Raw genomic sequence first — 57,398 nt, forward strand, 5'->3', positions numbered from 1 at the left:
ACTTTTATTTTGCCAAACACAGTTGCTAGTGAGTCTCTTTGCACTTGCTGTTGCAATATCTGGACCCACTATGCCGTTATTGTTTTCGGACATAAATCGCAAGAAGGCAATGTTACTTGTACTAGGTGTTTTCGTTCTGGCACCTGGCTGCTTGACGATGAACAGGCGGCACAGCCAGTGCGTGATGCGGTATCTATCGGATATCGCCATATTGATACTGCACAGGCGTATATGAATGAAGTTGGTGTAGGGGAAGGAATCCATTCCAGCGGTGTTGCTAGAGAAAAACTTTTCATTACGACAAAGGTTGCTGCGGAAGCAAAGAACTATGATGCAGTTACGCAGTCCATTGATGAGTCTTTATCAAAAATGATGCTGGATTACATTGACCTTCTGATTATCCACAGCCCGCAGCCTTGGAAGGAGTTCCGTGAGGAGAACCGTTATTTCGAGGAAAACAAAGAAGTATGGAAAGCAATGGAGAATGCTTATAAGACAGGCAAAGTAAAGGCAATCGGTCTTTCAAACTTCCTTCAAGATGATGTAGAGAATATTCTCGCAAGCTGTGAGATCAAGCCCATGGTCAATCAGATATTAGCGCATGTGAGCAATACTCCTTTCGAGCTAATTGAATTCTGCCAGAAGAATGACATCCTGGTAGAAGCATATTCACCCATAGCGCACGGTGCAGTTCTAGATTATGCAGAGATTAAGGTAATAGCTCAAAAGTATGGAGTTTCTGTTGCTCAACTTTGCCTCCGTTATGATATCCAGCTTGGACTTGTAGTCATTCCTAAGACGGCAAATTCAGATCACATGAGGATCAATGCAGAGCTTGATTTTGTTATCAGCGATGCAGATATGGAGACCTTGAAGAATGTAGAGCACATCCAGGATTATGGTGAGCATAGCTTCTTCCCGGTATTTGGCGGAAAATTAAAGTGAACAGCTATTGAATGGGGGACTACATTTGATAGCCATTGATCAGCCAGTGGTTACAAGTATTAATGCAGATTCATTACGCAAACTATATTTATCAACAAATGCTAACTGCAAAAACCATCAAGTGTGTGTCGGGAAGAAGTGACAAACACTTGATGTTTTTATAAGTAAAAGGTTATCGATTTGTATATGTTTGCATATTAAAAAGTATGGAATTAAAAAATGACGATATTCAGTTCATGAAAACGCCATTTCATGAACTGAAATGAAAACGAATAATTTTCCAAGAGAGGGACATATACCATACCGTTTATTCTCATACAAAAACAACTACTTCATTATAAGGAAAATGACTGTCGTGTCTCGGGACATATGTAGATCTGCTTAGACGACATATGATTTTGCAGGAGATTATAACATCAATAAATAGACGTTACATCAGTATGTTTGGGTCGCCAAATACCTAATGCTGGATGATCAACTCGTCAAAATCTATGACACAAACATGTCCTCATATAAAATTCGCATGTCTGTGTCACAGTTTTATGATTTCAAAGCATTAGAATACAGGTTCGCAGAGCTTGTTCTCATTATTGCTCTTTTTATAAGTTTACATAATATATATTATCGGACCCAAAGGAAACAAGCAATTCCAACAGGGAGCATAACCCCCTGCGGCTAACGAATCACTGGCGTTTTGACACTCTGTACCCAATCCAGGATAAATGGAGCCTGGTGCGGATTTAAATTGGTCGGAATTTGCGTTTTTGCTAGAAACTCGAGCTGCACAGCTTCCTCATTTGTTTGAATCAATCCTTCATAAGCGCTCACGTGAAAGATAATCTGGACGCTAAATACCTTGTCGCCATTTGCGTATTGGGCAAATCCATTTTTCCCGGAGTAAATCCCGAATAACGTAAACTGCTGGACGTGGAGATTGGTTTCCTCGAAAACTTCACGTTTTACGGTCTCCTCGAAGGTTTCCCCGATTTCCATGATGCCGCCTGGAATGCCCCATATATCCGGATTTTCTTTTCGCTGCAACAAAATACGTCCTTCCTGATCTTCAATGATTGCGCCGCAGCCTACAGTAAGCAAGGTTTCATGGCCAATCAGCCGTCTCATGGTCGTAATATAGTCATTCATCTTGTCAAACCTCCATTGGTAATACTCTTGGTTTCGATATTGGGGGTAAAACTCCTTTGTGGCGACCTTCAAGATGTATCTATTCATTACATGAAAAATATTTTTAATAATTTTGAAGTTTCTGTTTACAATTCTCTATTTTTCATATATACTAAAATTAAGATAACTATACTCAAAATATCCCGGAGGTCGTTCCCATGGCAACCGTACAAGCAAAATCGAAAACAAACACGAATACCCTAACGATCAAGAAAAGACGAACCTACGAAGACACGCTCAATAACCTGGCTCACTACCTGGAAAATAATAAAAAGAAGTAAAACGAAAAGAGTGCCAAAAGGCGGCACTCTGCTTCGTCGTGTACAAGCCTGGTACCGCGCTTCTGTCCATCCCATCGGTTCGAATTCCGCCCTATTCAGTCTTCCGTTTTTTTGCAGTCATCAGTTTGTAATGCTTCCTTCCCCGCTCGGGCTGCTACGCTTTGGAACCCTTCCTTTCTCAGAAACAAGCTTATGAAGTCCAGAACCTTACCTGCATCGTCCCTAAAAATAGAGTTGCGTCCATGAATTTTAATCCCACCTCACCCCTCCTCTTGAACCCTAAATCCGAATATATGACATGACAACTAAATATCACGGCAATCGCAAAGGCTCGTCATAAGTTCACAACATTGTTTTGATACATTAACAATCAGCCGGAATCAATAGTAGCAAGGAGTTAGGAGATGATTCACTTTATGGCTTATCGATTAAGTCAGAGGGAAAAAAGTTTGCTAATCGCTATACACGTGATTTCCTTGGCGGCGTGGATTGGCGGAACATTAGGGATGTTGCTGCTGGGCATTTATTTGTATAGTGCGGAAAATGCAGCACAACTTACCTATACACTTGCCAGCATGGAGATCATCGATGAAAACTTGCTTAAGTATCCAGCACTGATGACATTATTGACAGGCATCCTACTCTCCCTATGGACGCAATGGGGACTTGTAAAGCATTACTGGATCATTATTAAATTGGGGCTTACCATGATTACGATTATGATTGGAATCTTCTTTCTGAATAAGTGGACCGCCTCGTTGCCGGATTTGGTTGAGGATATGGGATTTGCAAGCTTGCAGGATGGAGGATTTCATTCAACGTGGCTGAATATGGTTACAACTTCTAGTTTCAACTTATTTTGTCTGTTGTTCATGGTATTCATCACATATTACAAACCATTCGGGAAGATCAAGAAAGGACGAGTCGCAAACACCTCAAATAAACTGGGAGCTGATCAAATATGAACCTCATCGGCCAACAAATCAGGAGCGTACTCATGACGCTCCTGATTTCCTTGGCGTGGTTGATGATCGTCCTCGCGAGAAGAATCCCCCATCCTATAGCTTGCAGGCCTATTCGTTAAAGGCAGCACAAAAAAGAGCGCCGTATTTTGGCACTCTCTGTAAGAGCCTATCCAGCTTCCCTTTGCTCCCCCGATTCGATTTACGCTAACATTCAGATTGATAGACTCCGGAAATTTGCCCACACTCGTAACAAACGCAATCATACCCTTATTGATGTGATGATGGTCTCAAGTATCTCCCCGTGATCGACTTCTCCGCATGGATGATCTGCGCCGCTGTGCCCTCGAACACAACCTGGCCTCCCTTGCTGCCTCCATCCGGTCCCATATCAATGATCCAATCCGCTTGGCTGATCACCTCGAGGTTGTGCTCGATGACGATCACCGTGTTGCCGGCATCCACGAGGCGATTCATAATTCCGAGAAGATGACCAATGTCTGACATATGGAGACCAGTCGTCGGCTCGTCCATCACGTAGATGCTGCCCTTCTTGTGCAGCTCGCTTGCCAGCTTGATGCGCTGGCATTCTCCGCCCGAGAGCGTACTGAGCGGCTGGCCGAGCGTGATATAGTTCAGACCTACGTCGCTCATAGCCTGAAGCTTGCGTACAACCTCTTTTATTTGGAAAAATTCCAATGCCTGCTCCACCGTCATCTCCAGCACATCCGCGATCGACTTGCCGTTCAGCTTGTAAGCGAGTACCTCTTCCTTAAAACGTTTCCCTCCGCATACTTCGCATGGCAGCTTCACGCTTTCGAGGAAAGAAAGGTCCATATACACGACGCCTAGTCCTTGGCAGTTTTCGCAAGCCCCTTTTGAGTTGAAACTGAACAAGCTTGGACTCACCTTGTTCGCTGAAGCAAACGCTTTGCGCACATCATCCAGTATTCCTGTGTAGGTCGCGGGATTCGAGCGTGTCGACACGCCTACCGCTGATTGGTCGATGACGATCGCATCCGGATGCTGGCTGAGAAATACGTCGTTGATCAGCGTACTCTTGCCCGAACCTGCCACACCGGTCACGACGGTTAATACTCCAGTCGGAATGTCTACGCTCACGTTCTTTAGGTTGTGCAGCTCGGCGTTATGGATGGACAGCTTGCCGGACGGTTGCCTGCACTCACTCTTAAGCTGTAGCGGCCGTTTCATATGAGTGCCTGTCAATGTACCTGACTCCAGCAGACCAGGGTAGCTTCCTTCATACACGATGGTCCCTCCGCGACTGCCGGCATGTGGCCCGACGTCGACGATGTGATCCGCCACCTTGATGACATCGGGATCATGCTCGACGACTAGCACGGTATTGCCCTTGTCGCGCAGCTTCTGAAGCAATTCATTTAACCGGTGTACATCACGGGGGTGAAGGCCTACGCTGGGTTCATCGAAGATATATGTGACATCGACCAAACTTCCGCTGAGGTGCTTCACCATCTTGACCCGCTGCGACTCGCCTCCGGATAAGGTATCCGTCTCACGGTCGAGCGTCAAGTAATCAAGCCCGATGTCTACCAGGTGCTGCAGCCTCTCCGTCAGCGACTTGACCATCGGTGCTGCCGCTGCATCGTCAACCTCCCGAATGACACCGATAAGCTGGCCGACCTCCATGGATGAGAGATCCGCAATGTTGTGTCCATTGATTCTGCAGCCAAGCGCCGCCTGATTCAGTCTCGCACCGTGACAGCTGGAGCATGGACCTTCGGAAATGAAAGGCGCAACGGTCTTTTGCGTGCGCTCTGACTTCGTTTTCAGATCCTGCTTGATGTATTTATTGGTGAACTTCTCGATGACACCTTCTACTGTAATATTCATTGTCTTGCCGCCGAACTGCGTCGCTACTTTCCTCGCCCTGCCGTACAGGAGCTGCTCCAACTCCTCCTCGGAATAATCACTCAGCTTCTTGTCTGGATCGAAGGGCCCCGACTGCACGATCATCGCCCAATCAAAGCTGTCTACCCCATAGCCTGGCAGCATGATTGCACCTTCATGGAGCGATTTGGACATATCCACCGCTTTGCTCATATCGATGCGGAGGCTGCGGCCGATCCCGTGGCATTCAGGACACATGCCTTGGGGATCGTTAAACGAGAACATGTTCGCTCCACCGACATAAGGCTTACCCACCCGTGAAAAGAGAAGGCGGAGAATGGGAGAAATATCGGTAATCGTGCCCATCGTGGAATGGGAACCTCCTCCTAACCGCTTTTGATCCACGATAACTGCCATGCTCAGGTTCTCGATCGCGTCCGCATCCGGCTGCGGATATTTGGGCAGAAACGTGCGTACGAACATGCTGAAGTTCTCATTCAGCAATCGCGAAGATTCAGCGGCGATCGTATCAAAGACGATCGAGGACTTACCGGAACCGGATACCCCTGTGAAGATCGTGATCTTCCGCTTCGGAATGCGCAAGGAGACGTTCTTGAGATTGTTTTCCCTCGCACCCGAGATGACGATATACTCCTGACTCGATTCACTCATGCTTAACATCCTTCCAGGCGTGGTAATTTCCAAATTATTCACATTGTACCATTCATCCATCGTGCATCGAAAGTCGGGTAGTACCTGTTACGATTCTAACCGCCCTTTTTCAAAAGATCGGCAGCTTTACCGTAAAAGTAGTCCCCTTCCCTCGGACGCTGCTCGCCTCTATGCTCCCCTCATGCAAACGAACCAGCTCTTGCGAAATGGCAAGGCCAAGACCCATCCCGCCACTATTGCGGGTACGCGCCTCATCTGTGCGATAGAAGCGGTTGAATAGAAGCGGCAGCTGATCCGCGTCAATCCCGTCTCCGGTATTGCTTACCTGTATCAGCAGCTTGCCCGCATCTGTCTCGCCCGCTCCAGCCTCGACCCTCACCTGAACCTTTCCTCCCACTGGCGTATAGCGTACAGCGTTTACCAGCAGATTGAGAAAAACTTGCATCATCCGATTTGGATCTACCTCGACGAGCGGTACATTCGGTCCCGAAAGTAGAGTGACATTAACGAACTTATGCTCTGCATCCAATCTCACACGTTCGATACATCGCTCCAGAAGCTCTGGAATGGAGGTCCTTTTTTTCTCCAGATGAAGCTTCTTTGCTTCAGCCAACGACAATTGATGCAAGTCATCGACTAGCTTCGTCAAGCGGATACATTCGTCTTGCAAAGACAGCAATCTCTCGGGTTCAATCAAACTCCCTTCCTGCTGAAGCTGATCCAGTTTTCCCCGAATGATCGTAAGAGGCGTCCGCAGTTCATGGGCGACGTCCGCTGTTAAATTTTTCCGGACCCTCTCGGCTTGGGCCAACTGGGTTGACATCAGATTAAAGGCATTTGCCACTGTCCCGTATTCATCCTTCGTGACAACTGGCACTTGAACTCCCAATTCACCCTGACCCAACCGATCGATGCCGGTAACCAACGAGCGAAGTGGAGCCGTAAGACGTTTGGATAAAAGAAAGGCGACCCATAGGGACAGGCTGACAAACAGGATCATGCCCACCAAAAGGATGAATATGCCTGAGCCTCTGATGCCATAGTGCAGCTTCGCGCTTTTGGCCACCTCAGCGTCGTAATAGACGAGTATGGCGATTGTATTGCCTTCCCACTTCAGCTTTTTGCGTATTCCTAACCCCAGCATCTGCTCGACGTCCACATTTCCGGTCTTGATCAACGGGGTGCCCTCGGTATCTTTTGTAAGAAGCGCATAGCCTATATCTGCTATGTGCTCCACGCTCGGGAGCTGTACTTCCAATCGCTCGACTCCCGACCACGACTCCCCATGTTGAGCATAATAATCCAAAAACGCCTGTGTTAATGCCTCGACTTGAGGTCTTCGATCTACATCCAATACCCCTTTGAGAATACCCGCTATCACGAACTGCGTCATCAGCCCATAGACAATGCCCATACCGACGATAAAAGAGGCGATGGTAAAAAACAGCTTGCGCCTTACGCTCATGTTCGGTCACCGAAGCGATAGCCAAAGCCGTAAACAGTTTGTATATAGACCGGATTGGCCGGATCGTCCTCGATCTTTTTGCGAACGCGACTGATATGCGCATCCACTGTTCGTTCATCGTTTAAAATATCGTCCTCGAGCGCGGCCTGCAACAGCTGCAGTCGACTGTAGACAATTCCTGGCCTGGAGGCGAGTGTCAACAGCAGTCGATATTCTGTCGGTGTCAGGGTTATTTCCTCTCCTCGTTTCCACACGCGAAGCTGAGCTTCCGAGATGGTGAGCTCCCCGCGGATCATCTCGACAGAGGCTTCGCCATGTCCTTCGAGTCTGCGCAGGACTGAACGAATGCGTGCGGACAATTCCCGCAACGAAAACGGCTTTGTGATATAATCGTCGGCCCCCAGCTCAAGACCGATGATTTTATCAGTCTCGTCCGTCCGTGCCGTCACCATGATGATCCCCACATTGCCTGTTTTGCGGAGCTCGCGGCACACGTCAATGCCGCTCATTTCCGGAAGCATCCAGTCCAGTACCACAAGTGACGGCTTCCGTTCCTTTGCGATTTGCAGCGCTTCCCTCCCATTCGAAGCAGTCATGATCTGAAAGCCTTCCTGACGCAAGAATGGCTCCATGAACTCCAGCACCTTCTCCTCGTCATCCACTAGCAGCAAGGTATGTGGCATGGTATACTTCCTCCTCTTCCTAGCTCTATGAATCCACATTATTGCAGAAAGAATCATCGCAGGAAATGACTTTTTTCACATTTCATGAGAACCGTATCTCACCGTCATAAGTTCTCAACATTTTATTGTTAGTATCAGCCTAAGGACGAATCGAGGTGAATGAGATGCCGATTGCCGGGGCTTGGTTCGGTTGCCGGATGGTTCGTAGAAAAATCGTAAAATCCATAAAAGGTGTGATGAATTCATGGAGAACGAAATGCTCAGCGGATTTACTCGTATATCGAGAATTGTGTTTATCGTTTTGTCCTTTGTATTGGCGGCTTGTATTCTGCTGCAAACGTTTTTCGCAGGTGCAGCCATTTTTACGGATCCGGCAATTTGGCGTTATCATGTCAACTTTGTGCACTTCTTTGAATTCGTTCCCATCTTGATGTTGATTTTTGCTTTTTGCGGAAAACTGCCAAATGGATTCAAATGGATCAGTGGCGCCTTATTGCTGATCCTATTCGCACAATACGCTACCGCTCATGTACCAGCCATCTCTGCCATACACCCCGTTATAGCGCTTCTTTATTTTGGTCTAAGCATGCTTGTCGTTCAACAATCATGGAGGTTCTGGAAATCTTGTCGCTAGCCCTCGAGGTGTCTGGTAGCTCGTGGAAAAACAACGACCCGTAGGATGTTTGCTCCTGCGGGTCGACTATATGGATCCTATGCTATTGATGTAAAGCAGCTTCCAGAGCAACCTCGATCATTTCGTTAAATGTCGTTTGACGCTCATCCGCGGAAGTCTCTTCCCCAGTCAAGATATGATCGCTTACGGTGAGGACAGAGAGCGCATTGCGCTTGTATTTTGCAGCCAAGGTATACAGCGCTGAAGATTCCATCTCGACCGCCAGCACCTGGTAGCTGGCCAGCTTTTTGTACAAGTCCAGGCTTTCGCGATAAAAGCTGTCGCTGGTAAAGATATTTCCTACCTTCACAGAGAGGTTGCGTGCAGTTGCGGCCATGTAGGCTTTGTGCAGAAGATCAAAATTGGCAGTTGGGGCGAAATCAATCTGGTTGAACAACAGGCGATTGGTCTGGGAATCGGAGGAGGCGCTCATCGCGAGGATGACATCACGGACCTTGATATCCTCCTGAATCGCACCGCATGTGCCGACCCGGATCAAATTCTGCACATCGTAGGATTGCATGAGTTCATTGATGTAGATCGAAATGGAAGGAACGCCCATCCCGGTTCCTTGAACAGAGACGCGTCTGCCCTTGTAGGTTCCCGTAAATCCGAGCATGCCACGCACGTTATTGTAGCAGGTCGCTCCCTCGAAAAAGGTTTCGGCTATGTATTTGGCCCGCAATGGATCTCCTGGCAACAGGATCGTATCTGCGATTTCCCCTGGTTTGGCTCCGATATGTACACTCATGTAAATCTGCCCCTTTTCTATTGGAAAAAATAAGTCACACTCTCATGGTACTATAAAATACAGGCCAAGGAAAATGAAACTGGCGATCATTCGCAACTATGCATCAAAGGAAAACCGTTGCCTCATTAAAGAAGACAACGGTCGACAGATTATCGTTGTTCCGTTCCCTCTTCGATCGAGGCGACGTAGCGGACAGCCTCCAGATGATCACCCAGCAAAAGCTCGCGTTGCTGCGGCCAGCTGATCCGTTGCTTCCTTCTTGGGAGCCGCTTCTGATCCTGAATGGCACCTGTTGATTCGACACGCAATCGGTTCTTCACGGCGATGGCATGCGCCAATGGGGGGATGAGCAGATGGCGGACACCGATGCGTTCTGCCGCTGCACGAGTTATCGCAAATGGCAGATCCATCGTGGAAGTTGTCAATTTCGTCTGATCGAGCAACAAATTCAGATAGCTTCGCGCTGCTCTAGCAAGAGCAGGCAGATGCCCATTGACCTGCTGTTCTCCCCGCAAAGCCACATCGAGCCCGTAATAGCAGGCAGATACGAGAGGCTGCAGCTCCTCTGCCGGGATGACATTCCCTCCATCCAGGAACAGCCAGACATCACCACTCGCTTCTCTGGCGCCAATAGAGCGCCAAACGTCCGGCCCCAGCGAAAAAGGATAGACAAACGCTGTCGTCACCGCAGATTCACGGGACAAAATACTGTCGATCGTCGAAGGGTTGCTGCCATGGACAATCAGAATAATCTCCTTAGGGAACAAATGTTCCACTTGCTTCAATTGCTGATTAATGACTTTTTCGTCCTGACTGACCTCGACGATGACGCTTAGACGCTCCAGATTGTCGAGTAAGAATTGATTTTGCTGTCTTTTTGCGCCTTTTTTTGCGAGACGTGTCGGTTTTCTTTGATTTCCGTGTCTCATCCCACTCCCCCTCTCGCATGCTTTCCCAATCCGAAGAACGATAGACGGAGCGCAAATGAAGATGACCGGGTACCTGTAGCAACGGGCGATAGCGTCCTCCATCCCATAGACCGCCCCTGTCCCCGTGCACGTTCATCCATGTATTCAAAGCTGATGTGTGATCCTGCAAAAATTTCTGTATCGGCACCTGCACCTTTGGCTTTGTTTGGCGGCGCACAACAGAGACTTTCATCTTTTGAAGGAACGCATTTATCTGAACCACTGGCGGAGATGAATGGGCAAATTCTAACGTTTGCATTGCATGCCGACTCAGCGCAAAGGGGGCGTCGTACAGAGAAGCCGACCCCAATTCTTCTCTCCCTGCCACATGATTAAGCAAATATTGGGGCATTGTTCGCGATGAGGTTCTCGTCTGCATGGAAGAGTCGCGGCAAATCGTCATGACGATATCTCCCCCTCGCCTGACTGCCTCGACATAAGTGTGGAGTTGCTTGGGGATAAGCAGTTGCCGATCATCGAGAAACAGGAGGATATTCCCTGCCGCTTCCCTGCTGCCTATCCTACGGCATTCTTCTTCGGAAAAGTCCCCGTCTGCCGGGATCACTCTCCCTCCCGCTTTCTCTATTTTTTCGCGGGCAACGGGGGACAACTGCGAATTTCGGCAGATAACAAGCACTTCCGTTGACAAGATGAGCTGTTTCGCTGCCCGAATAATGGCGAGCAGCCTGCGATGCACAGCGAAGATGGGAAGGATGACGGACACATCTGGACCGTTCTGATTTTCTTCGATCATCCGCATACCTCCTCGCATGCTCAAGCTTACTTATTTGTACAGTACGCAAGATTGGGTGAAAGGGACACGGCACCTGTCTTTCACCGGCATCCAAGGGGAAAAAGAAAAAAGTACAAAGCGACGGCCAACGCCATCGGCTTGTACTTTTTGGTTACTCATACACTTTGCGATGCAGGTCGCGATTGCGCGTACGACGATTTCGTCTCCTTCTGGCAACCGTAATACTGATCAAAAACAGGTTAAATCCTAACCAGACAAACATTAATGCGTAATACCAGCCTATCGACGGTGTTGCCTGCTCTTCTGAATTATCGGCTCCTGCAGCCTGCACCTGCTTTTCTTTTTTTGCTACGGGCGGATCGAGGCGATGCAGCGGATACGACACCGTCAAGGGACCGGCTGCAATCTCCAGAACTCCATCAGGCGAGACTTGCTCGTGTGCCTCTTCCCCGATCGGAACTGTCGCAAATAGATCCTCCATGGGAGAATAGCGAACACGAACCTCCCCATCATCCGTATGCTCTGTCACTGTATAGATTTTTCCTGACTTGGCGATCTGTTTGGTTTCGAAATGCTCAAAGCCATAATCCAGCATCTTCGTTATGTCCTTGTATGCCAGGTTGCTCGTTGAGGTCTTCATCGTGACTGCGATGAATTCCGTATCGCCACGCTTTGCAGAACCAACCAGGGTATGCATGGCTTGATCCGTAAACCCGTTTTTAATCCCTGTCGCGCCCTCATAATCGCGAATCAGCTTGTTGTGATTGATCAACTCTGATTTCCACTCGGCGCCATCCCAAGGCAAGCGATTGGTTCCGACAATTTTGCGGAAGGTCGGGTTCTTCATCGCATAGGCCGCAATCTTGGACATATCCGATGCGGTGGTATAATGTTCGGGATTGTGCAGTCCGTGCGCATTCGTAAAATGCGTTTCATTTACTCCGACGGTCTCCTGTAAAAAATGGTTGAGCTCCTCGGCAAAAGCCTCCGTGCTTCCGCTCATATGCTCGGCAATCGCTGTCGCCGCATCATTGCCGGAATGCATCAAAAGTCCATATTCCAGCTTCTCCATCTTCACTTGCTCGCCTTCGCCCAGGTAGACACGCGTTCCTTCTTCGTATCTGGCGTTTTTCGAGACCGTGACGATGTCTTCCGGGTTCCCTTTTTCGATGGCATAGATCCCGGTGGCAATTTTGGTGATGCTCGCAGGGTACAGCTTGGCATGCGGATTTTTCTCATACAGGACTTGTCCTGTCTTGGCATCAATTAAAATAGCGGATTCCCCGTTCAACGCCAGGGATTCGGTGTCGATATCCCCTTCTGCAAAAGCTGCAGGAAGAGGCTGGCTCCATAAAAGGATGACCACTACAAGAAGGTTCGTCAGTAGAAATCGCATGATTGTATATATCCTTTCCTTACGTGTCACATTTTATCGTTTCTCACCTGCTATTTTGTTTTTGGTTTTGATGGTTATCCCAGACGTTTGCCCAGCAGATCATAAATCATTTTGAACTTTGGATTATCCTGGAATGCTTCCTCGAATCCATGCACATGCTCTTTGTACAACGCAGCTGCAGCATCATAATCTTGTTTCACGTACAACGAGAAAATCTCTTCTAATTGTTCCTCCAGATTCAGGTCCACTGGCGGCGGGGTTAAAATTTCCTGACGAAGGTTGTTCATTAAGACGTCGAGCTGATGCGTGATCACGGATGCTTCGTTCAATTGCTGGAGCACATCCTTCGGGATATTCCCGGCGTACTTGTAGCGCAGCTCATGTTCGTTCGTCGCCCAAAAGTTCATGCCAAGTGTACGGATTTGGATTTCACAAAACAAGGTGATTTTCTCACTGCCATGATAAACCGTATACGATACGATCATATGGATGCTTCGATAACCGGATGGCTTTGGTGTAGCGATGTAGTCCTTGATGTCGTGAATGACAATATCTTCCCGCTCCTGCAAGAGCTGCTGCACTTCCCGTACGTCATCCACATAACGGCAGACGACTCGCAGTCCCGCAATGTCGTTTACTTCCTGAGCCACCTTCTGAGGCCATTGTTCATCAGAGAAATCAATCCCTTTTTCTTTTGCTTTATTGAGCAGGCTCTCCACTTTTTTGACTCTCCCGACTACAAATTCGATGGGCGAGTAGCGGCCGCTCTTTTGAAAACCGTACTTGATTCCTTTCAGTTTCAATTTCAGCTCGTCGACGGCTTGTTCGTATGGTGCCAAAAAATGAACCAAATTGTTCAGTACCTTGCTCGGCACATTTGTCGCTTTCATGAAAAAAGCACCTCCTGCTTACTTCCAGAGGAAGGGAGAAGCGTCAAAAAACGGTTGCGGATTGACGTAGGTATTGCCGATCAGCATACCGTAATGCAGATGGGGCCCCGTTGAAAAACCGGTCGTCCCCATCAGACCGATCACCTGTCCCTGCTTCACTTCTTGTCCTACTTCCGCTTGCAGCTTGGACATGTGGGCATAAATGGAGAAGATATTCAGCCCGTGGTCGATGATAATGGTATTTCCTGTCAAGTATATTGATTCTGACAGCACAACCTTGCCATCATTGCTCGCCATGATCGGCGTTCCTTCCTTGTTGGCGATATCGATCGCGGCGTGTCGATTGGCTGGTACGCCATTCACCACCCGCTGGTAGCCGAACGGAGTCGTCAAACGACCTGTCGTCGGCTGAATGAACGGCTTGGTAAAGTAAGGAACGGGAGAAGATTGGGATCTGGCCGCTTCTATCTTCTTCTGGTCGGCGTTGATTCGATTGGTGTCCTGGCGCATGCTGTTCATTTGTTTGCTCACGGTTATCGAATCGATGGCAAACGTTTTCGCCTTTATCTCAAGTGGTGCCGAATACCGCTTATCTGCTGTTTCCACTACATAGGAACCCGGTTTTGCGTTGAACGGAATCGGAATAAACCGGACATACTCTCCTTGGGAGGGTCTTAAGTGATACGTCTGAGAGAAGAGCGTAACGGACTTCGATTTTGGGCTGCGCACCAGGATGACATCTCCAGGGTAGGTGACAGCGGGACTCACAGCGATAGAGACCTGCTGTTGCTGCCATTGCGAAGCCGCTTCTTCGACCACATGATGGGCCACAGAGCCTGTCCCATTGCTGACGGTCATCGTGGCAAACAACAGAAAATTGAGCATAGACTGTAACATATGCGCTCCCTCCCATTTTCCAGTATATCAAAAGTGGAAGGGAATTGAAAAAGAAAAAGAAGGCTGTACAGCTAGCCTTCTCCATCTCTTTACAGTTTTTTGGTGTAGTCGGCCATCATGTCCATGATCGATTGAACCCCGCTCAGCATCTCGCTCGCACGCTTTGTCTTCTGCGAAATCGTGCCGAAATCAAGCCGCCCTTTTTTCCGATCTGACCAGCGCTTGAACAACTCGTCTGCTGCTGCGGGATTGCTTCGGACTGCCTGAGCGCGTGATGCATCTTCCGAAAGCCAGGCTTCAAATTCCGGATGCTCGCGCAGCAGGCGCTTCACTTCTTTTCGTTTCATCCGGGGACTCTCGCTCCTTTCCGAGGTGCAAAGAATGGTTTCCTGTTCGTTACACCATATGACTAGTCCGCGGATGTGCTTGTGTGTTTGCACCGTTCCTGGTGAAAAAGGCGTATGTATGGACTCTCAGTACACAGGAAAAGGGGCCCCCTTATGAGGACCCCTTTCGCGCATCCACGTATTCAGTTGTACACTTTTTGCACCGATTGAAAACCGTGATGCTGCTAATTCTTTGTCCGCCAGTTAGCGGGCCAGTTGCTGTTCAGCGAAGCTCACCAGACGCTTAGTAATTTCTCCACCAACCGAACCGTTTTGACGAGAAGTTGTGTCTGGTCCCAGATTTACACCAAACTCTGCTGCGATCTCATACTTGAGTTGATCCAGAGCTTGGTTCGCTTGAGGAACTAACAGGTTGTTGCTGTTTCCGCTGTTGTTGTTCGCCATGATTGATTCCTCCCTAAGCGTTTTTTCTCCTGTGACAATACCCGTCAGCCTTGGCTGCCTGTACGGGACAGGAGATGTTTTTTGTACAAGGGATGAGTTGTTCTCACCTCTTGTGGTACTATCATTCCTCAGATGCTGACAAGCATACGTATTTTTGCAGTAGAAAATCTTGTAAAGGCGCTTCGAACCCAATGTGCTATAATGTTTGGGACAAGTAAGAACGAGAGGAGTCGCCTTTGTGAATCAATCCAAAATCCTGCTCATCGACGGCATGAGCTTTTTGTTCCGGGCGTTTTACGCCTCCGCATGGACAGGCGGGTACCGCCAAACCTCGGATGGCATCTACACGAACGCCGTGTACGGCTTTACCAAAATGATGCTCGACTACGTCGATCTCGTTCGTCCCACTCATCTGCTGGTCGGCTGGGATGTCGCATCCCGCGAATCCCTCGTGCGCAGCCAATGGTATGACGGGTACAAATCGAACCGCCAGGCGCCTCCAGAGGAATTGGTTCCCCAGTTTGATCTGGTCAAAGAAGTGACGGCAGCTTTTGCCGTTCCCAACCTCGGATGTCCGGGCTATGAAGGCGACGATATTCTCGGAACGGTGAGCGAGCAGCTTTCTTCGGAAGGACATCAAGTCGTCATCGCGTCCGGCGATTACGACAGCCTGCAGCTCGTCTCCGATCAGGTTAGCGTAAAAATCCTGAAAAACGGCGGCAAGCATGAGCATTACACGCCGCAAAGCCTCTTGGCTGTCCGAGGAATCGTCCCGGAGCAGGTAGTCGATGTCAAAGCGCTGATGGGCGACACTTCCGACTGTATTCCAGGCTGTCCTGGCATCGGTGAGAAGACGGCGACCAAGCTGATCACCGAGCATGGGAACCTGGACACCCTCTATGGCAACCTCACCGCCTGCACACCGAAAATGCGCAGCAAGCTGGAAGAGCATCGCGACCAGGTTTATCTCAGCCAAAAACTGGCAACGATCATTCGCGATGTTCCGATTGAGTATAGCCTGGAAGCAGCCAGATGGGAGTACGACTCCGCTGTAGTAAAGGAAAAGTTTGAACAACTGGAATTCGGCCGCTCTCTCGTCACACGGGTCGGCTAACTGCGAACCCCCTAGCAAAGAGCCAGCACTGGCTATGCTAGGGGGTTTTTGATTTCGATCAAAGTTCGTTCTCTTCTCTGCCTTCAATCCCGTATGATGCGTTCATGTCCAACAGTTCGCGTATGTTCCCCAAATAGGGCATGAGTTCCTCGGCTTCCACCAGAGGCTTCCATTCGATCCTTTGTATTTCCGCATCTGTTGTTCCCAATGCTCCTCCCAGGATCTCCCCGCGAAACGTGATGAATGTGGCGTGTTCCTCGCCAATCACCTTCTCTCTTACGTGAATAATCGGCCCGATCTTGACCTCCAATCCCGTCTCTTCCTTTACTTCCCGCACAGCCGCATCGAGCAACATCTCTCCGTGTTCACGTTTTCCACCGGGGAGACTCCAGAATCTTTCATTCAGAACCGTGAGTATTTTATCAGTAGTCTGATCGTACAAAAGCACATATACCACATCCACATGAGCTACGTTCAATTTCCTAACTCCCCTTCCCTCCTTTTATTTCCATACATCCGAAACATGACCAGACCAAAAAGCAAGCCCGCAAATGACAGAGAGGCCATCGCCAGAAACAGCACCTGACCGCCGAAGGATTTGTAGATCACCCCGCCCACATAGGACGCCAAGATCCCGGATACCCCGAAAAACAAGAGAGCCAGCACCGTTTGACCGGTAGCCCGCCACTCCGCAGGTACGATCCGATACAAGTATTGGATCGCCGCTGAGTAGAACACGGGAAAGGTTACAATTTGCAGAATTTGCAAATAGGCCAAAAGATGCGGATCCGTAAGAAAGGCGGAAATGAGAAAGCGAATGAAGAAAAACGCGGCAGCAAAGGTAATATAGAACATTTCCTTCCCTTTTCGCTGCCACCAGAAGCTGACAGCAAAGACCAGAATCTCGCTTCCCGCCGCCAAAAACCAGGCCTGTCCGACCAATTCGGGACTTCCGCCCAGCTCCCGGATGTAAACACCGAGGAACGTGTCATTCATCCTAGTCGGGACCGAACATAGAAAGACCAGCAAGAGGAACAGCAGGGTCTCCTTATGGCCCAAAAACTGCTTGAGGCTGCTCCAGGTTACGGGCTTTCCCGTAACGGGAGCATCGGGCATCAGCCAGATGATCACAAAACCGATGATCCCAATCCCCGCGAAAAGCAAGGCGAGGCTGTTGGCCCCAAAATAGGACATGACATATCCCGTTACTAGCGAAAAGAAGGCATAACCCGATGCCCCGAAGGTACGAATCGAGCCGTAGCTCACGCCTGATGTCTCCGAAATGGTGAAATTGAGGCTTTCCGTCAACGGGTCGATCGGCATGAGAAAGAAATAAAGCAGCATCGCAAAGACGACAAGCTGCAAATAACTGCTGGAATCATAAAGCAGAAAACCGAATGCACTGGAAAAAAGCAGCAATAAGAGCATGACTTTGCGGATGGTTTTGGTCTTGTCGCTGATCATGCCCCATAATGGCTGAGTGAACAGCGTGACAAAACCGCCAGTCCCGATAATAAAGCCGATTTGGGCAGGGTTTAAGCCCTGATCATCCAAATAGACAGGCAGAAAGGCGACGAACATCGCCAGCAAGGAAAAGTATAAAAAATTAAAGATGCGTAAAAGTCCTGGCGCTCGCAAAATAACTGATCCCTCTCGTCTGTTTTAAAATAAGGAAAACAAAGCCACGTCATTGTAACACGGCTTCCAGAGAAAAGAAACAAACTGACACTTGATCGTTGCAAGTGTCAGTCCGCTTATTGAAAAACATCCAGCAGCATCTCCGTGCTTGCCTCATCAGTCGCCTCCCAATTGGCAGCGAAGCGGACCTGGTGGGATACTCCCAGGATGTCATAAGTCTGAACCAGGTGCTGTCGGGCTGAACCCACAATCAAGCTGTGCAGACGAAGCTGCCTGCTTTTGCCCAGTTCCGCCATTCGCTCCCGAACGTATGGCGAGATGCTCCCGATCCCATCCGTAACCATGACGAAATCTGCACCGCGAAAGGCCTTGTTCTGCTCCAGCAGTCCCATGCCCCTTTTTATCGGTGCGTCAAAATGGGTACCGCCGCCATACGCCATCTGCGCGAGAGCGTAAAAGGCAGCCCAGTCAGGTTTCCGGTGGTAGAGGATTTGTTCGCGCAGCTCTCCCTTGGCTCCAAACAACAGGAGAACAAAATCGCGTTTTTCCAGCATGGAAAGCGCGGCAAAAGTCATGACGAAAAGCTGCGCCAGACGAAGCTTGCCGCCGCGCATCGAATGCGAGGTATCCAGCATGCAGATCACGGGGCCTTTCGGGGGTTCCTCCACCCAACCGGATGCATCATAGGTCATCAGCTTCCGGTCCATCCACTTCAGAAAAAAATACGACTCGTAATCAGGATCTGCCAAAAGGGCCGCTTCGGATGGCAGCATACGGGCGATATCCGAGGATTGGCGCAGGTCGTAATACTCCTCAGGTATCTGGCGTTTGCGGATCTCTCGCCTTTTTACACGAAAGTGATGGACCTGGCGACCAACCTCCTGCAAGAACTGAATCAGATCGGGGTGGCGCTTGAGCTTCTCCACCCATTTCAGATACTGCTCGAAGCTTTGTCTGCGAAGCCTGCCCAAATCGTGCCCCCAGCTTCGATTAGCGAACTGCTGGCTCGCTGCAATCAACTCCTCGACGAACAGGCTGTCGACATCCTCCTGGGACAAAGAGGTTTTCAAGGCCTTCTCCAGCCATTGACCCAGCTCCTGTTCAAAGGCCTGGATCGTTTCTCTCTCCTGCCTGTCCAATCGATCCAGCTGCTTTTCGCGCTGTCCCAGCTCCTCCTCCAGCTTTTTCACCTTTTGCAGCAGCTTGCTGCGTCGAGTAAACTGAACGCGCATCTCTTCGCGAAGCTCCTCGATCCGCTGTTTCAAGGCATCGATTTCCGCCTGGACGAGAGGCTTCGTATCCCTTGCCTCTTGTTTTTCCTCTACGATCCGCTTTCCCTGCTGAAGGGTATAGCCGACCAATTGAAGCTGCGCTACCTGCTTTTCCGACAGCAGTTCCGAGATTTGTGCCTGCTCTTGACCGTCTTGTCCCTGCAGCATGGTTAATCCTGCGAGCATCGGGGTGACGGTTTGATCCTTTTCACGCTGCTTTACTTCCGCGGCGAAAGTCTCGGTCAGCCAGAGCAGAGCCTTTATCGCGGTCTTAAAAGCAGCACTGTCTCGACCTACGGTTCGCGGATGAATCATTTTCGTGAAATACTGCTTCATCAGAGTTCGGATCATCCATTTGTGAAAGGGAGTCGCTTCCTGTGTCTGATCGATCTCCGGTTTCGGGAGATAAAAGACAAAAAAGAAATCAGCCAACAGCTCCAAGTCAAACCAGGAGGCTTGTTGACCCGCCTGTTCGACCCATTCCTGTGCGGTGCGTGAGGAAGCGAGGTACGTCTCCAAGAGGTAGCGATCTACCTGGCTGGTGCGAACAATCATTCCCCACACCTCCTACAGCGTATAGTCGTAGTCCGTCCCCGGAATATCCTGGTCAAAAATGGTCCGGTAGGTACGCTGCAGCTGTTGCAAAATCCGCTCTCCCTCAATTCGCAAATACGCAAATTTGACCGCGTATTTCTCGACGTTGTGTATGAGCCTGTTCTTTTCCAGGATGAAGGCATGCAGGTCTTTTTCCCGTTTCTGCCACTCCTGCAGGCGATTGCGCAATTCCTGAGCGGTCTGGGTCAATTGCTCCTTGCTTGCCTCCAGAAGTGTCCGGCTTTTCTCCATGGCCTCTTTGCCCAGCTTGGCCCCCACCTCTTTTTTAAACTGGAAGGCATGCAGCTCAGACTCCTTTTCCTTCCACTTGTCCGCGATCTGGGAATAATGGCGCAAGGGGAGTACATCCTCCAGCTCAGCCTTCAACATCTCTGTAAACTGCTTTTCGTACAGCTCTCGCATCACAGGGAGATCTTCCGGCACGTCCCACATCATATGCGGGGTATAGACGGTATCCCAGATCGTGACTTCCTCGCGGCCATGCAGGGCGGCAGAGGTTTTCCAGATCGTGGCGATCTTTTTCAAGCGGCGGTCTGACAAGCGGTATTCCTTTTCCTCCAGGCCTTGTTTGATGGAGAACAGGAAGTAGACCAAGGATCCCGGAATTTTGACGTCTGCGGCTGCCTCCTGAATATCGCGCACGTCGTAGAGCGAAAAGACGACAGGCATCTCGGTATTCGGCATGGTCAGCATTTTTTCGTAGCTGGCAGCATGCTGCAGGTATCCGACCTCGTAGCGGATCAAAAAACGGTCGTACAACGCAGCCAGTTGTTCGTCGTCCTCCGGCAATTCATTGGAGGCGGCGATCAAAAACTGGAGCGGGACCGGTTGTTTTTCCCTGCCGTTGAAATAGATCCGCTCATTGAGGATCGAGAGCAACGAATTGAGAATGGCGCTGTTGGCTTTAAAGATTTCATCCAGGAAGACAAATTGCGCCCCTGGCAAATAGCCGGACGTTTTGCGCACGTATTGATCCTGCTTTAATTGCTGCAAGGAAACCGGTCCGAATATCTCATCCGGTGTCGTAAAGCGGGTCAATAAGTATTCAAACCAGTGTTCGGATCCAAAAAGCTGGGAAATGCCCCGGGCGAGCTGAGATTTTGCGGTGCCAGGAGGTCCGATCAACAGAACGTTTTCGCCGCTCATCATACCGAGCAGCAGCAGCCGGATCAATTCGCTCCGTTCCAGAAAACGTCGTTCCAGCAGCTCGATGGCTTGATCCATTTTGCGTAGTATGGGTGTAGGTGTAGGTGTTGGTGTGTGCATCTCAGTTGGCAAGCCGTCGCAACGCTAAGGAACAACGACGACGCCACTTCCCCCCTCGTCCTGATTTCCAATGTTGATTCAGATTCATTGCAGCTGCTCCCCCGCAAGGAGCATCGATGGTTGTTTTCTTATAGTCGCATAACGCGGATGAAAATGCCAGTTTTCACGTCTGGATCGATGGATCAACTGTTGTTGTGCGTTCACCCAAGTCTGTTGTTTCGCATATCCTGTTGTCACAAGTACCTGCAACGGATGACAGACAAAGGAGGGCGCAAGATGGGGATTGAACTTGCCTGGCTGCATGGTGTATATGTGTTGTTCGTGCTCGGGATTATTCTCATGATGGTATTGCGGCGAGACACCAGCCTGATCAGCATCGTCGGCATCGCCATCCTCGGTTTTACCGCCACTGGCTCTGTCATTGCATCGGTCGGTGGAATATTCGGAAGCTTTATCTACGCGATCACAGAGCTTTTGCCCACGATTCTCGTCATCTGCATCATTGTGGCCATGAGCCATGTGCTGACAGATACGGGCGTGAATGAAACGATGATCCGGCCCATGACGCATCTTGTTCGGAACGCTACACTCGCGTATTGGGTGATCGGAATCGTGATGATGATCATCTCCTGGTTTTTCTGGCCGTCTCCTGCGGTTGCCCTGGTCGGGGCCGTCATGCTGCCTGTCGCAATACGAGCGGGACTGCCGGCGATCGGCGTCGCTGTCGCCATGAACCTGTTCGGACACGGTATCGCGCTATCCGGCGACTTCGTCATCCAAGGCGCGCCATCGTTGACTGCCAAAGCTGCCGGCATTCCGGTATCCGACGTGCTGCATGCGAGTATCCCGCTGGTGATCGTCATGGGTCTCGTCACGACTGTTACGGCCTTCTGGTATTTGCGAAAAGACATGAAGATCGGTCTTGTTGCCCCGGCATCCGAGCATATATTCAGCGCGGATTCCTCCGTCAAAGCACCACTTCGCCCTGGTGTGAGAAAAACGTTGGCTGTTCTCGTTCCGTTCCTCTTTCTCCTGGACGTGATCGCCATGTTCGCGTTTGACCTTCTCGGCGGCGAAGCGACAGCGCTGGTAGGCGGGACTGCCTTGCTGATCCTGATCGTTTCTACCATGCTGGCACATAAAGAAAAAGGTCTGGAGCAAGTCACCACGCATTTGATTCAGGGATTTCAATTCGGCTTCAAAGTATTCGGGCCCGTGATCCCGATCGCAGCCTTCTTTTACATGGGCGACAGCGGTTTCATCACGGTCTTCGGGGAAGTACTGCCGGCTGGCTCACAAGGCATTGTCAATGACCTGGGTGTAGCCTTGGCGCATACGATTCCCGTCAATAAAGAAGTGGCCGCCCTCACCCTGACTTCTGTCGGCGTCATCACCGGGCTGGATGGTTCCGGCTTCTCCGGGATCACGCTGGCAGGATCCATCGCCCAATTATTTGCGACAGCCCTCGGCAACGGGATTGCTACCCTGACAGCCTTGGGACAGATTGCCGCCATCTGGGTCGGGGGCGGAACCCTGGTTCCGTGGGCATTGATCCCCGCCGCGGCCATCTGCGGAGTAGACCCTTTTGAACTGGCGAGACGAAATCTCTACCCGGTTGTCATTGGTCTGCTGGTCACCACGATTTTTGCCATGTTTCTCCTGTAACGACGAAAAAAGGCGGATGGGAATCGTATCTCATCCGTCTTTTTTCGTCTGTTTTCGAACAAGCTTCATACAATTTCTAGTACAAACCATCTGAAAGGAACGGACCTGGTTATGAATTCTTGGAAAAAAAGCATTCAGATTGCAGCAACGTATATCGGTACGGTAGTAGGAGCCGGATTTGCCAGCGGGCAGGAAATCATTGCTTTTTTCACCTTGTACGGTCATACAGGAACGCTCGGGATTCTGCTCTCGACCGTCCTCTTTGTCTGGTTGGGCTATAAAATGATGTGGCTGGCCCATCATCTGCAAACTCCGTCCTATGAATCGTTCAACCAGCGCTTTTTTGGAAATATTGCAGGGAGGGCCATAAATCTGTTCGTGTTTCTGACGCTGTTCGGTGTCACCACCGTGATGCTGGCAGGGGCGGGATCCATTCTGGAAGAGCAATTTCAGATTCCCTACCTGGCGGGCAGTGCCGGGACTGTCCTGATCGCGTTGCTGGTCTTGCGAAAAGGTCTGGAGCGGCTTATGGTTGTCAATGCCATCGTCGTTCCTGCCATGCTTCTTTTTACACTGCTGATCCTGATTGATGGTGGCGCCAGTCTGCCACAGTTCACGGAATTCCCTCACTTCGAAGGTTTGCTCTGGAAAAGCATCCTCTATATCTCCTTCAACCTCGCGATGGCCCAATCTGTCCTCATTCCCATCGGTTACTCTGTCCGCGATCCGGTCGTACTGCTGCGCGGAGCGATCATGGGCGGCATCTGCCTCGGATTTATGCTGATCGTCATCCACACCGCCATGCTCGCCAACTGGCAGGAAGTCCGCTTCTTGGATGTGCCCATCCTGTTTATTACGGACAGCTGGAACAGTTGGCTGCAATTGTTCTTGGTCCTTGTCCTGTTTTCCGAGATTTTTACGACTCTCATCTCCAACGTTTTTGGAATCGGCCAGCAGATGCGCGAGCTTTTTCAGGTGCCTGAAAATACGTCGTACCTGTTCCTGTTTGGAACAGCTTTTGTACTCTGCCTGATTGGGTATTCCGAGCTACTGATGTTCCTGTACCCTTTGTTCGGCTATCTGGGTCTGGCCACGTTGTTGCGAATCACTTGGCCGGGTCGGGCCATACGGCGGTAATCGACGGTCTAGGGACGAAGATACGAAAGCAATATCTCCTTAAGCATCCGTTGCTGAATGTGGATCGCGATATCTTCCTCCAGATAGGAGATCGCCGATTTCAGGCTGATATTGTTGCCGAAGGTGCCATAGGCATTGACAATAGTAATGATGGCTTCCTTGACTGGAATATCTTTGCGAATAGAACCGTCCACTTTTCCATCCTCAATGATTTTCATGAGGATGAGTGCGATCACCTTCTGGGTCTCGATATACTCCTCGATTCCGTCGAGGGATTTTTTCGCGAAGGAGGCATAGCTTTCGAATGCTTCGCGAAATCTGGCTGATTTCCATACCTCTTCTTTTTCCGTAGGGTGTCCCATCAGATAGTCCAATACTTGCTCCAATCTATCATAGGCAGAACTGTTGGCAGTAACGATTCTTTGAAAATCCTCAACGATCTTTTCCAAACAGCTTACGGCTACAGCGACGATCAATCTTTCTTTTTTGGGGAAATACCGAAACAACGTCGCAATCCCGATCCCGTCAGCGTCTGCAACATCCTGCATTTGGACGGCATCCAGTCCATTTTCCAGGAATAGCTGTTCTGCCGTTTTTACAATACTTTTGTAGCGTGCATTTTTCTTCTTTTCCCGCATTCCACCTGACATGCAAACATCCTCCATTCCCATCCATTATAACGTCTTTCTTCCAATTCCTCTTCTTCATTTGTAATGATCAGCGAATTCCACTATAATTAAAAGTGATAGTTCAACTATCACTTTTAAAAAATGAGGTGTTTCGCATGAGACTCAAGGATAAAGTAGCCATCATTACAGGGGCTGGTAGCGGGATGGGCGAAGCGGCGGCTCAGATGTTTGCCCGCGAAGGAGCAAAGGTCGTCGCCACAGATATTAATGAAGAAACGCTAAAAGCCGTCGTTGCCAAAATCGTCGACCAAGGCGGGGAAGCCATCGCGCTAAAACACAATGTAGCGTCCAAAGCAGATTGGGAAAAAGTAATGGCTGCCACTGTGGAAAAATACGGAAAGCTGGATATTTTGGTCAACAACGCCGGCATCGCGCTGGCGAAAGATTTCCTGGAGCAATCCGAAGAAGACTGGTCGCGCACCTATGCGATCAACGTCAACAGCATCATGTACGGGATGCAACTGGCGATTCCTTTCATGGAGAAAAACAACGGCGGTTCGATCGTAAACATCTCCTCCATCGCAGCTTTGACTGGAATGGCGGGAGCCGGCGCGTACACCGCTTCAAAAGGAGCGGTTCGTTCCATTACGAAAGCGGCAGCCGTCGATTACGGCAAGAAAAATATCCGCGTAAACTCGGTGCATCCTGGCTATATCGAGACGCCAATGAGTGCGCCCTCTATGGCAACCTACAAGGAATACTTTCTGTCGCAGATTGCGTTGCCAAACCTGGGCAAAGCGGAAGAAGTGGCAGCGGCGATACTCTTCCTGGCATCCGATGAAGCGAGTCATATCACGGGCATTGAACTGCCTGTGGATGGCGGGGTAACAGCAAGATAATGCTTGTCAAAAAAGCACAAACGGCTCGATACCTTTTAGGTACAGCTGCTTGTGCTTTTTTCTACAAAAACCGATGTGCCAGAGGGAAGAAGCATTCGGCTAATGCCGCAGGCTGCCGACTTTCTCTATATATTGCTTAAGAATGAGAGCATGATTGTAAGCCTCTTCCTTCTTCGCATACAAAAGTGTGATTCTCCCCTGCCCCGCCAACTTCCTGAGTTGCTCCATATAGGGCTGCACCACGGCCTGAGACAGCTCTTCGCGATATTTCACCTCAAACTCCGCAAATCTTTCCGGCTCGTGCCCGAACCACTTTCGCAATTCCGTACTGGGCGCCACCTCTTTCATCCAAAGCGCCAATTGTGCTTTCTCTTTCGTAACACCCCTTGGCCAAAGCCGATCGACAAGGATTCGCACCCCATCTGTGCTCTCGGGTTCTTCATAGATTCGCTTCACCTGTATATTGCTCACGAGATCTCACCCCATTCTTAGAAAAAAGGCACTAACAAAGGTTCGTACCTGTTAGTGCCTCATCCTATCAGCTTCTATTATTCGTGCTTTCTTCCACCCAGATACGCTTCTTTTACCTTCTCATCGGTGAGCAAGGATTCACCTGTGCCTTGGTAGACGATCTGTCCTGCTTCCAGCACGTAGCCGTAATCCGCGATTTTCAACGCTTGCTTCACGTTTTGCTCGACGATCAGAACAGTTGTTCCTTCCTGATTGATCTGCTTGATCACCCGAAAAATATCGGATACCACGATTGGCGCCAAACCCATGGACGGCTCGTCCAACAGAAGCAATTTGGGGCGCGACATGAGGGCGCGGGCAATCGCCAGCATTTGCTGCTGGCCGCCGGACATGGTGCCGCCCAACTGGGTCAACCGCTCTCGCAGGATCGGGAACCAGTTCATCATTTTCTCCATGTCTTCCTTGATGCCAGCCTGGTCATTGCGCTGGAACGCGCCCATCTCCAGATTTTCCAGGACAGTCATTTGTCCGAGAATGGCACGTCCCTCGGGTACAAGCGAAAGTCCCGCACTGACCAGCTTATGCGGCTTCCAGCCTTCCACGCGCTGTCCCAGGAAGGTAATGCTCCCTTGATCCGGAGTCAAGAGGCCAGCAATCGTTTTCATCGTTGTCGTCTTTCCTGCGCCGTTAGCCCCGATCAAAGCTACGATTTTGCCTTCCTCTACATCGAGAGAGAGATTGCGAATCGCTTTGATCTGACCGTATGACGTGCTTAAATCACGAATGCTAAGCATCCTCTTCGTCCTCCTTACCCAGGTACGCCTCGATCACATCAGGGTGATTTTGGACTTCTTCCGGCTTGCCGTCCGCAATTTTGACCCCGAAGTTGATGCAAACAACTTTATCGCACAGATTCATGACCAAGCCCATGTCGTGCTCTACCAAGAGAATGGTGATGCCCATGGCGCGGATTTTTTCGATCAGGTTCGTCAAATCCTTGGTCTCGCTCTCAATCATCCCGGCTGCAGGCTCATCAAGCAGCAGCAGCTTCGGCTCGGCAGCCAAGGCTCTGGCAATTTCCAATCGGCGCTGTTGGCCGTATGCGAGGGTATCGGAGCGAACGTCTGCCACGTTTGTCAGCCCGACGAATTCCAGCAGCTCTTCTGCTTTGGCCAGGACAGCCCGCTCTTCTTTTTTCTGTTTGGGAGTGTGCAAAAGCGAGGCCCAGAAGCCTGCTTGTGATCGGGTATGGCACCCCACTCTTACGTTATCCAGGGCGGACATATGACCGAACAAGCGAATGTTTTGAAAGGTCCGTGCAATGCCCAGCTCCGTAATTTTATGCGGCGGCATCTGATTCAACGTATGTCCGGCAAACGAAATCGTCCCGTTCGTCGGTGGGAAGATGCCCGTCGCCATGTTGAAGATCGTGGTTTTTCCTGCCCCATTGGGCCCGATCAGTCCGACGATTTCCCCTTCTGACACGGTAAAGCTAACATCGGTTAAAGCTTTAATCCCGCCGAAGGTTTTCCCGACATTCGTAAGCTGCAACAACATCATTCCACCCCTTTCGGCTGTTCATTTTGCTTCTTGGAACCGCGGCGAAACAGCTTTTGCAGGGTATCGGAGCCAATCAGTCCGCGTGGGCGCACCGCCATGACGAGAACCATGATGGCACCGTAAAAGATCATTTTGTACTCAGCCAATCCACGCAATACCTCGGGCAACGCCGTCAAAGCAATTGCTCCGAACAAGGCACCCCAGACCACTTCTGTACCGCCGATGACGGCAAAGGAAAGAATCTCCACCACTTTGTGGTAGTTAAAGTCGGTTGGTGTGATCGCCGTAGTAATGTGAGCAAAGAGTCCGCCACAAAGCCCTGCCAGTACCGAACCGATGATAAAGGCGAGCATTTTGTAGTAATTCACCTGAATCCCCATGGCTCTTGCCGCTGTCTCATCTGCACGAATCGCTTCAAACGCACGACCCAAGCGGGATGAATTCAGACGAAGAGTCAAGAACAGCACAACGAGGAATAACAGGAATAAGAAGACGAGCGTCGACAGAGATTTTATCACTGGGACAGAAAGACCCAGGGACTGCGAGGTGATCCCGACCGCCTTCATCCCGTCGTAAATATACGTTCCCAAGGATTTCAATCCCGTAATACCCAAGGCGCCATTGGTGATCTCCATGTTCAGCAAAATGACGCGAACCACCTCGCCAAAGCCAAGTGTCGCGATCGCCAGATACAATCCGTGCAGTTTCAGTGTAGGGGCCCCGATCAAGAGAGCGATCAGTCCCGCCATCAGCGCGCCTGCAAGAATCGCAACGAACATAGGGAGATCTGCGTTTTTGCTTAAAATACTGGTTGTATATGCCCCGATGCTCATAAAGCCGGCATGGCCGAGCGAGAGTTGACCGGTGGCCAGGGTAATGAAAATACTGATCGCCAGGATACAGTTCAGGATAATAAAGGTGACTACCTGTATGTTATAAGGATTTAACCATTCCATCCTCAAATCAACTCCTTTCTAGGCTTTGCGGCCAAATAAGCCCTGCGGCCTAATCAGCAAAATGAGGATGATCAAACCAAATGCTACTGCGTCACGATACGAAGAAGCCCCGTAAGCAACGGTGAACACCTCAATAACGCCCAAAATAAGACCACAAATCATCGCTCCGGGAATGCTTCCTACCCCGCCGAGGATCAACACAGCCAGACCTTTAAATCCGAGCGTCATCCCCATGGACGGAATGAGAGCAGAGTACGTCATACCGATCAGCATACCTGCGATCCCGCCGAGACTGGAGGCAAGTACGACAGTCGTTACAATGACCATATTGGTGTTGATCCCAAGCACGCTGGCTGTCTCCGTATTTTCAGCCGTTGCACGGATCGCTTTTCCCACCTTCGTTTTGTTGATCCAGAAATGCAGGACCACCATGAGGACCACGGCAATCCCCAAAATAATCAAGTCTACCGCACGAATCTGAACGGAGCCCAATTGAAAGGCTTGGCTTCCAAATGTATCCGGGACTGCACGGGAATCTGCACCAAAGAGTTTGTGCATGCCCTCTTCAAGCAAGGTGGCAAAACCAATCGTACTGATCAGCGATGCCAAGTGAGGGACGTTTTTCTTGCGCAAAGGGCGCATGGCAGTAAATTCCAGAATCAATCCGAGAATACCTGATACGACAATCGAAGCGAGAAAAGCGACCGCGATCGGCATATCAAAATTCGTAACCAAAATCAGACCGACGAAAGAACCAAAGATAAATACCTGGCCATGCGCCATGTTGATAATGCCAAGCACACCGAAAATCAGCGTGTATCCGATCGCAATCAACGAATACGTACTGCCAACGGTCAGACCGTTAACAAGCTGTTGCAGAAACAAGCTCCTTCACCTACTTTCTTCAAAATGCGGGGAAAGGGATTGCCCGAATTCCATCAGGCAATCCCTTGGTTTGAAATAAGAGCTACTTTTTACGCTTATTCAAACGGTACAAACTTTCCGTCTTTCGCTTCAACGACAACAGCTTCACCGATCGGATTGCGTCCTTCGTCAAAGGAGAGCTTACCGGATACACCTTCAAAGTCTTTGAGCTTTGCAAGCTCGTCGCGCAGCGCGTTGCGATCTGCTTTGCCTGCAGCCAGCAAGGATTGCGACATGATGTACAGGCTGTCATACGCTTGTGCCGCAAATTGGTCAGGCTTGGTGCCGTATTTCGCTTCGAACGCTTTTACGAATTTTTGTACTCTTTCATCCTGTTTCTCAGGGCTGAAAGGTGTAGCGACGATCAGTCCCTCTGCTGCGGAGCCGGCAATTTCAAATACTTTCGGATTATTAAATCCATTTCCGCCGACGATCAGGGAGTTGATGCCCAGCTCTCTTGCTTTTTTCACAACCATGGAACCTTCTTTGTACAGAGCGGAAACCAGCAATACGTCAGGGTTCAGTTGTTTGATTTTGGTCAATTGGGCGGAGAAATCCACATCGCCGATGGAGAAGGTAGTCTCACCCAGGTTTTGCAATCCCATTTCCTCAGCAGTAGCTTTCATGGTTTGGAAGCCGGATACAGAAAAGTCATCGTTTTCTGCATAAATGAAAGCCGCTGTTTTCGATCCTGCTTTCTCAATTGCTTTCTTCATGGCTGTAGGAACAGCGATCGATTCTGGCAGTGAGTTGCGGAACACGTATTCCCCGATGTCATTGATGCCTTCTACCGTATTGGAAATCCCGAAGATAGGAGTTTCTGCTTCGTTGGCAACAGGTCCTGCTGCAAGCATTTCACCGGAAAGCGTCGGACCGATGATCGCAACCACATTGTCCTGGTTGATCAGCTTGTTGACCGCGTTAATCGCGCTCTCCTTTTTACCGCCTGTATCTTCGTATTGAATCTCAATCTTCAATTTCCCTTTATTCGCTTCGTTCAGCTCTTCCAAAGCCAAATCCAGGCCTTTTTTCTGAGCTTCTCCATAAGCGGCGCTAGAACCGGAAAGAATGAAGACACCGCCGATTTTTGCGGTAAATTCTCCGGCGCTTTCTGCTGGAGCGGCAGTATTTGTCTCAGGTGTCTCTGCTGTGCCGCTTGAAGTCGAAGCTCCGCTAGAACAGCCTACAAGCAGGCTTGTCCCCAGCAACGCCGACAGTAATGATTTGGTAATCCCCTTCATGAGTAATCCTCCTACTTTTATCTTTCTTAATATTTAGTAATAATAATGTAAAGTACTATAAAAGGCAATCATTCAGTGACAGAAAACTACGAATGATGTTGAAGAATGGTGACAGGGTGAGACAAAGCGAAAAAAGACACTACAGGCTAGTAGTGTCTTCTTGTTGTGTTTTCGGTTCTTATTCGGCTTCCCCTACCACGGTAAAACGGGTATTTCGGTGTTCCGGATGCTCCAGCTCATCCACGACTGCAATGGCATAATCAGCGTAACTGATGTAGCTTTGACCTTGCTGGTTCGTGATGAGGCGATCTTTCCCTTTTTGGTATGAGCCTGTCCGCTTTCCTTGGGGATCAAAGAAGGCTGCCGGGCTGATGAAGGTCCACTCTACGCCGGTAGATTGTTGCAAATCCTGGAGATTTTGTCCCTGGTTGAGCGCGGTAGGATAATACTCCTTGGGAAAATCAGGTGTATCCATGACGCGGGTGGTTTGATCCTCGTCGACATACAAGCTGCCTGCTCCGCCAACGACGAGCAGTCTGGTGGATAAACCGCTGAGCGCTTCGATCAGCACACGGCCCGCCTTTACATGAAGGTTTTCATGGCCTGGAGCCGCTCCAAATGCATTGACCACTGCTTCAAAAGGCCGAAGATCATCCGCTTTCAACTCAAAGATGTCCTTTTCCAGTACCTCGACCTGTGGATTCTGCACCTTTGCCGCATCACGCACAATCGCTGTAACCTGGTGACCTCGACGCAGTGCCTCTTCCATGATCAGACGTCCTGCTTTCCCGCTGGCTCCAATAATCGCGATCTTCATTCGATGTTCCTCCTCTATCGTTCCAAGAATCAAATGTAATTAACTTAGTTACATGTAATATAATATGTTACAGGTTGGTTGTTTGTCAACGCGGACAGGTTCGCTATAATGAACAAAGATGTCTAAGAAAGAAGGCGAAATCGATGTCGATCAGCAGTCGGTTTGCTGTAGCCATTCACATCCTCTCTCTCCTTGGAATGAACAAGGATCAGGTGAATACTTCCGAATGGATTGCAGGCAGCGTCAATACAAATCCTGTCGTGATCCGAAAAATTACCGGATATCTCAAGAATGCCGGTTTGGTCCACGTTCGCCCGGGTGTCGCAGGTGCCAGTCTGGCTCGGGATTTATCTGAGATCTCTCTGCTGGATGTCTACAAAGCCGTTCAGGTTGTACCCGAAAATGAATTGTTCGGGATTCACGATCAACCCAATCCAGCCTGTACCGTCGGCCGAAACATCCAACAGGCCATCGAGCCGCTTTTTGCCACTGCCCAGCTCGCATTGGAAAAAGCGCTGGGCAATGTGACAATAGCCGACGTGGTGAGCAATATTCTGGAGCGGGAGCGGCTGCGTTCAAATTGAAGCATGCCGTTCCCGTCTATTCTTCTTCGGCGTCCATTTTCTTTCCGAGCGGGGTCGCAATTCCATCCATGCTCACTGCATTTTTTTCCTTCCAATAGGTTTCCAAGCCTGCTGATCCTTTATTCTCGGCCCATTGGATCAATCGGTCCCGCTCTCCCTGGTAGGACAATAAAGGCATGCTGAAGCCGCAGGAGGTTTTGACGGAGTGAAGATCGGCCACGATGATTTGCCTTGTTCCGGGCAGCATGTCAAATAGCGGGGCCACTTCCTCCCATTCCGCGGAACCGGGCAAATAGACAGAAGCGTTGCCATACAGTCGCAGAATCAACGGTTTTTCTCCAAAAGAAACAAACATGAATGTGATGCGGCTGTTTTCATGCAGGTGCGCGCTGGTCTCGTTGCCGCTCCCGGTCAAATCAAGATAGGCCACTTTATTGGGAGACAAAATACGGAAGGTATCGTACCCTTTTGGCGACAAATTGACATGTCCCGTCGCAGCCGCCGTTCCCACGAAAAAAAGAGGCTGCCCTTTCATAAATGCTTCATGCTCCGGCATGATGGATTCAAAGACTCTGCCCATACCCCAACTCTCCTCTATGAACGTCGTTTTCTCTCTTTATACCATATTCTCCCTTGCGAACAATTTTTTCTACAAAAAAAGCCGTTCTCGAAGAACGACTCTCCTGCTAACAAAGCCTGTCATGTCCGCTTTTCCCTCACACTCAAAATAACTCCCAAAATAATGATGAATCCTCCGAACAAATCGGATATACGCAATACTTCATGAAGGAACACGGTTGAAAAGAGTACGCCGAAAATAGGCACGAGGTTCATCAGCGCCACTGCAGTGCTAGAACTGAGGGTGCGCAGTCCATAATTGTAAAGCATAAAGGCTGCAACAGAGCAGAAAACGCCCAGGTAGAGCAATATCCAAAGAGACTCCGCGCTCGGCACCTGCCATCTGGATCGCTCCATGAAGGCAAGCGGAATAAATGCTACTGTCCCTGCAATCGTCTGGTAAAACGAGACGGTTACCATCGAATGCTGTTTGACAACTTTTCGCGTGATAAAGCTATAAGCTGCAAACACAAAACCCGCCAAAATCAGGATTATGTTGCCTGTAAGCTGCCCCGAGCTCTCCCCCGGGCTGCTACCCGAGATCACATACACTCCGATGACTGCCAATACAATCCCTAGTGCCTTCACCACAGAAATTTTCACACGAAAAAAAATAAATTCCAGGAGTGCAGTTATCGCTGGGTATGAAGCGACAATCAGTGCGGCGCTCGATGCTGTCGTCAACTCAAGTCCGATATTTTCAAGCGCAAAATAAAGAGTGGTTCCCAATACTCCGCTCAGCCCCATTAATCCGATGTCCTTCGGTGCTGGTCTGACGAATTCTTTTCTAGCTAACATGATCGCGCCTAAAATCATCGAGGCAATGACAAAACGGGCGGCTCCCAATGTAAGAGGCGGAAAGGAACTGTAAGCAATCTTGGTCCCCACAAATGAGGTGCTCCAAAGCAAAATCGCAATAATGGCAGCAAGCAAGTAAAGGCTGCTATTTTTTTGAGCCTTTGTCAGTATTACTTTCTGGATCTCATTTGACGTATCCATGGTGTACCTCCAAGGGATGAGTAATGCCATCAATATAGTTGCTACTTTGGTAGCTACGCATTTACAGATATAACATTGGCATTATTACCTGTCAAGTGTAATAATGGGAATAAGAGCATATCGGACTTTTTCAAGAAGCGGCGTCTGGGAGGTTCACATATGAAATCAGAAGTCATAAGGATCCTGCAAGATTTGAATTTTACCGAATACGAAGCCAAAGCATACCTGGCGCTTCTGGATAAATCTCCTTTAACGGGATATGCCATATCATTGAACTCGGGTGTGCCACGTTCGAAAATATATGAGGTGTTAAACGGAATGGTGGAGCGCGGTGACATCATGATCAGCCACGAAGATCCTTCGTTATATACGCCACTTCAGCCGCAAGAGCTCATCCGATTGAAAAAAAGTAAACTCGTATCTTCATTAGAGGCTGCCGAAACTGCACTTGCCCACTACTCTTATGTCTCCTTAAATCGGGAAAACATATGGAACATCACCGGATGCGAAGCCATTTTGAGCCGTACGGCGGAAGCGATCAATCGGGCTACCGGACGTGTTTTACTGGAGATCTGGACAGAAGAAGCCAAGCTGTTGGAATCAGAGCTGAGGATGGCGGCTGAACGAGGCGTCGAGATTCTGATTGTCGTATATGGAGAATTGCAGTTTGATTTTGCACAAGTGTACCCACATGATTCAAGTGAAGAGATTACGCGGGAATACGGCGGACGCTGGATTGTGGCTAGCATCGACGACCGGGAAGTGGTCGCAGGCGTCGTCTCTCTTGGAGCGGACAGCCGCGCCGCATGGACCATGCACCCGGGTCTCGTCATGCCGATCACCGAGGTAATCATCCATGACTTGTACATTTACGAAATGATGCAGGCACATCGTGAAACACTGGAACAATCATTTGGTCCCGATCTGATCGAATTGCGGAAGAAGTATAACATCGGGCCGTCTGGCTACAGTATGGCGATGAAGCTAGGATTGGAAAACCCGCTTCAAAACAAAGGGATTTGAAGAAAAGCCGTATCTTCCCTCCATGGGTCGATACGGCTTTTACGATGTTTATTCTGCTTTATTGCTTTCTGTATAGATTTGAAACGTAACGCCGAACTTGTCCCTTACATTTCCAAATGCCGGGCTGAAAAAGGTTTCCTGCAGCGGCATGTTGACCTTGCCGTCTTGTTGCAAGGCGTCGTAAAGCTTCTTCGCCTGTTCCGCATCGTTCACCTGGATACAAATGGTTACATGGTTCCCTGCTTGAATGGGCTGCCCTGGGAAAGCATCGGAGAACATGAGTTCTGACTCGCCTACTTTTAGCATAGCATGAGCGATGCGATTTTTGGCTTCTTCCGGCAAAGGAAAATCCGGATTTTCCGGCATATCGCCAAATGCTTGCAGGGAAAGAATCTGGGCATCCAACGCTTTTTCATAGAAATCGATCGCTTCTCGGGCATTCCCGTCCATGACGAGATAAGGTATCAAACGCAAGCTCATGTATAAACAGCCCTTTCTTTGCTTTGTTTTGTGAATCTCACACTCCTATTATAGGATTCAAACACAGTGGAGATTTCTTTCAGATTGCTCTGATCAATATTTTTTGCGGAAATAACGCGTAAGCTTCATGATCAGCAAGACGACGATCACGATCGCAATCCCGATGCCGAAACCCTTCAAATAGCGTTCCACCATTTCAAGCATGTATTGCCATTGCTCGCCAAAAAAATAACCGATTCCGAAAAAGACAGCCACCCAGATCGCCAGGCCAGTATAGGCGTAGAGCAACACATTGCGAAAAGGAACGCGAATAATGCCCATGAAGTACCCGATGAACTGTCTGATGCCAGGAACAAAAAAACCGACGAACAGAAGCTTGTCTCCATACTTGTCATAATAGCGGCGCGTATTCTCCAAATGAGCAGGTTTGATAAACAGCCACTTTCCATAACGGGCGATCAGCGGTTGCCCCAATCGATAGCCCAAAAAATAGGTGATGGTAAACCCGACGGTAGCCCCGATATAAGCCGCCAGGATCGCGCTCCCGCCGTGAAGGACGCCTTTATAAGAGAGAAAACCCGTATAAGTCAGGGTGCTGTTCCCAGGGGGGATGGGCAAAGCGATAAAATCAAGCGGCAATCCGATCAACAGAACAAGATAGCCGTACTGGGCAAACAAGCGTTCAACAATCTCAATCAATTGCATGGACAAGCTCCTCGTGAAATCCTTAGTGGAATGGTAACATGTTCGCGAGCCAGTTGAATACTTCCTCTATCCTGGCACCAAACAGATCCTACTCCTTTTACGTACACTGTGCAAATTGGTTACAAGCGAGGAGCTTGCTGCTAACCTTTGGTTTCCCTCTCTTGCTTGACGATTTTGGGTACCCGATCGACTATTCCTTCCGCGTCCTGATTTTCCATGTAATGAGCGAGGGCAGCCAGCTTGTTGTCCCAGAACTGTTCATAGTACGCGAGCCACTGCTTTAACTCCTGCAGGGGTTCCGGCTGCATGCGATACCGGGTCTCCCTCCCGACCTTCCTCTCCTGGACCAGCCCAGCCTCCGCTAAAATTCGCAAATGCTTCGAGACAGCCGTACGACTGATCGGAAAATGGCCGCTGATAACGGTGACAGGCATCTCCTGCTCGACCAATAGCTGCAGGAGTCTGCGGCGCGTCGGATCGGCGATAGCTTGAAAAACATCGTACTTGGGCGCAGATGAAGCCATTTTATTTCTCCACGTATGTGCCCAGCACTTGGATGAGTTTTTCCCAGCCACTGTCCATGTTTTTGCGGATTTGCGAATGGGGAGCTCCAAATTCGGTGACCTGATCAGCACTCCATCCCGAATGGATCAGCGTAAAGACCGTGTACTCTCCCTCTTCCTGCAATTCAAATGTCAGCGTCCAGTCCTTCCCCCAGCGAAAAGCGAGGCGGTGAGGTGCTTCTACCACCGTCACCTGGCAAGGCGACATCCCGAATTGACCAGCATTTAGATGAAAGGAATGGCCGACCTCGGCTACCAGATCATTGGGCATAAACCATGCTGACAGGCCTTCCGACGTCGCAACCGCGTCCCAGACCTTTTGAATCGGCGCATGAAAACGCATCGTTCTGCGAATATCAGGCAATGTCTCGTGTTGGTTTTCTTTTTCTGTCATCTCGATCATCCTCCATTACGAAACCTTTTCGTTTCATATTCGAACCTCATATTACGACACCTTTTGGTTTCGTGTCAAGCATATCACGGAAAGCGCTGCTAGACTCGTCGCTCCTACTATTCCGCGTGCCTCACAGATTTTATACAAAAAACCATCTTCACCACAGGTCATGAAACCTGGTGAAGATGGCAGACAGTTGGCTTGGTCCTGTTTATGGCGAATCCGACGCGGATACGGGACGAATATAGCGTGACAGCATGCCATGCTTCGGCGAGCAAAGAAAGCTGAACAGGAACACGAGTCCTGTCGCGAAGGCCATGGAGCCTGAGATGGACGTATCCAGCCAAACGGCGATCATATAGCCGACGATCGCGGAGATGACGCCGAAGGAGCTGCTCAGAACCAGCATGATGGATAGCCGATCCGTCCAGAGATAAGCGGATGCTGCCGGTGTAATCAGCATTGCGACCACCATGATTGCCCCTACCGCGTCAAACGCCGCGACTGTGGTGACTGAGACGAGTGACATGAACAGATAGTGCATGAAAACGACCGGTATCCCAATGCTCGCGGCCAAACCCGGGTCGAATGAAGTGATTTTCCATTCCTTGTAAAAGGTGAGGATGACCAGCAGCACCACAGCCAACACTACAAGCAAAATAAATGTGGCTTCGGGAAACTCGCCAATCCAAGGAAGCTCTATGACATTCCAAGGTACGAAAGTAATTTCCCCCATGAGTGCATGCTGAATATCCAAGTGGGCATTCCCAACCTTGGTCGCGATCAGGATCACACCAATGGCAAACAATGATGTAAACACCACGCCGATCGCAGCTTCCTGCTGAACTCCTCTCGCGTGAAACCACTGCACCAGAACAGCTGTCAACAATCCTGCCAGAACGGCGCCGATTAACATATGAATGCCGCTCAGCTCCCGCGTGACCAGATATGCCGTTACAATACCGAGGAGCACGGTATGGCTGATCGCATCTGCCATCATGGCCATGCGCCGCAAGATCAAAAATACACCAATCAACCCGCAGGACAAGCCTACCAGGGAAGCGGTGAGCAATATCCAGGCTGTGTAGCTCATCCTACCTCTCCTCCTCTCTGCGGTCCTTTCGCTCCCGATGCCGCCGCATACCGAAGCTCTCTTTTTTGCAGCCGTATTTGCAACGCTTTTGTCAACAATCCCTTCTCCACTCCAAAAACGAGCGACACGACAAACAGGACCGAAGATGCGAGTACAATAAACGGACCGGTGGGCCATCTTACCCCCAGCGTGCTGATCAACGTGCCGATCATACCCGAACCGCCGCCGAATATCGCGGACAGAATTACCATCCATTTGAACGAATGGGTCCAATACCGCGCGCTGACTGCCGGGATAATCAATAGGGCTGCCATCAAAATGACACCAACCGCCTGAATGCCGATCACAATCACCATGACAAGAACAGCGAGATAGATTCCATCCATCAATCGGCGCGATAAGCCAAGCCCGCGCGCAAAGTCGGGATCGAACAGAAATAACTTCCACTCTTTGAAGGCGAGCGAGACGACAAGGATGACAATAGCCGCAAGCACCAGCATCGTGTATACATCTTTTCGCACCATCGATGCGGCCTGCCCGAAGATAAAGCTGTCCAGGCCGCTTTGGTTTCCCCCTGCAAAGCGATTGACGATGGTCAGCATCATGATGCCCAATCCAAAAAATACGGATAGAATCATGCCCATTGCGGTATCTTCCTTGATTCGGCTGGAAGAACGAATCCATTGGATCATCAGTGCCCCGAGCAGAGCGCTAATCGCAGCCCCGCCAATCATGACCGGCATGTTTTTCGTCCCAATCAGCCAAAATCCAATGACCACGCCGGGCAGGGCCGCATGGGACAATGCATCACTCATGAGACTTTGGCGCTTCCAGTAGGCGAGACATCCGATCATGCCGGATGCCATGCCCAGAATCAACGTGCTGAATAACACCCACTGCGCATTTGCAGACAGAAGCATTCCCATCTCTACGCCTCCTTCATCCAGCGAAGCGTCCCGCCATAAGCGTGGTACACATTGTCCTTCGTGAATACCTCTTTTGTCTTGCCGTGTGCGACAACGGTTCTATTCAAAAGCAGGACATGATCGAAATAATCCTCTACCGTCTGTAAATCATGGTGGACAACCATGACGGTTTTGCCTTTGTTTTTCAATTCCTTCAACGTCGTCATGATGGCGTGCTCGGTGGCTGCATCGACCCCGGCCAGCGGTTCATCCATGAAGTACAGATCCGCGTCCTGGACCAATGCCCGCGCGAGAAACACACGCTGCTGCTGACCGCCGGAGAGCTGGCTGATCTGTCTCGATGCATAATCGGCCATCCCCATCTGCTCCAGGGAAGCCAGCGCTTTTTCCCGATGACTCCGGGTAGGCCATTTCAGCCAGCCAACCTGTCCATACAAGCCCATCATCACAACATCAAGCGCGTTGGTCGGAAAATCCCAGTCTACAGATCCGCGCTGCGGTACATAGCCGATTCGTTTTTTCATCTTGCTGTGCGTCGATCCGAAGAAAGAGACGGAACCGGACAGCTTCGGGTGTAGCTCGAGCATGACCTTTAACAACGTCGATTTTCCCGCGCCGTTGGGACCGACGATGCTCGTCAGCGATCCTGCCTGCACCTGGAAGCTGACGTCATGCAAAACCTTGTTTTTCCGATATGAAGCAGTCAAATCCGCTACCTCCAGAACACTCATGCTACTCGTCCTCTCCATTCGAGCGTTTTCATCATTCGCGCTCGCGTGATACAACCTATCATTCTCAATTCAAAAGGTGCCCGCCTATTGATTCAAGGCATGGAAGATCGTCTCGACATTATGGCGGTACATCCCGATGTAGGTACCCTCCGGAGTGCCGGCGTCACCCATGGCATCGGAGAATAGCTCTCCCCCGAGCCTGACTTCCAGCCCTGCGCTTCCTGCCCCTTCGATTACGGCTTTAATCGAATTTTGATTGATGCTGCTCTCCACGAAAACGGCAGGAATCTTGTGCGCCAACAACAGCTCAATGGTAGATTGGATGTCGGAGATCCCGATCTCATCCTCCGTGCTCAATCCTTGCAGACCGACTACCTTCATCTCATGCAGCCTGCCGAAGTAGCCAAATGCATCATGCGCTGTCACGAGAACTCGTTTTTCCTGAGGAATTTGCTTGAGCTTTTCCTGTGATTCGACCTTGAGGGCGTCCAGTTCTGAAAAGTATTTTTCTTTATTGCCTTCAAAATATTCGGCATGCTCGGGGGCAAGCTTTTTCAATTCTTCGGTGGCTGTCGCAAGCGCAATCTTCCACAGATCAATATCGAACCATACGTGGGGATCTAACTGACCCTCCTCATCGCTGAGCAGTTTTTCTTTCGGGATCGCCTCCGCAATGGCTGATACCGGTTTGGATTTGCCGATTTGTCCAAAAATGTCTATCATGTTTCCTTCCAGATGAATGCCGCTGTACAATACCAAATCAGCACTCTCGAGTTTTTTGATATCCCCCTGCGTGGCATTATACAAATGCGGGTCTACCCCAGGACCCATCAAACTGGTTACCTGTACTTTGTCCCCTCCGATGACCGCGACGGGCTCTGCAATCTGTCCAATGGTCGTTACAACGGTGATCGTCTCTTTCTTCTCTGAAGTCTCCGTACTGTTTGGCGTATAAGTCGCTCCGCAACCTGTCAAAAACAATGACAAGGCGAACACACTTACTCCGACCTTACGTATGGCTGCTATCATACCTCGATTTCCCACACTCTTCTCCTCCTGAAAATATGCTCGTTCACAAAAATGTTTCCTTAAGGCAAATTTTATTGCTATATACAAAATATATTCCTCAGGCTAAATTTGTCAAGATTTTTCCTGTGACAAAATTTCCGGCCTGTCCGAAATGCTCTTGAGACAAAAAAAGAAGCATCATCTCCATCGATGTGGAAATGATGCTTCTCGCTTCCAACACGGCTTACCCATTGCTGGAATCTGTCTCATTTTCTTTTTGTTTCTTGTCTTTTCTGCGTTTAAACCAGATCACCAATGCCAGCAAAGGAATGGCTGCAAGGAAGATGTAGAGGGATACATCCTTCGCCATATGTGCAGCGGCTCTGCCATACAGGTAAAACAGGATGCCGACCGCATAGAATTTGACTGCTCTCCCAATAGCCGCATAAGCAATCAGTCTCCATAACGGAAAGTGCAAGCACCCGGAGAGAATCGTAAATACCTTGAACGGAATAGGCGTAAAGGAACCGACCAGAATCGCCATTTCCCCGTTTTTCTGAAACATGTTGGTCGCGGAATCAACCCAGGATTTTTTCAGGATTTTATTTAAGAATTTGTCCCCGGCAAATTTCCCGATCATGTAACCAAACGGCGTACCCAGAAGACAGGCGATGTATCCGACGGTAGCAAGCCATATTGCTGAAGACGGATCGAGGATGCTGAGTGATACCTGCAAAACAAAAGCGGGTATGGGGAAGATGACCGCATCTATAAACGAGTGGATAAACAACCCCCAGGGTCCTAATTCTTTGAGCAATTCGACTAGATTATGAAGCATTGCACAACTCCTATCCTCGGCAAACCCCTGGGTCAACAATGCCTTTTTCTCTGGATTTTATAGAAAATTCAACTCGTTCTACCTCATCTTCCTCCATGAAGCTTGTAACATGTGACCCAGTGAAACAAACGTCATCATGAAAGAGATGGCCCTATCCATACTTGCAGAGCACAGATTTCGACGTTGCCGGACAGCGTATTGGGCAATGGAAGATTCGAGTACAAAATACCCTATACGGATATTATAAAAAAGTTAACGTGAGAAAGCTATCCTAGCAGACATAAAATTCGTCAAATTCAGCTAAAAATAGCAAATGGGTCTCCCTTTTAAATCAAAGCTATCGTTTTCTCACTGCTGCTCTCTTTTATTATGCACTGTTTAGACATGCTATACAAGTACAGAGAATGTTTACAAATTCTTTTCCTTTCTCTGCGGAACAAAAAAAGCAGCTTCTACTTGTGGTGCGGGTAAGGGACGGCTAAAATAATAGCCTTGAATTTCCTCGCAGGAATTCCGGGTCAGGAATTCGAGCTGGTCCTTCGTTTCGATTCCTTCTGCAATGACGTCCATTTTGAGGTTTTTCGCCATGGAAATAATAGTAGAGACGATCGCCTGATCATTCACATTTCTCGTGATATCCGCTATAAAAGAACGGTCGATTTTCAGTTTGTGAATCGGGAACTGCTTGAGGTAGCTAAGGGAGCTGTAGCCCGTGCCAAAGTCATCCAAACTAATTTTTACACCGAAATCATCTAATTCTTGGAGAATGCTCTTCGATACCTTGGCGTCCATCATCATGCTCTCCGTGATCTCCAGCTCCAGATATTTCGGCTCCAGTCCGGTTTCCTCCAGGATTTCACGGATGTAATCGATCAGATTGGGCTGATGGAACTGCTGGGAAGAGAGATTGACCGAGACGGGATTGAGCGGCCCCCCCTGCCAAGTGCCATTCACGCATCTGACGGCAGGCCTCCCGCAGCGTCCACGTGCCAATCTCATGGATCATCCCTGTCTCTTCTGCGATCGGGATGAAAACACCAGGAGACAAGATGCCTTTTTCAGGATGATTCCAACGGACCAGCGCTTCCACACCAATCATCTTATTCGTTCCTGTTTGGATCTGCGGCTGGTAGTAGAGCACAAATTCTTCCCGCAGTATGGCTTTGCGCAAATCCGCTTCCAGTTCTATCTTCGTATGTAAATGCTCGTCCAATTCGCTGGTGAAGAAGCGATAGCTGTTCTTTCCGTTCTTTTTCACTTCATACATCGCCTGATCTGCTTTTTGGAGCAGCTCTTCTTCGTTGGTACCATGATCGGGATACACGGCGATTCCAACACTCGCCGAGACATAAAAATCGTTTTGCTTCAAGTGATAAGGGACTTCGATGGCCGCAACCAGACTTTCTGCCAGACGAGTCACAGCCCCCCTATTCGGACACTCTTCACAGATCAGGGTAAACTCATCTCCCCCCATACGAGCAACCAAAGCCTGATACCCTTCCGCACATGCGAGTATCCGCTTGCTTACCTCTTGCAAAAATTGGTCCCCATAGGTATGGCCTAGCGAATCATTAATTAATTTGAAGCGATCGATGTCCAGCATAAGGACGGCAAACTTCGTCCGATTCTTCTCGTTGCGGGCGATAGCCTCCCGCAGGACTTTCTGGAACATGCGGCGATTGGGCAGACCAGTCAGTTCGTCATGATGCGCTTGATACTCAACGAATTCTTTTGCTTTTTGCTCTACTTCACGCGTTTTTTCCTCATACGCTTCCAAAACCAGCTCCTGCTCGAAGCTGAGCAATTTCGTAATGGCTTGGATAAACCGGTCATAGTGTGGCAGTTCGTTTCGCATTTCATGGGCAATACGCAGCAATGTGTTTTGCAGATTCTGGAACGCTCCCAGATACCATTTTGGCGGCAACCCGATTTTTTGATGCACCAGGGCAATTTTCAACCGCTTTTGGATGAATGCCTCATCGATTTTTCCCGAGAACATCTCAATCAAGTGGTTGGATAACGTGAGACGCAAACGCTCTACTGTCGTGTGTTTTGTGATGATTTCTTTTAGCTTGCCGACGTGAAGAATCGATTCATAGAAGGAGGAAGTAATCTGCTCAATGCGAGATACAATAACAGGTCGGAAAGCTGAAATGAGAGACAAATCTTCCTCTGTTAAGTGGATCATATTCATTTGCAGTATGATATCCGTGTTTCCTGATATGGAGATATACCCGCTATTTTCCATCGCATTGCGCTGCTCATCTTGCTGACCAAATGTATGCTGGTCGTTGCCCATTCTTCCCGCCCCTTCTCCTTGCTCTCCCTCAAAGGATTTTCCATAGTTTAGGAATATTGTATCATGCTGGAGGACTACCATTAATCGATAAATTTCACAAATATTCGACAGAATCCCTTGAATATTCGTGATTCCCGATTGCTGGGGCAATGACCTTTGATTGGGCCATACAGTCTGGGAGGAATGGTTAGCGCTGCGCTAGGCGCCATCCTGATTTCGTACTGGGACGGTACGGCTCGCGTCAACCATTGATGCAAGGCGGATATCCTCAGGACAGCTATGGTGATCCGTTCTTGTCCCGGCTGCTGAATGGACATCCATACACTTGCCCCTTCATACTCCCCATTCAAAACGGGCTGAAAAGGATGTTTGTCTTGCTTGCTCCGTTGTATTCATGATCTTCCACTCCTGCCGAATAGAAATGGTTTTTCGTGCCGCTACGTTCGCCGTTACCGAAGAAGACAAGACGAAATACAGTATTATTGTCCCACTAGCAAATAGGAGAATGGAGTGAATGAGGATGGCAGAATTTGAACAAGACGGATTTGAAGAACGCAGAGAACGCGGAAGAAGACCACGCAGAAGTTTGGTGCGCACCACCGGAATCCTGCAAAATAATCTAGGGGCAGCGATCAACGTCCATGCTGAGGTCGTGAATCTCAATCTGGATGACGTAGAGATCCGCGTACAGGTATTGAACTGGGGTACAGCAGTTACGCAGACCAATCCCGTATCTACTGCGCTCGATGTAACACAAATTTTAATGGGCAATACCCGGACTGCATTCAATGCCGCAATCCCTGCAGGAAGCCACTACGAAGTTCGCTTGACAGTGGAAGACAATGAAGAGACTGTCTTGATCAACACCTATGCACGGACTGCTGTTGGCGGTGGCATCCTGAATGGCCTTACTGTTTTAGACAGCCAGTTCCAAAGAGTTGAAATCGAAAACTGTCTGTAAGGATTCTTTGAAAATTTGATAACGTTCGGGCATGCTGAAGAAGGAAAAGAAAGCAGGATTATGGCACGTTGCCATAATCCTTTTCTTTTCAGATACTGGAAACTGAATGGGCGAGAAAAGAAAAAAACTGCCCGCTAGCGGACAGTTTTTCGTAGGAGACTCTTACAGTTTTACTACGTTCTCAGCTTGTGGACCACGGTTGCCTTGAACGATGTTGAATTGTACGCGTTGACCTTCATCCAGGGTTTTGAAACCATCGCCTTGGATTGCGCTGAAGTGTACGAATACATCGTCTCCGCCTTCTACTTGAATGAAACCGAAACCTTTTTCTGCGTTAAACCATTTTACTGTTCCGTTCGTTTGCATGAAGAAAACCTCCAAAAGTCAATTTGAATATGCTAGTCATATTTACCGAAGCAAATAAAGCTCACATATCATGAAGACATACCCTCATGATTCTAGCAACGATACCCCTTCATGATATGTGAAATCATACCTACTTCCATACATATGCGGTTATCTTTCTAACAAAAACCGGACTTGCCAGTTACCTTTTTGAAACCAAAAACAACGAAAGCCCTGCCTCTCTTCCATCCTTGCGGCTCCGATGACCGCGCCAGTGTGAATCAGATATCAAAAACGCAATCCAATGAATGGCCTTACGTATCGGATTTTTCAAGTAGCATATCTATCCTACCACGATTGTCCAACAAAATCAATATCTGCGGGTTTTTCCACCAACACCTTCAAATTTGGTACAATGACGTTCGGGAGGGTTGATGATGGACAAGAAGACAATCAATTGCCATGAGCTTCAGGAGTTGCTGGAAGTGAACACGGATGTGATCTTGCTTGATGTGCGCGATGAAGAGAAATTTTTAGCCGGCAGCCTTCAGGCCAATCGTGCAGGCGCGATCAATCGTCCTTATACGCGAATGAAAGAAACGCAAGAACCTTTAGATGAAGCTACAGCGAAATTGTGGAAAGACAAACCGATCATTACAATTTGCACATCGGGAAACAAAGCTGGAAAAGCTGCCACGCTTTTGCAGGAACACGGATTTCAGGCATTTTCTTTAGAAGGTGGCCTGACTGCGTGGAAAGCGTTCGAGAGTAGTGTTCAAGAGTAGTGTTCAGAAGGACTGACATCGTCTGCTTGCGGCATCTCCCATTATTTACAGGTTCCCTTTTCGTAGAAGCCTTGGTAAAGTGGTTGATGCCAAACAAACAAGCCGAGACTTCCAGTTGGCTGGAAGTGCGGGGGATGATATTGCGAAAGAAATTTCGCTTGGGGTGAATCGCTCACAGCGATGGGTTGTATCCTCAACCCAAATCCGACAACTAACCTCGTAGGCAGAAAAAAGGAGACGATGTGAATAATGAAACAATTCGGCACTATTACCATCGCACTGGCATTGGGATTGGGAATCAGCCTGACTGGCTTTGCAAATACAGCATCTGCAGCTGCGCAATTCCCAACTTCTGCAAATTTCACTCAAAAGGCTCCATGCCCGTATCCAGCGGCATTATCCCAATTGCTCCCCACTATGAAGCAGTGGTACATGCAGCCACAAGTTCAGCTTCCTAACCAACAACAGCAGCCAGTCACAAACTACTATTCCTATGTACCGCAAAAACCCGTACAACAAGCACCTGTTCAACAAAAACCAGTTCAACAGGCTCCTGCCCAAGCACCAACACCTGCTGCAAATCAGAACCAACAGCCTGCAGCACCTGTCAATCAAGCACAGCCACAAAGCGATCAAGCGGCTACCTTTACCAAGCAAGTAGCTGATCTGGTGAACCAAGAACGAGCCAAAGCAGGACTCGCACCACTGCAATTCGATGCAGCACTCTCCAAAGTAGCGACTGCAAAAGCGGCCGATATGGCCCAGAATAACTACTTTGATCACATCAGCCCAACCTATGGCTCCCCATTCGATATGATGAAACAATTCGGGATCTCCTATATGACCGCGGGAGAAAATATTGCAATGGGCCAACGCACCCCGCAAGAAGTCATGACCCAATGGATGAACAGCGAGGGTCATCGCCAAAATATTATGAATAGCGCCTTCACCAAAATTGGTGTTGGATATGTGAATGGATATTGGGTTCAAACCTTCGCAGGATAAGGTTGAACAGCAGGGCCGCACTTCTCGGTTGAGGAGCGCGGCTTTTTCCGTTAGGCAGGACGGCAAGGTCCACCTACATAAGCTTGGATGTTTGTGCAAAAATGCTTGAAAAATCACGTCGTTTCAGATGACAAATGCTTGTAGATACGCTATCTTTAATGATAAAACAACTGTCGTAAGCAAAAGAGGGAGGATATCATGCATTCACTGGCATCACAATTGAACCAAACCATTCAACGAGAAAATCCACATGTTTTTCAGATGCTTTCCCACCTGGGCAGACTCATCTATTTTCCGAAAGAAGGCATTCTAAGCCAATCTGCCGAGGCCAAGGCGAAAGCCAAAAAATACAATGCGACCATCGGGATTGCCCTGGAAGCAGGCCAGCCCATGCATCTCAAAGTGATCCAGGATACGCTGAGCGCCTATAACCCCAAGGACATCTACGAATACGCTCCACCTGCCGGAAAACCGGAATTGCGTACGGCATGGCGCAAAAAAATGATTGAGGAGCAACCCTCCCTTGCTGCAAAGTCATTCAGTAATCCTATTGTTACCAATGCTCTGACGCATGGCTTGAGCGTCGTAGCAGATCTGTTTGCCGATGTGGGAGACAGCGTGATTATCCCAGACAAAAACTGGGAGAACTATGAGCTCACCTTCTCCATTCGCCGCGGTGCGGAAATGGTGTACTACCCGCTGTACAATGAAGAAATGACCTTTAATGCAGATGGTTTGCGCGAAGCCATTCTGGCCCAAAAAGGGAAAGGGAAAGCAATCGTCGTTCTCAACTTCCCGAATAACCCAACCGGCTACACCCCAGGTCCTGAAGAAGGCAAGCAGATTCTGGCGGCTCTCCAGGCTGGTGCTGAGGAAGGCATCAACATCGTAGCCGTCACCGATGACGCCTATTTTGGCTTGTTCTTTGAAGATTCCATGCATGAATCCCTGTTTGCCAGCCTATGTGATCTGCATCCGCGCATTCTGCCGGTCAAAGTTGACGGTGCAACAAAAGAAGAGTATGTCTGGGGCTTCCGCGTCGGATTTATCACGTATGGCGGCTCTGCAGACCTGCTCAGCGCGCTGGAACAAAAAACGACCGGGATCATCCGCTCCACGATTTCAAGCGGCCCGCATCCTTCTCAGACCTTTGTTCTGAACGCGCTGAACTCCCCTGATTTCTTGCAACAGAAACAGGAGAAATTCGAGATCATGAAAGGCCGCGCCAACCGCGTGAAAGCCATTCTCGACAGCGGCAAATACAATGATGCGTGGAGCTACTATCCGTTCAATTCCGGCTATTTCATGTGCCTCAAGCTTTCTACAGTCGATGCTGAAAGCCTGCGCACCCATTTGCTGGACCATTATGGCGTAGGCACGATCGCCCTTGGCCAGACAGACCTGCGCATTGCCTTCTCCTGCATCGAGGAAGCCGATCTGGAAGAACTGTTTGAACTGGTCTATCAAGGTGTCAAGGATTTGGAGAACAAGCGCTAAATTCGTCTCTCCCCTACCATACAAAACGCTCTGGCTTGGAAGTGGAAGCACTTCTGCGCCAGAGCGTTTTTTGTACGTTTACACCGCTGCCTTTCTGGACGATTGCGCTGCAGGAGGATTCGCCCGTTTCTTTTTTGCAGCCCCCACCAATAGCCAGCCCAATGGCAATTTGCTCAGGCCATATGATATGGCGAAGGACAGCAACGAGCACAACACAAACGCGACGAGACTGCCGAGGATGCCCTCATGGAACCATTGCAAAGCGCGCAGCCCTTGCATGACATAGGTCAGAACCAGCGCGTGAATCAAATAAGCACCGTACGAATACTGACCGATTCGAGTCAGCATCGCAGACAGGCGTTGATTTCTCAAGAGCCAAAGCGCCAAACCATAGATCAACAGAAGCTGAGCCACCGTATACAAGAACATGGACGGCTTCAGGGAAGTGGCGACGTTCAGATTGATCAGACCGCTTCCCGAATCACGGATCAGCTCGTATCCCACGTATCCGTAAAGCAAAGCAAAGGAGATGCAGATCCACGTCCAATACTGCTTGATTTTTGCCCGAAATACGGTCAACAGGACTGCTACCATGCCTCCCAGCAGGAAATAGAAGAAGTAGTAAAGAGCGTTGCGATCCCGATATTTGATGAAATAGGTATCCAGCCATACGTTGTGAAAGGAGAAACCATGTGCGGGAATATAGCGGTGCGAAAACCACATCATCACGCCATACACCAAACTGACTCCCGCAGCGATAATGATAAAGCGCAGGAGGGTCTTCGCCTGTCGCCGCAAGAAACGAAACACCTGCTGCCACCAGGGGTAGAACAGATAAAACTGAAAGATCATCACAACGAACCAGAGATGGTAGGAAGCTGTCCCTGTCAGGATGGTCTTGCTTAGATTCCAGACTCCTCCACCATCTCCCCCCTTTTGAAAATCTGGGGACAAAAGAAGATAGACGACCGACCACACGAGATAGGGGAGCAGAATTTCCGTAATCCTTTTTCGCATAAAACTCAAGTAGGCAATCTTCTCATAGTAGTTGTAAAACAAGACTAGACCCGTGATAAATACGAAAGCAGGCACGGCGAATTTCAGTAGATGAAACCACATTCCATAAACCATCGCGGTCTGTTGATCAATCCCGGGTACTCGCATATAGATTCCGATGACATGTTGATACACGACAGCCAAAAACGCAAAGGAGCGAATTAGCTCAAGCTCTGCGATTCGTTCTTTTCGCATACATCCGCACCTTCCAACGTTTTCCATTATTTGCAAAACAACAAACTCTTTATCCATACTACTTTTTTGAAGCAAGGATCGCAAGTTTAAGAAAAAGGAATAGCCAGCTATCCCTTGCCATCTCGCAAGAATATAGCTGGCTTCTTTTCATTCTGCTACTCGGTTCCCTTCAAGACTTGATTCTCTGGATGGGAATCCGCGTTCCATAGGTCATACAGCGCCACACCCACTCCATCGGGCCATAGGTGTAACGGGCTAGCCACCAGCGGCTCCAGATGATTTGGAAAACAAACAGAATCAGACAGATGATTACGCCAGTCAGCAAACTTACCGTACCGTACAAGTGAAAGAGGCGAACTATTCCAGTAAATACTATCGTCTGCAATACGTAATTGCTCAACGCCATCCGCCCCACAAAGGCAAGAGGCATCAATCTCTTCCTCCACGCTTCATCTGCACACAGCAGCATCAAGGAAGCGATGTAAAAGACGCAAAGCGTCAGCCCACTCCACCCTACGAAGACAAGGACCCCTGTATCCACAGAGGCTGGGAGTACCACAACCCCTTCCTGTAAAAGCGGAATCATCGCTGCCAATGGAAGACTGGCAACGAGTGAAATCCACCAAACGCGTCGAATCGCTGGCAGAAAGTCCGCCGTACGGTGAAACAAGCCTTGTCTGGCTAAAGAAAATCCAAATAAAAAAAGCGGCAGGACAGTTATTACGGCAAACAATTCATTGGAGATTACGTAAGGAAGCTCGTAAGATAGACGAAATTCCATCCATTGCGACCAGGAGCCTTCGTTGTATACTTGCAGGGCCGTTTCCGTCAGGCCTGCTTTGACTTCCATTTGCTTTGAAGCCGGATCAGACGGGAGAAAGAGCAGGAGCGTCATCAGGCCCTGGTAGAAGATCAGCAAAAACCATGCCCAGGCGTGCACCGTTTTGCGGTTCTTGCGGTAGAACCATAAAAGAATGCCTCCTGCCAGCGCATAGGTGTGCAAGATATCACCGTACCACAGGAAGATGAGATGCAGCATGCCGAACCCCAGGAGCACCCATAAGCGTCTGGCAAAAAGACGTCTGATCGGGAGGCCCTTCTGTTCGGCTCGATGCATGAAGAGGAAGAACCCTGCACCAAATAAAACGGAAAAAATGGTATAAAACTTCGTCTGGATAAACATGTTGAAAAAAAGCCGGAGCCATTCGTCCGCTCGCGTGTGCTGGATGGGGAGGGCATCTGCTGGTAGGAACAACATCGGGTGCAGAAATGTAGGCATATTGACCAGCACGATTCCCAGAAGGGCAAAGCCTCGAATCACATCCAGCTGGTGGATGCGATCCCCCTCTGAGACAGGAAGTAAATTCACGCATGTCATCCTTTCTGGTTCTGATAGAAGGAGCGAAGAGAAACGGCATGCAGCAGCATGACTCCCGGTGCTCCGGCGGATTCATTCATTTCCGAATGCGAAACGCTTTGATTCTGTGTAAGAAGGTCTTGTCAGGCAATCGTTGAAACAAGGAGATTGCTGGCCGAAAATTGGCCTCGATAATCCATATCTTTCCCTCTTGATCCAATCCTACATCCAATCCTACCTCTCGCAAGCCAGGATAGGCTTTCCCCAAGCAGGAAGCCACTGCCAATGCTACCTTCCTGAGCTCGGACAAGAGATCAGGCGATTTTGGTATCCCTGAGCGGAGGATGGCGTTTTGAAGCGAGAGTACACTGCCTCGACTGCGGGCTACATTCGTTACTACATACCCCGGACCTGCCAGCTTAGCCAGCCATCCTGTAACCTGCCAAGGCTGGCTGCTCCTTGTCCGCTGCACCATCACTCTCACATCAAATGGCCGTCCATTTATCCTACCCAAAGAAAGATGGGGCTGCAACAAGTATATCTTCGGACGAAACAATGGCCTCACTGTATGGAGAACGGCCTCTTTTCCCTGCACAACCCGCCGAAGCGAACCCGCATGGATTTGATATCGCTCCCCATCCAGGCTGCTCACTTTGATGATCCCTGCTCCTCCCCCTCCGCCTGATGGCTTCAGAATGACATCACCATAGTTCTCGATGTACTCCCACAGAGCTGCGGGGGAGAATCGCTTCGTCGGCGGCAAATACGCCTGTAAAAACGCATCCTTTGCGAGATGCTGATGCTTGCTCCATTTCCCTACGTTTGGCGCTTTTATTGCTTCATCTCCCCATTCACAATCAGATGATGTTCCTCTACTTTGGTAATTCTGTTTTTGTCATCGACAAAGACGACTTTCGGCACCAATTGTCTCGCTTCCCATTCGTCGTACATTCCCATGCTGAGTATGATGACAAGATCGCCAGGCGAAAACAGATGAGCAGGAGGACCATTCAAACAGATTTTTCCACTTCCCCCTTCAGCCGGCAATGCATATGTTTTCCAACGGGTCGCGTTTCGCAGACTGGTCACCTGAACGATTTCATAGGGAAGAATATCTGCCGCCCTCATCAAGTCTTCGTCGATTGTAATGCTTCCTACATAGTCAAGCTCAGCTTGCGTGACGGTCGCTCGATGAATTTTGCCTTTGCACATATGCCGCTGCACTAGGCAAGCACCCCTTTCCCGATCCAGATGCTCCTAGTCTATGTGCAGCAGGATGTCCATGAACCCATTCGTGTTGCGTGAAGCGGTTTTTACCAGACAAAAAAGCAGGGGAAGATCCCCCGCTTCGTCGTATGACACCGCTAATCGTAGCTTGCCAGGCTGTTGACAATCTGCTCCTCGATACGGTTTAGATCCAGGTCGTTCGACATATACCCATTGATGATCAGCGAGAACACCAGCTTCTCACCGCTTTTCGTGGTCACGTAACCGGACAGGCTTCGCACATCGGTCATGGAGCCTGTCACGCCAGTCAGATTATCTTCTGCAGCGGTTCCGATAAAGCGCTCCTCCAGTGTCCCGTCTACTCCAGCCAGTGACAGCGCCTCTTCGAAGACAGGTGAAATCTCGTGCTGCTTGCTCATGCCTTCCAGGACAGACACGAAGTGCCTTGGAGAAATCAGGTTGTAGCGAGTGAGGCCCGATCCGTCCATCATGTCAAAATTGGTTTTGCCGCCCATGGCTTGCACCATCTCCAACACCGACTGGACACCGGAGTCGGCGCTGCCGTTCGCTTGTTTGTGCGCACCGATGCTCTTCAAAATCATTTCGGCATATCCATTGTCGCTTTGTTTGCTCATATAATCTACGATTTGGCGAAGCGGCTGGGAAGTAAACTCCGATTGCTTAACAGCAGTTGCGGGTACTGCACCCAAGACAATTTTGCTGTTGCCGGAAAAACGGATCCCCTCCTCTTCCATCTTCTCCTTTAATACCGTACCGAAATACATCGCAGGCTCTTCGACCGGGATTCGTTTGGCGCCACCCTGATCATCCAGAGGCAAAGTCCCCGTCAGGCGAATCTGATTGGTTCCTCGGTCACGCTCGATGACAACAGAATCTCTACCGCCTTCTACCGTGACGGCTTCGTTCTTCACGCTCAGGTAAGAAGTATTCGGATAGAGGCTGACGCGAACAGCATCCCCCTCCTGGTCTCCCGGCTCATAAGCAAGTGCAATCGTTCCCCTGTTGAGCGACAAGGCTCCGATGCGCGGATTGAACGCTTCATCCTCATCGTCCCATGTCCATCCAAGACCCAGACGCTCTTGGTCAAAATAGGTTTCATCCAGTATCAGATTTCCGGTAATCTGCTTGATCCCCCGTTTTTTGAGATCGTCTACGATCTGCTCCACAGATACGCCGTTCTGCACTTTTAACGAATCGTCTGTGTGGATCGTAGGGTCCCCGTATCCTTTTACATACAGATTTCCCTGGATCACAGGAGAATCAGCCTTGGCTGCATCTGTGTACAGCTCCGTCTTGTATACATATTCAGGTCCAAGCTGCGACAAGGCGGCTGCACTTGTCAGCATTTTGACATTCGCTGCAGGTGTCAGGAGAGTATCGGCATCCCGCTCGTACCAGACCGCCTCATCACCGGTCGAGTCTACGGATTTGACCAGCAGTCCGACGGCGAGATTCTCCAGTTGCGGCTGATCCAGGATGGGATCGAGTGTTGCAGACAGCTTGTATGTTTTTTGTCCGTCCGATGCATACCCATCCGGCATGCTGAGCTGGGGATACGCAGTCGACAGTACGATGATCTGGTCTTGCAGATCTCTTGCATACTTGGATTTATACACCCCATTGGTCATGATCACGTAGGCAAGCTTATGTCCATTTTGTGCTGTGACATAGCCAGCCAAGGTATTGACTCCGCCCATCGAGCCCGTCTTCGCGATCGCTTTCTTTTCGGCAATCGTCCCTTTCAGGCGGTTTTTGAGGGTACCATCCACGCCAGCGATCGGAAGTGATGCTTCCAGAGCCTCGCGATAGCTCTGCTCCTGCACAAAAGCAAGCATGGTCACCATCTGCTCAGGCGTGATCCAGTTGAAGCGGGAAAGCCCGGAACCATCGACCACTCGGAAACCGGAATTGATGCCGGCGTGCTTCAGCATGTCGCGGACCGCTTCGCTTCCCGCCGCAAAGCTGCCCTCTCCTTTTTGGGTGGCTCCCAATGTCTTCAGCAGCATGTCGGCGTAAAAGTTGTCGCTTTCCTTGTTCAATTCGATCACGAGCTCGGAAAGCGGTTTGGAGTAGTGCGTGTGGAGTGCCGTTCCGTGTGTTGCCACTGTTTTTTCGATACCCTTTTGTGCCGGAGTGATGATCCCTTCCTGCAGCAGAATGTCCCGCCACAGCTCTCCGACAAAAAGAGCCGGGTCTTCCATCGTGACAGCCTCTTGATAGGGCTTGGCTTGTGCCCCGATCGTCCCTTTCAGAATGATTTCGTTTTTTCCTCGGGGACGTTCGACAGTGATGGATGTCGAACCGCTGTTCGGAACGGTCTGGATCTGATTGGTGATGGCCACATATGTAGTCGCAGGCTGTAAAGTGACAGCGGGGGCCGAGGCTTTCCCAGGTGTAATCGTCACGGTCACGCTGTTTTTCTCTGCCGCCAGGCCGCTGATCTGGGCACTGTATCCGTAAGGCTCGTCATCCCACATCCAGCCCATTCCTAGACGCTGTGTATCGAAATAGCTTTCATCGACGAGCAGCTTCCCCGTCACGCGTCGGATCCCTTTTTCCTTCAGGGCCAATGCGATGTCGCGCAGATCGCTTTGTTTCAGACTGGGATCGCCATAGCCCTTTAGGATCAGATTCCCTTGGACAACGCCATTTCCGACAAGAGAGCCGTCGATAAGTACCTCTGTCTTCCATCGATAATCAGGTCCCAAGCGATCCAATCCCGTAATCGTCGTGAACAGTTTCAGTGTCGATGCCGGGATGTAGCTTCTCTTCGCCTGATGCTGATACAGGAAGCGCTTTTCTGTCAAATCATAGATGGCAATTCCCGCATGAAGACCGACGCTGTTGTCATCTTTTTTCAGATCAGACAAGCGCTTTTCAATCTGTGCCTGAAGGGGCGACACTGCTTCTGCCCCTGATTCGGCATAGACTGGTGCCGCCGAAACAGACAGAATCATGGCCAACACCATCAGCCACATACAGGCTTGTTTGACTTTTTGATTCATAGGCTCCTCCTTCTCATATTGTCGTACAGGCGGCTCTCCAGTATCAGAGAAAAAGCCAGAGTACGAGTCTTATTTTTCTAAATAGTAACACAATTATCAGGATACTTCTTGCGACTAACGTACCTGTTGCTGTCCATACTAGAGAAAACATGACCGAACGGAGGAATTTCCTGTGCTGATTCGCTTCTTCTCGACTGTTGTCCTCTGTCTGACTTTGGCATGTCCGGCATTCGCTGCTCCCCCTGACCTGGCTCGCCTGCGCGTCGACCCCACCCCTGTAAAAAATGTCCACGAGCTGGTACAAGCCGGTGATCTCATCGTCTCAGGCCGCACCGACAGTCAATACCAATCTGCTCCAACGGGAGTTTCCCTGCGACAGGGGAAGGTGCTCAACTACGTACAGTCCTTTCGGGTCCAGCGCACCTGGAAAGGCTCTGCCCCGCAAGTCATCCAACTGCTGACAACAGGCATTGAGCCATTGCCAGACGCCAGAGATCCTCTCAATCTCACCTACCCAGGGCCCCTGAGCGAAGGAGAGTATGTGCTTTTTCTCAAAAAGGTGCACGGAACCAATCTTTATCGTCTCGTCGGGGTATGGCAAGGAGTATATCCTGTCCAAGGCGGGCGCACCATCGCCCTGCGGGGAGTCGGATTTGCGGAATTGAATGGGCTTGCGTTGGACCAGATCGCCCATACATTGCAACGATTACAAACGCCTTCACGTTAACGGTCTGGCAATATCCCCAATTGCTTTCCCAGATCGATGAGCGCCATATAGGGATCTCCCGGCAATTGCAGGGCGCAGGCAAAAGCCGGCTCGGTCTTGATGCCTTGCTCCTTGAGTCTCAAGATCGTCTCCTTGAGTCCGGGGTCCCTCTCCATAAGCGCATGCTCCACAATCATATGAAGGTAGGCGTTTTGCTCTTTCACGGGTCTTGGCTGGCCGAACAGCTCAAAGGCAAATCCGCTGTAAAAAAAATTGGCTTTGATCGTCGGAATCCCGTTCCGTTCTTTTTGTGTGATGACAAAGTCCTGCAGCCCCCCGTACAACGAGGTCACATCCTGTTGAAATCGGGTAAAATCATGTACCTCCATGATCACGTCCAGATCGGATTGATCCGTGTCGATTTCAATGGGAATCGTCCCGCACAAGACAGGCGTATACGAAGCCAGCTCCTCTGGAATGCGAAGTTCAGTAATAGCCTGATACGCCAGCTGTTGTTTGGGGTTGCCAGCCTTTAATGTCTGCCAATCAGTCAACAAGCCGTTTCTCTCCTTTCCATACTGGGGAGTAAAAACAAAAACCACTGTCTTCACAGTGGTTTTTACGGTGAGCCACTACTTGCTCATATAGTACATAAAAAGGAACATCGCGATCGCACAAGCGAGGACGGTGCCGATAAAGCCCCACATGACCCATTTATTTTCATTGCGATTCTGATTATCGTTCATCACGCAGTCTCCTCATACAAGCATTCATCATCATTATAAAACCGTTTTCATGGAAAAGAAACCCGATAATATGACAAAGATGTTGCTTTCAGGAGTTTAAACAATCGTTTAATTCACAAACTGACGAACGATTTGAGTTGCTTGAACATCTCCGCTAATCAATTTTTCCTTTTTCATCCAGTCGATCAGCGTCTGCCAGGATTCCTCTGTCTGGTAGCCAAAAGGCTTGTCTCCTGCATCCATCAACGGCAACAGGATCTCCAGACTCTTCGTCTCGATGTCCTCCTCGAGCGGGAACTCCTCCGCCTGCTTGGCCAAAAGCAGATCAAGAGCCGGTTTTGGATTCTCGGCGACGTATTTCTGTGCTTTTGCAGCCGCGCGCATAAATGCCTCGAACGCTTGCTTTTTCTGTTCCCACTGATCATCGCTTGTCGTCAAGATCAGTTCGTAATAGTCAGGCACCCCGAAGTCAGTCGGTTTGAAAATGTTAAGCGGCACACCGTGCTTCTCTAAAATGGGCCCTTCGTGGTTAATATACCCTCCGACTACGGCATCCACCTTTTTGCCGGTCAAGGCAGGCACAATGTCAAAGCCAATGTCGATAAAGGACAGCCCGGAGTCGTCTCCGCCAGCATGTTTGACTGCTGTACGTACGATGGATTCGTTGAACGGTATTGACGGAAATCCGATGGCTTTGCCTGCGAGCTTCTCCGGAGAATCCAGTCCGCTATCCTTTCTGGTCATGATCGCGTTCAGCGGATGTCTGACCAAAGCCGCTACAGAAACGACAGGAATGCCTTCTGCTCTCGCTTGAACCACCTGTGTCTGATAGCTGATCGCCAGGTCTAC

At 49.6% G+C, this 57,398-nt stretch carries 58 protein-coding genes, 1 pseudogene and 1 riboswitch (1 of these 60 running past the window's edge); of the genes and pseudogenes, 16 read left to right on the forward strand and 43 right to left on the reverse strand.

Annotated features, from left to right (window positions below; translation table 11 throughout):
- The first annotated feature begins 78 nt into the window (after positions 1–78).
- Positions 79–945, forward strand: coding sequence for an aldo/keto reductase (locus EDM58_RS20640; protein WP_122915070.1), 867 nt, complete (start codon positions 79–81; stop codon positions 943–945).
- Between the two features lie 675 nt (positions 946–1,620).
- On the opposite strand, the gene EDM58_RS20645 is transcribed toward EDM58_RS20640, so the two are convergent.
- Positions 1,621–2,088 carry an NUDIX hydrolase gene (locus tag EDM58_RS20645; protein WP_122914997.1) on the reverse strand — a complete coding sequence of 156 codons (468 nt, stop codon included), beginning with the start codon at positions 2,086–2,088 and terminating at the stop codon, positions 1,621–1,623.
- 197 nt (positions 2,089–2,285) lie between these two features.
- Between EDM58_RS20645 and EDM58_RS26430 the strand changes: the two genes are divergently transcribed.
- On the forward strand, positions 2,286–2,408 hold the full coding sequence (locus tag EDM58_RS26430; RefSeq protein WP_023556852.1) for a hypothetical protein: 123 nt from the start codon (positions 2,286–2,288) through the stop codon (positions 2,406–2,408).
- A 404-nt stretch (positions 2,409–2,812) separates the two neighbouring features.
- Positions 2,813–3,373, forward strand: a complete 561-nt coding sequence (locus tag EDM58_RS20650; protein ID WP_122914998.1) for a hypothetical protein — start codon at positions 2,813–2,815, stop codon at positions 3,371–3,373.
- Between the two features lie 267 nt (positions 3,374–3,640).
- Here EDM58_RS20650 and EDM58_RS20660 read toward each other — a convergent pair whose 3' ends face one another.
- The 3 genes from EDM58_RS20660 to EDM58_RS20670 all read right to left on the reverse strand — a co-directional run bounded on the left by EDM58_RS20660 (position 3,641) and on the right by EDM58_RS20670 (position 8,059).
- Positions 3,641–5,911, reverse strand: a complete 2,271-nt coding sequence (locus tag EDM58_RS20660; protein ID WP_122915000.1) for an ATP-binding cassette domain-containing protein — start codon at positions 5,909–5,911, stop codon at positions 3,641–3,643.
- A gap of 109 nt (positions 5,912–6,020) precedes the next feature.
- Complete coding sequence (locus EDM58_RS20665) at positions 6,021–7,376, reverse strand: sensor histidine kinase (protein ID WP_122915001.1); 1,356 nt, start codon at positions 7,374–7,376, stop codon at positions 6,021–6,023.
- A complete protein-coding gene (locus EDM58_RS20670; RefSeq protein ID WP_122915002.1) occupies positions 7,373–8,059 on the reverse strand; it encodes a response regulator in 687 nt (228 codons plus the stop codon). Before EDM58_RS20670 ends, EDM58_RS20665 begins: the two co-directional genes overlap by 4 nt.
- Positions 8,060–8,303: 244 nt before the next feature.
- Here EDM58_RS20670 and EDM58_RS20675 point away from each other — a divergent pair, with 244 nt between their 5' ends.
- Positions 8,304–8,693, forward strand: coding sequence for a DUF6220 domain-containing protein (locus EDM58_RS20675; RefSeq protein WP_246000915.1), 390 nt, complete (start codon positions 8,304–8,306; stop codon positions 8,691–8,693).
- A gap of 82 nt (positions 8,694–8,775) precedes the next feature.
- Here EDM58_RS20675 and deoD read toward each other — a convergent pair whose 3' ends face one another.
- Positions 8,776–9,483, reverse strand: a complete 708-nt coding sequence (deoD, locus tag EDM58_RS20680) for a purine-nucleoside phosphorylase (RefSeq protein ID WP_122915003.1) — start codon at positions 9,481–9,483, stop codon at positions 8,776–8,778.
- A 149-nt stretch (positions 9,484–9,632) separates the two neighbouring features.
- Positions 9,633–10,412 (reverse strand): glycosyltransferase family 2 protein, encoded by a 780-nt coding sequence (locus EDM58_RS25850; RefSeq protein WP_183187580.1) that lies wholly within the window; start codon positions 10,410–10,412, stop codon positions 9,633–9,635.
- Positions 10,413–10,917: 505 nt separating this feature from the next.
- Between EDM58_RS25850 and EDM58_RS25855 the strand changes: the two genes are divergently transcribed.
- On the forward strand, positions 10,918–11,097 hold the full coding sequence (locus tag EDM58_RS25855) for a hypothetical protein (protein WP_183187581.1): 180 nt from the start codon (positions 10,918–10,920) through the stop codon (positions 11,095–11,097).
- Between the two features lie 259 nt (positions 11,098–11,356).
- Here EDM58_RS25855 and EDM58_RS20695 read toward each other — a convergent pair whose 3' ends face one another.
- The 5 genes from EDM58_RS20695 to EDM58_RS20715 all read right to left on the reverse strand — a co-directional run bounded on the left by EDM58_RS20695 (position 11,357) and on the right by EDM58_RS20715 (position 15,179).
- Positions 11,357–12,601, reverse strand: a complete 1,245-nt coding sequence (locus EDM58_RS20695; protein WP_122915006.1) for a D-alanyl-D-alanine carboxypeptidase family protein — start codon at positions 12,599–12,601, stop codon at positions 11,357–11,359.
- Positions 12,602–12,675: 74 nt separating this feature from the next.
- Complete coding sequence (locus tag EDM58_RS20700) at positions 12,676–13,491, reverse strand: GTP pyrophosphokinase (RefSeq protein WP_122915007.1); 816 nt, start codon at positions 13,489–13,491, stop codon at positions 12,676–12,678.
- Between the two features lie 18 nt (positions 13,492–13,509).
- Entirely contained in the window at positions 13,510–14,388 is an 879-nt protein-coding gene (locus tag EDM58_RS20705) for a M23 family metallopeptidase (protein WP_122915008.1), read from the reverse strand.
- Positions 14,389–14,477: 89 nt separating this feature from the next.
- A complete protein-coding gene (locus tag EDM58_RS20710; protein ID WP_122915009.1) occupies positions 14,478–14,735 on the reverse strand; it encodes a hypothetical protein in 258 nt (85 codons plus the stop codon).
- Positions 14,736–14,978: 243 nt separating this feature from the next.
- The gene (locus EDM58_RS20715; RefSeq protein ID WP_023556865.1) at positions 14,979–15,179 is read right to left on the reverse strand and encodes an alpha/beta-type small acid-soluble spore protein; all 201 of its coding nucleotides are present in this window, start codon (positions 15,177–15,179) and stop codon (positions 14,979–14,981) included.
- Positions 15,180–15,417: 238 nt separating this feature from the next.
- Here EDM58_RS20715 and EDM58_RS20720 point away from each other — a divergent pair, with 238 nt between their 5' ends.
- Positions 15,418–16,293, forward strand: a complete 876-nt coding sequence (locus EDM58_RS20720) for a 5'-3' exonuclease (protein ID WP_122915010.1) — start codon at positions 15,418–15,420, stop codon at positions 16,291–16,293.
- A gap of 58 nt (positions 16,294–16,351) precedes the next feature.
- Here the strand turns inward: EDM58_RS20720 and EDM58_RS20725 are convergent, their stop codons facing one another.
- From EDM58_RS20725 to EDM58_RS20740, 4 genes are all read right to left on the reverse strand, one after another.
- Complete coding sequence (locus EDM58_RS20725; RefSeq protein WP_122915011.1) at positions 16,352–16,771, reverse strand: NUDIX domain-containing protein; 420 nt, start codon at positions 16,769–16,771, stop codon at positions 16,352–16,354.
- On the reverse strand, positions 16,768–17,931 hold the full coding sequence (locus EDM58_RS20730; protein ID WP_246000917.1) for an MFS transporter: 1,164 nt from the start codon (positions 17,929–17,931) through the stop codon (positions 16,768–16,770). Before EDM58_RS20730 ends, EDM58_RS20725 begins: the two co-directional genes overlap by 4 nt.
- Before the next feature lie 116 nt (positions 17,932–18,047).
- The gene (locus tag EDM58_RS20735; protein ID WP_122915012.1) at positions 18,048–19,757 is read right to left on the reverse strand and encodes a vWA domain-containing protein; all 1,710 of its coding nucleotides are present in this window, start codon (positions 19,755–19,757) and stop codon (positions 18,048–18,050) included.
- Between the two features lie 12 nt (positions 19,758–19,769).
- Positions 19,770–21,083, reverse strand: a complete 1,314-nt coding sequence (locus EDM58_RS20740; protein ID WP_246000918.1) for an AAA family ATPase — start codon at positions 21,081–21,083, stop codon at positions 19,770–19,772.
- 276 nt (positions 21,084–21,359) lie between these two features.
- On the opposite strand from EDM58_RS20740, the gene EDM58_RS20745 reads away from it, so the two are divergent.
- Both EDM58_RS20745 and EDM58_RS20750 read left to right on the forward strand, forming a co-directional pair.
- Entirely contained in the window at positions 21,360–22,748 is a 1,389-nt protein-coding gene (locus EDM58_RS20745; RefSeq protein WP_122915014.1) for a hypothetical protein, read from the forward strand.
- Positions 22,749–22,859: 111 nt separating this feature from the next.
- Positions 22,860–23,885, forward strand: a complete 1,026-nt coding sequence (locus tag EDM58_RS20750) for a YkvI family membrane protein (RefSeq protein WP_122915015.1) — start codon at positions 22,860–22,862, stop codon at positions 23,883–23,885.
- Between the two features lie 8 nt (positions 23,886–23,893).
- On the opposite strand, the gene EDM58_RS20755 is transcribed toward EDM58_RS20750, so the two are convergent.
- The gene (locus EDM58_RS20755; RefSeq protein ID WP_246000922.1) at positions 23,894–24,535 is read right to left on the reverse strand and encodes a TetR/AcrR family transcriptional regulator; all 642 of its coding nucleotides are present in this window, start codon (positions 24,533–24,535) and stop codon (positions 23,894–23,896) included.
- A gap of 134 nt (positions 24,536–24,669) precedes the next feature.
- Here EDM58_RS20755 and EDM58_RS20760 point away from each other — a divergent pair, with 134 nt between their 5' ends.
- A complete protein-coding gene (locus EDM58_RS20760) occupies positions 24,670–25,413 on the forward strand; it encodes an SDR family NAD(P)-dependent oxidoreductase (protein ID WP_122915016.1) in 744 nt (247 codons plus the stop codon).
- 99 nt (positions 25,414–25,512) lie between these two features.
- On the opposite strand, the gene EDM58_RS20765 is transcribed toward EDM58_RS20760, so the two are convergent.
- From EDM58_RS20765 to EDM58_RS20795, 7 genes are all read right to left on the reverse strand, one after another.
- Positions 25,513–25,884 (reverse strand): DUF488 domain-containing protein, encoded by a 372-nt coding sequence (locus EDM58_RS20765; protein WP_122915017.1) that lies wholly within the window; start codon positions 25,882–25,884, stop codon positions 25,513–25,515.
- A 77-nt stretch (positions 25,885–25,961) separates the two neighbouring features.
- Complete coding sequence (locus EDM58_RS20770; RefSeq protein ID WP_122915018.1) at positions 25,962–26,678, reverse strand: ABC transporter ATP-binding protein; 717 nt, start codon at positions 26,676–26,678, stop codon at positions 25,962–25,964.
- Positions 26,671–27,441 carry an ABC transporter ATP-binding protein gene (locus EDM58_RS20775; RefSeq protein ID WP_122915019.1) on the reverse strand — a complete coding sequence of 257 codons (771 nt, stop codon included), beginning with the start codon at positions 27,439–27,441 and terminating at the stop codon, positions 26,671–26,673. The genes EDM58_RS20770 and EDM58_RS20775 overlap by 8 nt, the downstream gene beginning before the upstream one ends.
- A complete protein-coding gene (locus EDM58_RS20780; protein ID WP_122915020.1) occupies positions 27,441–28,400 on the reverse strand; it encodes a branched-chain amino acid ABC transporter permease in 960 nt (319 codons plus the stop codon). The genes EDM58_RS20775 and EDM58_RS20780 overlap by 1 nt, the downstream gene beginning before the upstream one ends.
- A gap of 18 nt (positions 28,401–28,418) precedes the next feature.
- Positions 28,419–29,285 carry a branched-chain amino acid ABC transporter permease gene (locus EDM58_RS20785; protein WP_122915021.1) on the reverse strand — a complete coding sequence of 289 codons (867 nt, stop codon included), beginning with the start codon at positions 29,283–29,285 and terminating at the stop codon, positions 28,419–28,421.
- 95 nt (positions 29,286–29,380) lie between these two features.
- The gene (locus EDM58_RS20790; protein WP_122915022.1) at positions 29,381–30,565 is read right to left on the reverse strand and encodes an ABC transporter substrate-binding protein; all 1,185 of its coding nucleotides are present in this window, start codon (positions 30,563–30,565) and stop codon (positions 29,381–29,383) included.
- Positions 30,566–30,743: 178 nt separating this feature from the next.
- Positions 30,744–31,382, reverse strand: coding sequence for an NAD(P)-dependent oxidoreductase (locus EDM58_RS20795; RefSeq protein ID WP_122915023.1), 639 nt, complete (start codon positions 31,380–31,382; stop codon positions 30,744–30,746).
- A gap of 143 nt (positions 31,383–31,525) precedes the next feature.
- Between EDM58_RS20795 and EDM58_RS20800 the strand changes: the two genes are divergently transcribed.
- Positions 31,526–31,966, forward strand: coding sequence for an Rrf2 family transcriptional regulator (locus EDM58_RS20800; RefSeq protein ID WP_122915024.1), 441 nt, complete (start codon positions 31,526–31,528; stop codon positions 31,964–31,966).
- A gap of 16 nt (positions 31,967–31,982) precedes the next feature.
- On the opposite strand, the gene EDM58_RS20805 is transcribed toward EDM58_RS20800, so the two are convergent.
- Both EDM58_RS20805 and EDM58_RS20810 read right to left on the reverse strand, forming a co-directional pair.
- Entirely contained in the window at positions 31,983–32,546 is a 564-nt protein-coding gene (locus EDM58_RS20805) for a pyridoxamine 5'-phosphate oxidase family protein (RefSeq protein WP_122915025.1), read from the reverse strand.
- Positions 32,547–32,665: 119 nt separating this feature from the next.
- Positions 32,666–33,583, reverse strand: a complete 918-nt coding sequence (locus EDM58_RS20810) for a DMT family transporter (RefSeq protein WP_122915026.1) — start codon at positions 33,581–33,583, stop codon at positions 32,666–32,668.
- Positions 33,584–33,742: 159 nt separating this feature from the next.
- Between EDM58_RS20810 and EDM58_RS20815 the strand changes: the two genes are divergently transcribed.
- Entirely contained in the window at positions 33,743–34,606 is an 864-nt protein-coding gene (locus tag EDM58_RS20815) for a TrmB family transcriptional regulator (protein ID WP_122915027.1), read from the forward strand.
- Positions 34,607–34,654: 48 nt separating this feature from the next.
- Here the strand turns inward: EDM58_RS20815 and EDM58_RS20820 are convergent, their stop codons facing one another.
- From EDM58_RS20820 to EDM58_RS20865, 10 genes and pseudogenes are all read right to left on the reverse strand, one after another.
- On the reverse strand, positions 34,655–35,086 hold the full coding sequence (locus EDM58_RS20820; RefSeq protein WP_122915028.1) for a VOC family protein: 432 nt from the start codon (positions 35,084–35,086) through the stop codon (positions 34,655–34,657).
- 93 nt (positions 35,087–35,179) lie between these two features.
- A complete protein-coding gene (locus tag EDM58_RS20825) occupies positions 35,180–35,791 on the reverse strand; it encodes a DedA family protein (protein WP_122915029.1) in 612 nt (203 codons plus the stop codon).
- Between the two features lie 140 nt (positions 35,792–35,931).
- Entirely contained in the window at positions 35,932–36,315 is a 384-nt protein-coding gene (locus EDM58_RS20830; RefSeq protein WP_122915030.1) for an ArsR/SmtB family transcription factor, read from the reverse strand.
- Between the two features lies 1 nt (position 36,316).
- The gene (locus tag EDM58_RS20835) at positions 36,317–36,748 is read right to left on the reverse strand and encodes an SRPBCC family protein (RefSeq protein WP_122915031.1); all 432 of its coding nucleotides are present in this window, start codon (positions 36,746–36,748) and stop codon (positions 36,317–36,319) included.
- A 211-nt stretch (positions 36,749–36,959) separates the two neighbouring features.
- On the reverse strand, positions 36,960–37,841 hold the full coding sequence (locus EDM58_RS20840) for a metal ABC transporter permease (RefSeq protein ID WP_122915032.1): 882 nt from the start codon (positions 37,839–37,841) through the stop codon (positions 36,960–36,962).
- The gene (locus EDM58_RS20845) at positions 37,838–38,767 is read right to left on the reverse strand and encodes a metal ABC transporter permease (protein ID WP_122915033.1); all 930 of its coding nucleotides are present in this window, start codon (positions 38,765–38,767) and stop codon (positions 37,838–37,840) included. The genes EDM58_RS20840 and EDM58_RS20845 overlap by 4 nt, the downstream gene beginning before the upstream one ends.
- 2 nt (positions 38,768–38,769) lie before the next feature.
- The gene (locus EDM58_RS20850; RefSeq protein WP_122915034.1) at positions 38,770–39,498 is read right to left on the reverse strand and encodes a metal ABC transporter ATP-binding protein; all 729 of its coding nucleotides are present in this window, start codon (positions 39,496–39,498) and stop codon (positions 38,770–38,772) included.
- Between the two features lie 84 nt (positions 39,499–39,582).
- A complete protein-coding gene (locus EDM58_RS20855) occupies positions 39,583–40,527 on the reverse strand; it encodes a metal ABC transporter solute-binding protein, Zn/Mn family (protein WP_122915074.1) in 945 nt (314 codons plus the stop codon).
- 223 nt (positions 40,528–40,750) lie between these two features.
- Complete coding sequence (locus EDM58_RS20860; protein ID WP_122915035.1) at positions 40,751–41,344, reverse strand: YqaA family protein; 594 nt, start codon at positions 41,342–41,344, stop codon at positions 40,751–40,753.
- 408 nt (positions 41,345–41,752) lie between these two features.
- Positions 41,753–43,724, reverse strand: a pseudogene (locus EDM58_RS20865) (EAL domain-containing protein).
- A gap of 439 nt (positions 43,725–44,163) precedes the next feature.
- On the opposite strand from EDM58_RS20865, the gene EDM58_RS20870 reads away from it, so the two are divergent.
- Positions 44,164–44,604 (forward strand): hypothetical protein, encoded by a 441-nt coding sequence (locus EDM58_RS20870; protein ID WP_122915075.1) that lies wholly within the window; start codon positions 44,164–44,166, stop codon positions 44,602–44,604.
- A gap of 162 nt (positions 44,605–44,766) precedes the next feature.
- On the opposite strand, the gene EDM58_RS20875 is transcribed toward EDM58_RS20870, so the two are convergent.
- Positions 44,767–44,970: a cold-shock protein gene (locus tag EDM58_RS20875; protein ID WP_023556900.1), complete on the reverse strand. Its 204-nt coding sequence runs from the start codon at positions 44,968–44,970 to the stop codon at positions 44,767–44,769.
- 416 nt (positions 44,971–45,386) lie between these two features.
- On the opposite strand from EDM58_RS20875, the gene EDM58_RS20880 reads away from it, so the two are divergent.
- The 3 genes from EDM58_RS20880 (at position 45,387) to EDM58_RS20890 (ending at position 48,236) form a co-directional block, all read left to right on the forward strand.
- Entirely contained in the window at positions 45,387–45,734 is a 348-nt protein-coding gene (locus tag EDM58_RS20880) for a rhodanese-like domain-containing protein (protein WP_122915036.1), read from the forward strand.
- 90 nt (positions 45,735–45,824) lie between these two features.
- A riboswitch (cyclic di-AMP (ydaO/yuaA leader) is annotated at positions 45,825–45,975 on the forward strand.
- Between the two features lie 8 nt (positions 45,976–45,983).
- On the forward strand, positions 45,984–46,739 hold the full coding sequence (locus tag EDM58_RS20885) for a CAP domain-containing protein (RefSeq protein ID WP_122915037.1): 756 nt from the start codon (positions 45,984–45,986) through the stop codon (positions 46,737–46,739).
- A gap of 198 nt (positions 46,740–46,937) precedes the next feature.
- On the forward strand, positions 46,938–48,236 hold the full coding sequence (locus tag EDM58_RS20890) for an aminotransferase class I/II-fold pyridoxal phosphate-dependent enzyme (RefSeq protein ID WP_122915038.1): 1,299 nt from the start codon (positions 46,938–46,940) through the stop codon (positions 48,234–48,236).
- 78 nt (positions 48,237–48,314) lie between these two features.
- Here the strand turns inward: EDM58_RS20890 and EDM58_RS20895 are convergent, their stop codons facing one another.
- The 5 genes from EDM58_RS20895 to dacB form a co-directional block, all read right to left on the reverse strand.
- Complete coding sequence (locus tag EDM58_RS20895) at positions 48,315–49,487, reverse strand: acyltransferase (RefSeq protein WP_122915039.1); 1,173 nt, start codon at positions 49,485–49,487, stop codon at positions 48,315–48,317.
- Between the two features lie 169 nt (positions 49,488–49,656).
- Complete coding sequence (locus EDM58_RS20900; RefSeq protein ID WP_122915040.1) at positions 49,657–50,856, reverse strand: DUF418 domain-containing protein; 1,200 nt, start codon at positions 50,854–50,856, stop codon at positions 49,657–49,659.
- Positions 50,857–50,941: 85 nt separating this feature from the next.
- On the reverse strand, positions 50,942–51,679 hold the full coding sequence (locus EDM58_RS20905; RefSeq protein ID WP_122915041.1) for a YheC/YheD family protein: 738 nt from the start codon (positions 51,677–51,679) through the stop codon (positions 50,942–50,944).
- Positions 51,676–52,068 (reverse strand): aspartate 1-decarboxylase, encoded by a 393-nt coding sequence (gene panD / locus EDM58_RS20910; protein WP_122915042.1) that lies wholly within the window; start codon positions 52,066–52,068, stop codon positions 51,676–51,678. The genes EDM58_RS20905 and panD overlap by 4 nt, the downstream gene beginning before the upstream one ends.
- Positions 52,069–52,208: 140 nt before the next feature.
- Positions 52,209–55,097, reverse strand: coding sequence for a D-alanyl-D-alanine carboxypeptidase/D-alanyl-D-alanine endopeptidase (gene dacB / locus EDM58_RS20915; RefSeq protein WP_122915043.1), 2,889 nt, complete (start codon positions 55,095–55,097; stop codon positions 52,209–52,211).
- Between the two features lie 172 nt (positions 55,098–55,269).
- Between dacB and EDM58_RS20920 the strand changes: the two genes are divergently transcribed.
- Positions 55,270–55,824, forward strand: coding sequence for a hypothetical protein (locus EDM58_RS20920; protein ID WP_246000925.1), 555 nt, complete (start codon positions 55,270–55,272; stop codon positions 55,822–55,824).
- On the opposite strand, the gene EDM58_RS20925 is transcribed toward EDM58_RS20920, so the two are convergent.
- Together EDM58_RS20925 and EDM58_RS20930 are read right to left on the reverse strand one after the other, a co-directional pair.
- Positions 55,821–56,360: a DUF4269 domain-containing protein gene (locus EDM58_RS20925; RefSeq protein WP_122915044.1), complete on the reverse strand. Its 540-nt coding sequence runs from the start codon at positions 56,358–56,360 to the stop codon at positions 55,821–55,823. The genes EDM58_RS20920 and EDM58_RS20925 overlap by 4 nt on opposite strands.
- Positions 56,361–56,657: 297 nt before the next feature.
- Positions 56,658–57,398: the 3' portion of an ABC transporter substrate-binding protein gene (locus EDM58_RS20930; protein WP_122915045.1), read on the reverse strand. Its footprint extends 297 nt past the window's final position; the window shows 741 of its 1,038 coding nt (coding positions 298–1,038); its start codon lies off the right edge, out of view; it ends in the stop codon at positions 56,658–56,660.

Origin of the sequence: Brevibacillus panacihumi, from assembly GCF_003710985.1 — a bacterium.
GTDB lineage: Bacteria > Bacillota > Bacilli > Brevibacillales > Brevibacillaceae > Brevibacillus > Brevibacillus panacihumi.

Coding starts and splice junctions, on each gene's coding strand:
- EDM58_RS20755 (WP_246000922.1), bottom strand. CDS start 24,535: ATGTCAGGTGGAATGCGGGAAAAGAAGAAAAATGCACGCTACAAAAGT.
- EDM58_RS20710 (WP_122915009.1), bottom strand. CDS start 14,735: ATGAAACGAAAAGAAGTGAAGCGCCTGCTGCGCGAGCATCCGGAATTT.
- EDM58_RS20650 (WP_122914998.1), top strand. CDS start 2,813: ATGATTCACTTTATGGCTTATCGATTAAGTCAGAGGGAAAAAAGTTTG.
- EDM58_RS20790 (WP_122915022.1), bottom strand. CDS start 30,565: ATGAAGGGGATTACCAAATCATTACTGTCGGCGTTGCTGGGGACAAGC.
- EDM58_RS20795 (WP_122915023.1), bottom strand. CDS start 31,382: ATGAAGATCGCGATTATTGGAGCCAGCGGGAAAGCAGGACGTCTGATC.
- EDM58_RS20645 (WP_122914997.1), bottom strand. CDS start 2,088: ATGAATGACTATATTACGACCATGAGACGGCTGATTGGCCATGAAACC.
- EDM58_RS20670 (WP_122915002.1), bottom strand. CDS start 8,059: ATGCCACATACCTTGCTGCTAGTGGATGACGAGGAGAAGGTGCTGGAG.
- EDM58_RS20885 (WP_122915037.1), top strand. CDS start 45,984: ATGAAACAATTCGGCACTATTACCATCGCACTGGCATTGGGATTGGGA.
- EDM58_RS20660 (WP_122915000.1), bottom strand. CDS start 5,911: ATGAGTGAATCGAGTCAGGAGTATATCGTCATCTCGGGTGCGAGGGAA.
- EDM58_RS20870 (WP_122915075.1), top strand. CDS start 44,164: ATGGCAGAATTTGAACAAGACGGATTTGAAGAACGCAGAGAACGCGGA.
- dacB (WP_122915043.1), bottom strand. CDS start 55,097: ATGAATCAAAAAGTCAAACAAGCCTGTATGTGGCTGATGGTGTTGGCC.
- EDM58_RS25850 (WP_183187580.1), bottom strand. CDS start 10,412: ATGAGACACGGAAATCAAAGAAAACCGACACGTCTCGCAAAAAAAGGC.
- EDM58_RS20805 (WP_122915025.1), bottom strand. CDS start 32,546: ATGGGCAGAGTCTTTGAATCCATCATGCCGGAGCATGAAGCATTTATG.
- EDM58_RS20855 (WP_122915074.1), bottom strand. CDS start 40,527: ATGATAGCAGCCATACGTAAGGTCGGAGTAAGTGTGTTCGCCTTGTCA.
- EDM58_RS20820 (WP_122915028.1), bottom strand. CDS start 35,086: ATGAGCTTGCGTTTGATACCTTATCTCGTCATGGACGGGAATGCCCGA.
- EDM58_RS20760 (WP_122915016.1), top strand. CDS start 24,670: ATGAGACTCAAGGATAAAGTAGCCATCATTACAGGGGCTGGTAGCGGG.
- EDM58_RS20695 (WP_122915006.1), bottom strand. CDS start 12,601: ATGCGATTTCTACTGACGAACCTTCTTGTAGTGGTCATCCTTTTATGG.
- EDM58_RS20860 (WP_122915035.1), bottom strand. CDS start 41,344: ATGCTTCATAATCTAGTCGAATTGCTCAAAGAATTAGGACCCTGGGGG.
- EDM58_RS20700 (WP_122915007.1), bottom strand. CDS start 13,491: ATGAAAGCGACAAATGTGCCGAGCAAGGTACTGAACAATTTGGTTCAT.
- EDM58_RS26430 (WP_023556852.1), top strand. CDS start 2,286: ATGGCAACCGTACAAGCAAAATCGAAAACAAACACGAATACCCTAACG.
- EDM58_RS20880 (WP_122915036.1), top strand. CDS start 45,387: ATGGACAAGAAGACAATCAATTGCCATGAGCTTCAGGAGTTGCTGGAA.
- EDM58_RS20705 (WP_122915008.1), bottom strand. CDS start 14,388: ATGTTACAGTCTATGCTCAATTTTCTGTTGTTTGCCACGATGACCGTC.
- EDM58_RS20895 (WP_122915039.1), bottom strand. CDS start 49,487: ATGCGAAAAGAACGAATCGCAGAGCTTGAGCTAATTCGCTCCTTTGCG.
- EDM58_RS20825 (WP_122915029.1), bottom strand. CDS start 35,791: ATGCAATTGATTGAGATTGTTGAACGCTTGTTTGCCCAGTACGGCTAT.
- EDM58_RS20740 (WP_246000918.1), bottom strand. CDS start 21,083: ATGCACACACCAACACCTACACCTACACCCATACTACGCAAAATGGAT.
- EDM58_RS20735 (WP_122915012.1), bottom strand. CDS start 19,757: ATGATTGTTCGCACCAGCCAGGTAGATCGCTACCTCTTGGAGACGTAC.
- EDM58_RS20815 (WP_122915027.1), top strand. CDS start 33,743: ATGAAATCAGAAGTCATAAGGATCCTGCAAGATTTGAATTTTACCGAA.
- EDM58_RS20745 (WP_122915014.1), top strand. CDS start 21,360: ATGGGGATTGAACTTGCCTGGCTGCATGGTGTATATGTGTTGTTCGTG.
- EDM58_RS20675 (WP_246000915.1), top strand. CDS start 8,304: ATGGAGAACGAAATGCTCAGCGGATTTACTCGTATATCGAGAATTGTG.
- EDM58_RS20800 (WP_122915024.1), top strand. CDS start 31,526: ATGTCGATCAGCAGTCGGTTTGCTGTAGCCATTCACATCCTCTCTCTC.
- EDM58_RS20775 (WP_122915019.1), bottom strand. CDS start 27,441: ATGTTGTTGCAGCTTACGAATGTCGGGAAAACCTTCGGCGGGATTAAA.
- deoD (WP_122915003.1), bottom strand. CDS start 9,483: ATGAGTGTACATATCGGAGCCAAACCAGGGGAAATCGCAGATACGATC.
- EDM58_RS20715 (WP_023556865.1), bottom strand. CDS start 15,179: ATGGCGAACAACAACAGCGGAAACAGCAACAACCTGTTAGTTCCTCAA.
- EDM58_RS20830 (WP_122915030.1), bottom strand. CDS start 36,315: ATGGCTTCATCTGCGCCCAAGTACGATGTTTTTCAAGCTATCGCCGAT.
- EDM58_RS20840 (WP_122915032.1), bottom strand. CDS start 37,841: ATGAGCTACACAGCCTGGATATTGCTCACCGCTTCCCTGGTAGGCTTG.
- EDM58_RS20890 (WP_122915038.1), top strand. CDS start 46,938: ATGCATTCACTGGCATCACAATTGAACCAAACCATTCAACGAGAAAAT.
- EDM58_RS20750 (WP_122915015.1), top strand. CDS start 22,860: ATGAATTCTTGGAAAAAAAGCATTCAGATTGCAGCAACGTATATCGGT.
- EDM58_RS20875 (WP_023556900.1), bottom strand. CDS start 44,970: ATGCAAACGAACGGAACAGTAAAATGGTTTAACGCAGAAAAAGGTTTC.
- EDM58_RS20850 (WP_122915034.1), bottom strand. CDS start 39,498: ATGAGTGTTCTGGAGGTAGCGGATTTGACTGCTTCATATCGGAAAAAC.
- EDM58_RS20835 (WP_122915031.1), bottom strand. CDS start 36,748: ATGACAGAAAAAGAAAACCAACACGAGACATTGCCTGATATTCGCAGA.
- EDM58_RS20665 (WP_122915001.1), bottom strand. CDS start 7,376: ATGAGCGTAAGGCGCAAGCTGTTTTTTACCATCGCCTCTTTTATCGTC.
- EDM58_RS20810 (WP_122915026.1), bottom strand. CDS start 33,583: ATGGATACGTCAAATGAGATCCAGAAAGTAATACTGACAAAGGCTCAA.
- EDM58_RS20780 (WP_122915020.1), bottom strand. CDS start 28,400: ATGGAATGGTTAAATCCTTATAACATACAGGTAGTCACCTTTATTATC.
- EDM58_RS20770 (WP_122915018.1), bottom strand. CDS start 26,678: ATGCTTAGCATTCGTGATTTAAGCACGTCATACGGTCAGATCAAAGCG.
- EDM58_RS20845 (WP_122915033.1), bottom strand. CDS start 38,767: ATGGGAATGCTTCTGTCTGCAAATGCGCAGTGGGTGTTATTCAGCACG.